Source organism: Mycolicibacterium iranicum, from assembly GCF_014190915.1.
Taxonomy (GTDB): domain Bacteria; phylum Actinomycetota; class Actinomycetes; order Mycobacteriales; family Mycobacteriaceae; genus Mycobacterium; species Mycobacterium iranicum_B.
Map to the genome: position 1 here is coordinate 1 of NZ_JACHVU010000019.1, position 57333 is coordinate 57333.

Below are 57333 nucleotides of genomic sequence, written 5' to 3' on the forward strand. Positions count from 1 at the left end.
ATCACGGTCGCTGCAGCGCAGCGCGGTGGTCAACACCCGTTTCCACGACGACTCGCCGAGGCGATGCGGTTCGGTCTCGGCACGCAGCCGCGCCAAGATCTGATGTTCCAGCGCCGGCACGCTGCGCAGCACCGTCGTCACCTCGGCCAGCAGCCCGACCAGCTCCCGATGCGACAACTCCTCACACGCCTTGCCCAACACCGCCAGCTGCTCGCCGATCACAGCGACCGCCTCCGACACCACCTCCATACATCGAACACTAGTTCGAACCACCGACAAATCCGGCGCGCAAGCTAGCGCTCACCCCTTGACCGAGCCGCAGAGATAAAAGTAAAGTCACTTTTACTTTCACTACGAGGAGATGGCCATGGAATCATTCGTCCACCTTCGAAAAGGCAAGACGCCGAAGCGGATCCACGCAGACCTCGACGGTCTCAAGGACGACGAGCTCGGCCGAGGCGGCTTCGTCGGCCGCACCGCCAACATGTACCGACGCAACGATCCGACCGCATACCGGGCCGTCGGGCCACTCCGCCCCACTGACGTGCTGAGCTCCGAGCTCAAGCCGAGCGACTCGACCGACGCCCACGGCGGCCCTCTGCTGATGTTCTCCAACGCCGACTGCCTGGTGCTGCTGTCCCGGCGCACCGAGGAGATGCCGTTCTTCGTCCGCTACGTCGACGGCGACCTGCTCTCGTTCGTGCACCGCGGATCCGGTTCGCTGGAAACCGAACTCGGGCCGCTGGACTACCGGCAGGGCGACTGGATCTACATCCCGAAAGCCTGCACGTGGCGCCAGATCCCCGCCGAGGAGACGACGCTCCTGATGGTCCAGGCCACCGAGGAGTTCCGCGTGCCGCCGCCGGGCGCGCTGGGCCGGCACTTCCCGTTCGACCCGGCCCAGGCCGTGATCCCGGAACCGCAACCCATCGACGACGGCGTGGGCCCGCACCACGACGGGGAGTACGAGGTCCGCCTGATCCACGAAGGCGGCCCGACAAGCCTCTTCTATCAACACCATCCGCTCGACGTCGAAGGCTGGCGGGGCGACAACTTCCCCTTCACCTTCAACATCGAGGACTACACGGTGATCGCGTCGGACAGTGTCCACCTGCCTGCCAGTGTCCACCTGTTCATGGAGGCGACCGGGGTCTACATCATGAACTTCCTGCCCAAGCCGGCCGAGTCCGCGCCCGGCACCGAGCGCACTCCGTGGTACCACCGCAACGTCGACTTCGACGAGATCGCGTTCTTCCACGACGGGTCCCTCTACGGCATCCCGATGCCCCCGGGTCTGGTCTCCCACGCCCCGCAGGGCGTGCATCACGGTGCGCCGGAGAAGGCGCGCGAGAGAGCACGACGCAAGTTCGACGAGTACGACCGGGTCGACTGGTCGGTGATCGCGGTGGACACCCGCCGTCGACTGGTGCCGTCGCCGGAGATCCTCGCGAACGACCTGGGGCAGCACTAGTGGGTGGCGAGGCGACCAGGCACGAATACGACCGCATCCCCTATCTGGTTGCCTATCAGAACAATTCCGGCGTCCGCGATGTCTACGGCGGCGTCGCGGAGCTGGTGGTGCTGGAGAGCTACCTCCTGAAACCGAAGGCGGTGGAGTCCGACACCGTCCTGGTGTTCATGCATCCGATCGGCGGCGGCGCGTATCTGCCGATGATCAACGCCCTGGCCCGAGCCGGCCACCACGTCATCTATTGCAACAGCCGGTTCCGCGGCACCGACTCGGCGCTGCTCATGGAGAAGGTCGTCGAGGACCTCGGCGAATGCATCAAGGATGCCAAGAACCGGCTCGGCTACTCCAAGGTGGTGCTGGCGGGCTGGAGCGGCGGCGGCTCCCTGTCGGTGTTCTATCAGCAGCAGGCGCAACATCCGACGGTCACCGCGAGCCCGTCCGGCGACGGCCCGGACCTGACGACGCTGGGGCTCATCCCCGCCGACGGCATCATGCTGCTGGCCGCCCACATCAGCAGGCACGGCACGATGACCGAATGGATGGACGCCTCCATCCTCGACGAGTCGGACCCGACGAAACGCGATCCCGAGCTGGATCTGTACAACCCTGACAATCCGAATCAACCGCCGTACACACCGGAGTTCCTGGCGCGCTACCACCAGGCCCAGATCGACCGGAACCGGCGAATCACGAAGTGGGTGAAGGCAAAGCTCGCCGAACTGAAGGCTGCCGGCCGGCCCGACGACGAGTTCGCCTTCGTGGTGCACGGCACCATGGCCGATCCGCGCTGGCTCGACCCCACTGTGGATCCGAACGAACGCATCCCCGGAACCTGCTACCTGGGCGATCCTCAGGTGGTGAACATGAGCCCCGTCGGACTGGCACGGTTCTGCACGTTGCGCAGCTGGCTCTCGCAGTGGAGCTACGACGATGCCCACGGCGACGCCGTCAAGGCCGGCCCCGACATCGCCGTCCCCGCCCTGGTGATCGGCAACCTGGCCGACGACGCGTGCACGCCCAGCCACACCCGTCGGATCTTCGACGCGATCGGGCACCAGGATAAGGAGATGCACGAGATCGCCGGGGCGAACCACTACTACGCAGGACCCGACCAGCGCGACAAACTCGGCGAAGCCGTCGGCATCGTCACCGACTGGCTCACGCGGCACGGTTTCGCGAGCGCACGGTGACGACCGGACCGCTCGACGGCATCCGGGTGCTCGAGGTCGGAACGCTGATCTCGGGGCCGTTCGCCGGTCGGCTGCTCGGCGACATGGGCGCCGAGGTCCTCAAGATCGAACCGCCCGGCGCCCCGGATCCGTTGCGCACCTGGGGTCAGGCCGAATTGGACGGGCACCACTTCTTCTGGACGGTCCACGCGCGCAACAAGAAGGCGGTGACGCTGAACCTGCGCGTCCCGCAGGGCCGGGACCTGTTCCTCGATCTGGTCGAGCGCAGCGATGTGATCGTCGAGAACTTCCGGCCCGGCACGCTGGAGAAGTGGGGGCTGGGCTACGACGTCCTCCGCGAACGCCACCGCGGCATCATCCTGGTGCGGGTGTCGGGGTACGGCCAGACCGGACCCGAAGCCCACAAGGCCGGCTACGCCTCGGTCGCCGAGGCCGCCAGCGGGCTGAGGCACATGAACGGATTCCCCGGCGGACCGCCGCCGCGCCTCGCCCTTTCCCTGGGTGACAGCCTCGCCGGGATGTTCGCCGCACAGGGCGCGCTCGCCGCGCTCTACCGGCGCTCGGTCACCGGCGAGGGCCAGATCGTCGATGCGGCCCTGACCGAATCGTGCCTGGCGGTACAGGAATCGACGATCCCCGACTATGACGTCGGCGGCGTCGTCCGCGGCCCGTCCGGCACCCGCCTCGAGGGCATCGCGCCGTCCAACATCTACCCCACCGCCGACGGCAGCTGGGTCGTCATCGCCGCCAACCAGGACACCGTGTTCCGCAGGCTGTGTGCGGCGATGGACCTCCCCGACCTGGCCACCGACGAGCGGTTCGCCGACCACGTCGCCCGCGGCCGCAATCAGGACGAGCTCGACTCGATCATCGGGGCGTGGGCCATCGAACGCGAGCCGGCCGACATCATCTCCACGCTGTCGCAGGCCGGCGTCATCAGCGGGCCCATCAACACGGTCGCCGAGGTCGTCGAGGACCCGCAGCTGCAGGCGCGCGGCATGATCGCCGACCATTGGGACGAGCGCATCGGCCGAAACGTCAAGGGCCCCGGCGTCGTACCGGTGCTCTCGGAGACTCCGGGGACCATCCGCAGCGCCGGTTCGTCCCGGCCGGGGCAGCACAACGTCGAGGTGTACTGCGGGCTGCTCGGTCGATCCGAGACGGAACTCGACGCCCTACGACGGGAAGGCGTGCTGTGACCGGACTGCCCACCCACGTCGACATTCGCGATGTGTCGATGCGCGACGGACTGCAGATCGAGGCGCCGATCCCGTTGTCGGCCAAGCTGGAACTGCTCGCCGCGATCGCCGCCACCGGTGTGCGGGAGATGGAGGCGACGGCCTTCGTGTCGCCGTCGAAGGTGCCGGCGCTCGCGGACGCCGCCGACCTCGCCGCCGAACTCCACAACTTTCCCGGCATCGAGTTCTCCGCGCTGGTGGCCAGCCCGAACGGAGCGAAACGCGCCATCGCCGCGGGGCTGCGGTCCATCGAGTACGTGGTGTCCGCGGCCGACGGCCACAGTCGCGCCAATGTCGGACGGTCCTCGGCGGAGGCCACCGCGCAGATCCCGGAGATCGTCGCGATCGCCCACGACAGCGGCGTCACCGTCGAGGTCATCGTCGCGACCGCCTGGGACTGCCCGTTCGACGGACCGACTGCGCCACAACGGGTTCTCGACATCGTCACGGCGGCCGTCGACGCCGGCGTCGACCGTCTGGCCATCGCCGACACCATCGGCACCGCTACCCCGAGGCGGGTCGGCGAACTGGTGGCGGCGATCCGTCCCCGGGTCGGCGCGACGCCGCTGGGTGCGCATTTCCACAACACCCGCGGTGCGGGGTTGGCGAGTGCTTACGCGGCCGTGGGTGCCGGTGTCACCCGGTTGGACGCTTCGGTGGGCGGCCTCGGTGGGTGCCCTTTCGCACCGGGAGCCAGCGGCAACATCGCGGTCGAGGATCTGGTGTACTTGTTGCGGGACAGCGGTATCGGCGTCGACGTCGACCTCACCGCAGCCATCGAGGCGGCCCGCGTGGCACAGAACGCGGTCGGCCACGACCTCCCGAGCTCGCTGCTGCGGGCCGGCGACCGGATCCTCGGCTGACCGACCGTGCCGCCCGGACCGTCGGAGACGTTGAGCGCCAAAGGCCGTCAGACCCGTGACGCGATCGAGCAGGCGGCCCGCAAGCTGTTCGCGGAGCGTGGCTTTCACGGCACCACCCTCGGCGACATCACCTCGGCGGCGGGTAAGTCGCCGGCAGTGTTCTACCGCTACTTCGCCGACAAGGAAGACCTGCTGGCGGCACTGGCGGAGTCGTTCCTGCACGAGGTCGTCACACCCTCGGGGCTGCGCGTACCGCTGCCCGAATCCGCCGACGACGACGAATTCTTCACCATGGTGGTGACGGGCTACTGGACGATGTTCAAACAGAACATCGGGATCATGATCGCCGTTGCGCAGCTGGCTGCGACGCAGCCACGGTTCGCGTCGGTGCAGAACGAGTTCCGGCGTTTCGGGATGGACATCGTGGCCGCATCGGTGCGGCGCGCCCAGGAGCAGGGGTACGCCGCCGAGCTCAACCCCGAACACACCGCGGCAGCGATCGCGCTGCTGTTCGAGAACTTCACCACCGTGTTCGTGGGGTCGTCGGGCCTCGGTTTCGACATGGACGACCGGGACGCCATCGCGACGCTGTCCCAGATCTGGAAGAAAACGCTGTACGGGTACTGACCGAAGTCGTTCAAAGGAGAACCAGTGGATTTCAGCCTTCCCGACCACCTGCCGGGCCTTCTCGCCGAGATGGACGCGTTCATCGACGCCGAGATCACACCGCTGGAACGGGAACACATCCAGTACTTCGACAAACGCCGCGAGCACGCCCGCACCGACTGGGACAACGGCGGCGTCCCCCGGCGGGAATGGGAAGACCTGCTCGGTGAGATGCGCCGGCGCGCGGACGCCGCCGGGTGGCTGAGATACGGCCTCCCGTCGCAGTTCGGCGGGCGCGACGGCAGCAACATCGACATGGCCGTCATCCGCGAGCATCTGGCCCACAAAGGTCTGGGCCTGCACAACGACCTGCAGGATGAATCGTCGATCGTCGGCAATTTCCCGCAGGTGATCATGATGGACAAGTTCGGCACCGAGGACCAGAAGCGGGAGTGGACCGACGCGCTGATCACCGGTGAACGGTCCATGGCCTTCGGGCTGACCGAGCCCAATCACGGGTCGGACGCCACCTGGCTGGAGACCACCGCCGTCGCCGACGGAAGCGATTGGGTCATCAACGGCGCGAAGCGATTCAACACCGGTGTGCATCGCGCCACCCATGACCTGGTGTTCGCCCGAACCTCCGGCGATCCGGGACAGGCCCGCGGCATCACCGCGTTCCTGGTGCCCACCGACGCGCCGGGATTCACGGTGCCCTACTACTGGTGGACGTTCAACATGCCCACCGACCATGCCGAGGTGGAGTTGCAGAACGTCCGCGTCCCGTCCGATGCGATCCTCGGGGAGGTGGACCGGGGCCTGGAAGTCGGACAGACCTTTTTGCACGAGAACAGGATCCGTCAGGCGGCGTCCAGCCTGGGCGCGGCGCAGTACTGCATCGACAGGGCCGTCGCCTACGCCAACGACCGGAAGGTGTTCGGCAAGCCGCTTTCAACGAACCAGGCCGTGCAGTGGCCACTGGTCGAGCTGCAGACCGAAGCCCAGATGGTGCGTCTGCTGGTGCGTTTCGCCGCATCCGAGCTCGACCGCAACCACCACATGGAAGTGTCCGACAAGGTATCGATGGCCAATTACCGGGCCAACCGGCTGGTGTGCGAGGCCGCCGACCGCGCGATGCAGGTCTTCGGAGGGGTGGGCTACAGCCGGCACGAGCCGTTCGAGCACATCTACCGGCACCACCGCCGCTACCGCATCACCGAGGGCGCCGAGGAGATCCAGATCCGGCGGGTGGCGCAACGTCTCTTCGGGTTCGGGCGGCGGTCGTGAGCGCTGCACCGGCGAGGGGAAGGTGACTGGGTGACCACCGAACTGACGCAGGCTCTCGAACACGTCCTGCAGCCCGTGCTCGGGGATGTCGCCGTCGTCGACCTGAAACGTCTGACCGGTGGGGCGAGCAGAACCACCTGGGCGTTCACCTGCACGGGCGCCGAGGGGTCCCGCCGGCTGATCCTGCGGACCGGTGCCCGCGACGACATCCATGCCAGCATGGAACTCGAAGCCAAGGTGCAGCAGCGCGCGGCCGAAGCGGGTGCACCCGTCCCCCACATCCTGACCGCCGACAATTCAGTTGAGGCGGTGGGCAATCCGTTCCTGATCTGCGATGCCATCGACGGGGAGACGATCGTCCGCCGAATCTTCCGGATGCTCGACGAGGCAGGGCGGGCCCGTCTGCTCGGGCAGTGCGCCACGGCCCTGGCGGACGTCCACCGGGCGGACCCCGACGGCATCGGCCTGACCGCACCCGACGAGCTGGCGGGCTGGCGCACCCGGCTCGACGAGATCGGCGACACCACCGCGACATTCGAGTGGACCTTCCGGCGGTTGGCCGAGGAGCGGCCCGCCCCCTCACCGATGGGTGTCGTGCACGGTGACTTCCGGATGGGGAATCTGATCGTCGACGACTCCGGCCTGGCCGCGGTCCTGGACTGGGAACTGACCCATATCGGGGAGAGCTACGAGGATCTCGCATGGTTCTGCATCCGGGCGTGGCGGTTCGGCGCTCCCGAGTCACAGGGCGCCGGCGGGCTGGGCAGCGTCGAGACGTTCCTGCAGGCCTACGAGCAGGCGTCGGGAACGGCACTGGATCGTCGCGTGTTTCGCTGGTGGCTCACGGTGGCCACGCTGCGATGGGGGGTCATCTGCCGGCACCAGGCGGAACGGCATCTGTCCGGAGAGACACCGTCTGTCGAGCTGGCCGCGATCGGTCGTCGCGTCAGCGAGACGGAGTGGGACCTGCTCGATCTGCTCACCGGAAAAGGACCGCGATGAGCGAACTCACGGGACGACCGACCTCCGCGGAACTCGTTGCCGCCGTGGCGGATTTCCTCGACAACGACGTCCGCGCCGCCGGGGGGCAGATCGGCTTTCATGCCCGGGTCGCCGCGAACGTCCTGCGGATCGTCGAACGCGAACTGCTCGACCGGACCGCCGAGACGGTGCGCGAATCGTTCGACGGTCTCGGCGTCGACGACGAGGCGTCGCTCGCCCAGGCGATCCGAGAGGGTCGGCTCGACGATCGTCCCGAGGACGTGCTGCGGGTGCTTCGCACGCTGGTCCGGCACCGGCTGTCGATCGACCACCCGGGTTATGCCGACGAGCGATGAGCGCTCCGGCGGCCATCTGCGTCGGCCGCCCCGGCGGGTAGCGCAGCTCCGTGCGCCCCGGCCGGGGATTCACGGTCAGACCCGGCGCACCCGCGCCAGCCAGGCCGGTTCGTCGACCACCGTGCCCACCGGCAGGCCCAGGGTCTCGGTGTGCACCGGCGTGACCACGCCGCGGTAGGTCGTGGTGTCGAGCGCCTCGATGTCCCAGCCGTCGGCGAACGCGTCGCGCAGAGTGCTTTCGCTGACCTCGGGGCCGAGCCCGCGCCCTGTGTCGGACAGCGCCAGCACGTGCACCACCGACCCTGGCCGGGTCGCGGCGTACAGGCTCTGTACGTAGCGCGCACGGTCGCTGTCGTCGAAGATGTGGAACAGGGCGCTGTCGATGATGGTGTCGTAGGTCGCGGCGCCGAGGGTCAGCGCGTCAGCCACCTCGAACCGGGCGTCCACCCCGCGGTCGCGCGCGTTGCGACGGGCCTGCTCGACCGCCGTGGGCGCCCCGTCGACACCGACGACGTCATACCCCGCCGCGGCGAGCAGGAGGGTGTGTTCGCCGGTTCCGCAACCGACGTCGAGAACCCGCCCGGTGATCTGGCCGGCACGGTGCAGCCCGACGATGGCCGGTTGCGGTTCGCCGATGACCCACGGCGGAGTCTGACTCCGGTCCTTGTAGAAGTCGTCGAAACGGGAAAGGGTGGGTGTCAGATCCATACCGCGAGTCTTCAACCTGAACCGAAGTTGAGGTCAATACCCGATGGACACTCGGACAAACGTTGCCGATCGACTGTTCGGCGCGATCGAACGCAGCGACACTGCTGCCGTAGCGGACCTGTTCAGTCCGTCGATCGCCGTGTGGAAGAGCGGCGACACCCGGGACAACGACCACGTAAGGTCGGTCAAGATCATCGCCTGGTTCATCTCGGCCACCGCCGCCCGGCACTACGAGATCCTCGACCGCCGCCTCTTCGACGGCGGCTTCGTCCAGCAGCACGTCCTGCACGCCACCGCCCACACCGGGGCGTCGATCGCCCTGCGTGTCTGCATCGTCATCCTGGTCGGAGCGGACGGCCTCATCACCCGCATCGACGAATACTTCGACCCGGCCCAGATCCAGCCCCTACTGGCCGGGGCCGCATCCTGAGCCGGCGGCCCGGCATGTCCCGCCGAGTTCGGCACCCGGACAATCAGTTTGGTCACTCCAGAGACGACGATTCCCCCCGCGGCTAACATCGCGCGCATGGCTGTGCCGTCTCCCGACTCCTCCCGGTCGCCGGGACCGCTACGGATTCTGGTGTACAGCGACAACCCCAGAACCAGGGAGCAGGTCCGGCTTGCGCTGGGCAAACGCATCCATCCGGAACTGCCGGAGCTGAGCTATGTCGAGGTCGCCACCGGGCCGATGGTCGTCCGGCACATGGACGAGGGCGGCTTCGACCTGGCGATCCTGGACGGCGAGGCAGCTCCGGTCGGCGGCATGGGGATCGCCAAGCAGCTCAAGGACGAAGTCGAGGACTGCCCGCCGGTGCTCGTCCTCACGGGCCGACCGGATGACGCCTGGCTGGCCCGGTGGTCGCGCGCCGAAGCCGCGGTCCCCCACCCGATCGACCCGATCCGGCTCGGCGACGCCGTCGTGTCGCTCCTGCGCGCCGCCGTCTAGCCCGGAACGCTGGTCAAGATCACCTAAAAATGTTGCCGCGCTTAGTCATTCGAGGCCATGCGGCATCGCCGGACGGCGCCAATAGCGATACTAACCAAAATGCGTGGCTTGCATCTCAAACAGGGCTAGGCTGTGGGCTAGCTCACATCGACAGCCCCCGAGGAGCTGCTACGCAGTATGAATCTGTACACGCCGATCCTGGTGCTCGGAGCGATAGCTGCTGTGTTCGCCGTCGGATCGGTGGGGATCGCCCTGCTGATCGGGCCCCGGCGTTACAACCACGCCAAGCTCGAAGCCTACGAGTGCGGCATCGAGCCGATGGACCCGTCCGACCCTGCCGCCGCGGCCACCGGCCAACGGTTTCCGATCAAGTACTACCTGACGGCGATGTTGTTCATCGTCTTCGACATCGAGATCGTCTTTCTCTATCCGTGGGCGGTCGCATTCGACAATCTGGGCCTGTTCGCGCTGGTCGAGATGTTGTTGTTCATGGTCATCGTCTTCGTGGCCTACACCTACGTGTGGCGCCGAGGAGGTCTGCAATGGGATTAGAGGAGAAGCTCCCCGGCGGCATCCTGCTGTCCACGGTGGAGAAGGTCGCCGGTTACGTCCGGAAAGGCTCGCTGTGGCCGGCGACCTTCGGCCTGGCCTGCTGCGCGATCGAGATGATGGCCACCGCCGGGCCGCGTTTCGACATCTCGCGGTTCGGCATGGAACGGTTCTCGGCGACGCCTCGCCAGGCGGATCTGATGATCGTCGCAGGACGGGTGAGCCAGAAGATGGCGCCGGTGCTGCGTCAGATCTACGACCAGATGGCCGAGCCGAAGTGGGTGCTGGCCATGGGTGTCTGCGCGTCGTCGGGCGGCATGTTCAACAACTATGCGGTGGTGCAGGGTGTCGACCACGTGGTGCCCGTCGACATCTATCTGCCCGGTTGCCCGCCCCGGCCCGAGATGCTGCTGCACGCCATCCTGAAACTGCACGACAAGATCCAGGAGATGCCACTCGGGGTGAACCGCGAGGAAGCGATCCGCGAGGCCGAGCACGCGGCGATGGCTGTGACGCCGACGATCGAGCTGAAGGGCCTGTTGAGGTGATGGGCGGCGAAGAACAGACGGCACCGATGAGCGCGGACGGCACCGGCGACCCGGCCCCGGAGGTCATCGGGGTGCGTCGCGGCATGTTCGGCGTCAAGGGCAGCGGCGACACCTCCGGCTACGGGAGGTTGGTCCGCCCGGTGGCGCTGCCCGGCAGCAGCCCGCGGCCCTACGGGGGCTACTTCGACGAGGTCGTCGACGCGCTGGCCGCTGCTCTCGGCGAGGACGTCTTCGCCGAATCCGTCGAGCGGGTCGTGGTTTACCGCGACGAGCTGACCCTCGAGGTGACGCGCGCGCGTCTCGTCGAGGTGGCGCAGACGCTGCGCAACGACCCGGCTCTGCGGTTCGAACTGTGCCTGGGGGTCAGCGGTGTGCACTACCCCGGCGATACCGCGCGCGAACTGCATGCCGTCTATCCGCTGATGTCGATCACCCACAATCGCCGCGTGCGCGTGGAAGTGGCTGCTCCCGACGAAGATCCGCACATCCCCTCGCTGTTCGGGGTCTACCCGACCACCGATTGGCACGAGCGCGAGACCTACGACTTCTTCGGCATCATCTTCGACGGGCACCCGTCGCTGACCAGGATCGAGATGCCCGACGACTGGGTGGGACATCCCCAGCGCAAGGACTATCCGCTGGGCGGGATCCCGGTCGAATACCACGGCGCCGAGATCCCGCCGCCCGACCAACGGAGGGCCTACCACTGATGACCACTTCCCAGCGCCCACCCGAGCGTGTCGTCGTCGTCGGCGGCCAGGACTGGGACCAGGTCGTCATCGCTGCACGGCAGAACGCCGCCGAGCACGCCGGCGAGCGCATCGTGGTGAACATGGGCCCGCAGCATCCGTCCACCCACGGGGTGCTGCGGCTGATCCTGGAGATCGAGGGCGAGACGATCGTCGAAGCGCGCTGCGGCATCGGCTACCTGCACACCGGCATCGAGAAGAACCTCGAATACCGCACCTGGACCCAGGGCGTGACCTTCGTGACCCGAATGGACTATCTGTCACCGTTTTTCAACGAGACGGTGTACTGCCTGGGTGTGGAGAAGCTCCTCGGCGTCACCGAGGCGATCCCGGAACGGGCCTCCGTCATCCGGGTCATGATGATGGAGCTCAACCGCATCTCCAGCCACCTGGTCGCCCTGGCGACCGGCGGCATGGAGCTCGGCGCAATGACCGCGATGTTCCTGGGTTTCCGCGAGCGCGAGCTGATCCTCTCGGTGTTCGAAACCATTACCGGGCTGCGGATGAACAACGCCTACATCCGGCCGGGTGGGGTCGCTGCCGACCTTCCGGACGAGGGTCTCCCGCAGATCCGCGACCTGCTCACGCTGTTGCCGACGCGGCTGCGCGACATGGAGAACCTGCTCAACGAGAACTACATCTGGAAGGCCCGCACCCAGGGCATCGGCTACCTGGACCTCACCGGGTGCATGGCGCTCGGGATCACCGGGCCCGTACTCCGCTCCACCGGGCTGCCGCACGACCTGCGCAAGTCGCAGCCCTACTGCGGTTACGAGACATACGATTTCGACGTCGTCACCGACGACGGGTGCGACTCCTACGGCCGTTACCTCATCCGGGTCAAGGAGATGCGCGAGTCGATCAAGATCGTCGAACAGTGCGTGGAGAGACTCGAACGCCTCGCCGGCAAGCCCGTCATGATCACCGACAAGAAGCTCGCCTGGCCCGCCGATCTGAAGGTCGGGCCCGACGGGCTGGGCAATTCTCCCGAACACATCGCCAAGATCATGGGCCACTCGATGGAAGGCCTCATCCACCACTTCAAGCTGGTCACCGAAGGCATCCGTGTCCCGGCGGGCCAGGTGTACACCGCGGTCGAATCTCCGCGCGGCGAACTGGGCGTCCACATGGTCTCCGACGGCGGCACCCGTCCCTACCGGGTGCATTACCGGGACCCCTCGTTCACGAATCTTCAAGCGGTGGCAGCGATGTGCGAGGGCGGGATGGTCGCCGACGCGATCACCGCCGTCGCGTCGATCGATCCTGTGATGGGCGGGGTGGACAGATGACCGTATTCCTCGAGCTGGGTCAACGGCCGGACGAGCCCGGACCGCCGATCCACGGCACGGCAACCTATCCCGGCGACGTGCTGGACCGCCTGTCGGTGGACGCCGCGACGATCATCGGCCGTTACCCGCAGTCCCGCTCCGCACTGCTGCCGCTGCTACACCTGGTGCAGGCCGAGGACGGATGCCTGACCCCCGCCGGAATCAGCTTCTGCGCCCGGCAATTGGACCTCACCGACGCCGAGGTGACCGCCGTCGCGACGTTCTACTCGATGTACCGCCGGACACCCACGGGTGAGTACCTGGTCGGGGTCTGCACGAACACGCTGTGCGCCGTCATGGGCGGCGACGCGATCCTCGACAGTCTCGAGGCCCACCTCGACCTGCGTCCCGGCCAGACGACCGCCGACGGCATGGTCACCCTCGAACATGTCGAGTGCAACGCCGCCTGCGACTACGCCCCGGTGGTGATGGTCAACTGGGACTTCTTCGACAACCAGACACCGTCTTCGGCACGCGACCTCGTCGATGCGCTGCGCGCCGGCGAAAGGCCGACGCCCTCCCGCAGCGGAACACTGTGCACGTTCCGGGAGACCGCCAGAACCCTTGCCGGCCTTCCCGATTCGGCGGGGGCGCCCGGTGCCGGCCCCGTGGGTGATGCCACCCTGGTGGGGCTGCGCTTCGCCCACGAGCACGAGATGGCGGCGCCGTCCGCCGGCGCCCCCACCGACTCCGTGTCGGGACAGTCCAGCGACGAGGCCGACGCCGCCGAGGCGGTGAAGAACGAGCCCGCCCCCGGCCCCGAGGCCAGCGTCCCCGCCCGGTCGGCGACCGAGGAAACCGACCCTAAAGCCGCGGCAACCGACACGGACACCGACGCGGGCCCCGAGACCGACGGAGCGGATTCCCGATGACGTCGCTGACGCCTGTGCTGAGCCGGTTCTGGGACGAACCCGAGCCCTGGTCGTTGCAGACGTACCGCCGCCATGGTGGGTACGAGGCACTGGCGCGCGCCCTGGCGGTGAGCCCCGACGAGGTGATCACCACGGTCAAGGACTCCGGCCTGCGCGGGCGCGGCGGAGCGGGTTTCCCGACCGGGACGAAATGGTCCTTCATCCCCCAGGGCGATGAGGGTGCGGCGGCCAAACCGCACTATCTGGTGGTCAACGCCGACGAATCCGAACCGGGGACGTGCAAAGACATCCCGCTGATGATGACGACGCCGCACTTCCTGGTGGAGGGCGCCATCATCGCCGCCTACGCCATCCGGGCCCACCACGCCTTCATCTATCTGCGCGGCGAAGTCGTCCCGGTGCTGCGGCGGTTGCAGGCCGCGGTCGCCGAGGCGTACGCCGCGGGCCATCTGGGCTCCGACATCCACGGCTCGGGTTTCGATCTGGAGCTGGTCGTGCACGCCGGAGCGGGCGCCTACATCTGCGGCGAGGAGACGGCGCTGCTGGACTCCCTGGAGGGCAGGCGCGGTCAGCCGCGACTGCGGCCTCCCTTCCCCGCCGTCGCCGGCCTCTACGCATGCCCGACGGTGGTCAACAACGTCGAATCCATCGCGAGCGTCCCCCCGATCCTGCTCAACGGTGTCGACTGGTTCCGTTCCATGGGATCGGAGAAATCACCCGGGTTCACGCTGTACTCGCTGTCGGGTCACGTCACCAGGCCGGGGCAGTACGAGGCCCCGCTGGGCATCACGCTGCGTGAGCTGCTGGACTACGCGGGCGGCGTGCGCGCCGGCCACGAACTGAAGTTCTGGACACCCGGCGGCTCGTCCACCCCGCTGCTGACCGCCGAACACCTCGACGTGCCACTGGATTACGAGGGTATGGCCGGCGTCGGCTCCATGCTCGGCACCAAAGCGCTGCAGATCTTCGACGAGACCACCTGCGTCGTGCGGGCCGTGCGGCGCTGGACGCAGTTCTACGCGCACGAATCCTGCGGCAAGTGCACACCGTGCCGGGAGGGCACCTACTGGCTGGCCCAGATCTACGAGCGGTTGGAGACGGGCGCGGGCACCGAGGCAGACCTGGACAAGCTCCTCGACATCGCCGACAACATCTTCGGCAAGTCGTTCTGCGCCCTGGGCGACGGTGCCGCGAGTCCGATCGTGTCGTCGCTGAAGTACTTCCGCGGTGAGTACGAGGCGCACCTCGATCCCGCGGCCGCGGGATGCCCGTTCGATCCTTATGCCTCGATGCTCGTCGCGCCGGAAGGGGTGGGTGCATGACCCTCGCTGAGAGTGACCAGGCGGCGCCGCCGGTCGAGATGATCACCCTCACGATCGATGATCACGAGATCAGCGTTCCCAAGGGCACTTTGGTGATCCGGGCCGCCGAGTTGATGGGTGTGCAGATCCCCAGATTCTGCGACCACCCGCTGCTCGATCCCGTCGGTGCGTGCAGGCAGTGCCTGGTCGAGGTCGAGGGTCAGCGCAAACCACTGGCGTCGTGCACGACGACCGTCTCACCGGACATGGTGGTGCGAACCCAGTTCACGTCCGAGGCCGCCGACAAGGCCCAGCACGGCGTGATGGAGCTGCTGCTCATCAACCATCCGCTGGACTGCCCCGTCTGCGACAAGGGTGGCGAGTGCCCCCTGCAGAACCAGGCCATGTCCAACGGACGCACCGAGACCCGCTTCGAGGACGTGAAGCGCACCTTTCCCAAACCGATCAACATCTCGTCGCAGGTGCTGCTCGACCGGGAACGGTGCGTGCTGTGTGCCCGGTGCACGCGGTTCTCCGACCAGATCGCCGGCGATCGCTTCATCGATCTGCTGGAACGCGGTGCGCGCCAACAGGTGGGCATCGCGCCCGGAGAACCGTTCCAGTCGTACTACTCCGGCAACACCGTGCAGATCTGCCCGGTGGGGGCCCTGACCGGAACGGCGTATCGGTTCCGCGCCCGACCGTTCGATCTGGTCTCCAGCCCCAGTGTCTGCGAGCACTGTGCCTCCGGTTGCGCGCAACGCACCGACCACCGGCGCGGCAAGGTGCTGCGGCGGCTGGCCGGTGACGACCCCGAGGTCAACGAGGAATGGAACTGCGACAAGGGCCGGTGGGCGTTCACCTATGCCACGGCCGGAGACCGCCTCACCACGCCGTTGGTCCGCGAAGACGGCGCGTTGCGCCCCGCCTCCTGGTCTGAGGCGCTCGGGGTGGCAGCGGCGGGCCTGGCCGCGGCAGCCGGGAGGGCCGGCGTACTGGTCGGGGGGCGCTCGACGTCCGAGGAGTCCTACGCCTACGCGAAGTTCGCCCGGATGGTGCTGGGCACCAACGACATCGACTTCCGCTCGCGGCCGCACAGCGCCGAGGAAGCAGACTTTTTGGCCGCGCAGATCGCGGGCCGTCCGATGACCGTCACCTATTCCGACCTCGAGAGCGCCCCCGCCGTACTGCTGGCCGGGCTCGAGCCCGAAGAGGAGTCCCCCATCGTCTTCCTCCGGCTGCGCAAGGCCGTCCGCAAGCGGGGACTGCAGGTGATGTCGGTGGCGCCGTGGGCAAGCCGCAGTCTGGGCAAGCTCTCGGGACGGCTGATCAGGACAGCTCCGGGCGGTGAGGCGGCGGCGCTGAACGCGTTGTCCGACGACGGCCTGCTCGTTCTGCCGGGGTCGCTGATACTTCTCGGCGAACGTCTCGCGACATCACCGGGCGCGTTGTCGGCGGCCGCGCGGCTCGCGGAGTCGACCGGAGCCCGCCTGGCCTGGATCCCCCGCCGCGCCGGCGACCGCGGCGCAGTGGAGGCGGGAGCGCTACCCAACCTGCTGCCCGGCGGGCGGCCCGTCGACGACGTCACCGCCCGCGAACAGACCGCTGCGGCATGGCATGTCGACGGTCTGCCCACCTCCCCCGGCCGGGACACCCTGGGAATCCTGGCCGCCGCCCGCGACGGCGCACTCGACGCACTGCTGATCGGCGCCGTCGACGTTGAGGATCTCCCGGACCCACAGGCCGCGCTCGGCGCGCTCGACCACACCCCGTTCGTCGTGAGCCTGGAACTGCGGCACAGCGCCGTCACCGCACGCGCCGACGTCGTGTTCCCGGTGGCGCCCGTGGTAGAGAAGGGCGGGTCGTTCCTCGACTGGGAGGGTCGTTCACGTCCCTTCGAGCCGGCACTGCAGACCAATGCGGTCAGCGATCTGCGGGTCCTGACGATGATCGCCGACGAGATCGGAGTGGACCTCGGCCTTCCGAGCGCCTCGGCGGCCGCCGAGGAGCGGGGTCGCCTCGGGCTGTGGTCGGGTGCGCGTCCGGCGGCCCCCGCCGTCCCGGCCTCGCCCGCAGCACCCGACGCCGGTCAGGCGGTCCTGGCCGGTTGGCGGATGCTGCTCGATGCGGGTCGGCTGCAGGACGGCGAACCGTACCTCGCCGGGACGGCCAGGACGCCGGTACTGCGGCTGTCCGCGGCGACAGCGATCGAAATCGGCGTCGTGACGGGCGATCTGGTGACGGTGAGCACGCCGCACGGGGCCCTCACGCTGCCGTCGGAGATCACCGACATGGACGACCGTGTGGTGTGGGTGCCATTGAACTCGCCGGGCAGTCATGTCCACCGGACGCTGGGCGTGACGGCCGGGGCCGTGGTCTCGATCGGACGGGGGCGGCCGTGACCTATCCCGATCCGACGCTGTTCGGCCACGATCCGTGGTGGCTGATCCTGGCCAAAGCGCTGGGTATCTTCGGCTTCCTGGTACTGACAGTCCTCACCGCGATCCTGCTCGAACGCAAGATCCTGGGCCGCATGCAGTTGCGGTTCGGCCCGAACCGGGTCGGCCCGCGGGGGCTGCTCCAGTCACTGGCCGACGGGGTCAAACTCGCGCTCAAGGAGGGACTCATCCCGGCCGGGGTGGACAAGTGGATCTACCTCGCCGCGCCCGTCATCTCGGTGATCCCGGCGTTCATGGCGTTCGCCGTCATCCCGTTGGGCGGCGAGGTCTCGATTCTCGGCCACCGCACCGCGCTGCAGCTCACGGATCTGCCCGTCGCAGTGCTCTACATCCTGGCCGTCACCTCCATCGGCGTGTACGGCATCGTGCTCGCGGGCTGGGCGTCGGGCTCGGTGTACCCGCTGCTGGGCGGGCTGCGGTCCTCGGCACAGGTGGTCTCCTACGAGATCGCGATGGCGCTGTCGTTCGCCGCGGTGTTCCTGTACTCGGGCACCATGTCGACGTCGGGGATCGTCGCCGCCCAGAACGACGTCTGGTATGTGTTCCTGCTGCTGCCGTCGTTCCTGGTGTACCTGACGTCCATGGTCGGCGAGACCAACCGTGCGCCTTTCGATCTGCCCGAAGCCGAAGGCGAGCTCGTCGGCGGTTTCCACACCGAGTACTCGTCGCTGAAATTCGCGATGTTCATGCTGGCCGAATACGTGAACATGACGACCGTGTCGGCGTTGGCGACCACGCTGTTCCTGGGCGGGTGGCACGCACCGTGGCCGATCAGCATCTGGGACGGCGCCAACACCGGGTGGTGGCCGCTGCTGTGGTTCACCGCCAAGGTGTGGCTGTTCCTGTTCTTCTTCATGTGGTTGCGCGCAACACTTCCCAGGATGCGCTACGACCAGTTCATGGCGCTGGGCTGGAAGCTGCTCATCCCGGTGTCGCTCGGTTGGATTGCGATCGTCGCCACCACCCACGCCCTGCAGGACCGCGGTTATCCGACCTGGGTGACTGCGGCGATCGGGTTGGCGGTCGTCGCGCTGTTCGCCGCCGTGCTGACGGCATGGCGCAGGATGCGGGCCCGCAGGATTCGGAAGGAACCGGCGCTGCCCGCAGCGCCGGCGGACGAGGGCGCCTTCCCGGTGCCACCGATACCGGTGAAGGAGCATGCCGATGCCTAGATTCCTCGACGCCGTCGCCGGGTTCGGTGTCACGTTCGGCTCGATGTTCAAGAAGCCGGTCACCGAGGAGTACCCCGAGAAGCCGGGACCCGTCGCAAAGCGCTATCACGGCCGTCACCAATTGAACCGCTACGCAGACGGTCTGGAGAAGTGCATCGGGTGCGAGCTGTGCGCATGGGCGTGCCCCGCGGATGCGATCTTCGTGGAGGGGGCCGACAACACCGACGCCGAACGTTTCTCCCCCGGTGAGCGTTACGGCCGCGTCTACCAGATCAACTACCTGAGGTGCATTGGATGCGGGTTGTGCATCGAAGCGTGCCCGACGCGCGCGCTGACGATGACCAACGACTACGAGATGGCCGACGACAACCGCGCCGACCTGATCTACGGCAAGGACAAGCTGCTCGCCCCGCTCGCGCCGGGGATGGAGGCTCCGCCGCATGCGATGCAACCCGGGTGCACCGACGACGACTACTACCGGGGCAATGTCCTGGGCACCATCGCGCCTTCGGCTTCCGAGGCCGCGCAGTGACCGAGACGATCCTGTTCTGGGTGATGGCGGCGGTGGCCGTAGCGGGTGCGCTCGGCGTCGTCGCGGCGCCGAAGGCCGTCTACTCGGCCATCTCGCTGGCGATGACGATGATCGCGCTCGCCGTTCTGTACATCGCCCAGGATGCGCCGTTCCTCGGGGTCGTGCAGATCGTCGTCTACACCGGCGCGGTCATGATGCTGTTCCTGTTCGTCGTGATGCTCATCGGCGTCGACTCGTCGGAATCGCTGGTGGAAACGCTACGGGGACAACGCGTTGCCGCCATCGCGGTCGGCGTGGGCTTCGGCGTCCTGCTGGTCGCCGGGATCGGCAACGTCTCGGTCGCCGGGTTCGTGGGGCTCGACCAGGCCAACGCCGGAGGCAATGTGGAGGGACTGGCCTCGCTGATCTTCACGCGGTATTTGTGGGCCTTCGAGCTGACCGGTGCGCTGCTGATCACCGCCGCGCTGGGTGCCATGGTCCTCGCGCACCGGGAACGCTTCGAGCGCCGCAAGACCCAACGCGAACTGGCGGTGGAACGATTCGCTCCCGGCGGTCACCCGACCACGCTGCCGAACCCCGGCGTCTACGCCCGGCACAACGCCGTCGACGTTCCCGCCCGGCTGCCCGACGGCTCCGGATCCGAGTTGTCGGTCAGCGCGATCCTGCAGGTGCGCGAGGTGCCGACCCAGGACGATGTCACCGGCCGGGACGGCGGCCGCTGATGAATCCCGACAACTACCTCTACCTGTCCGCGCTGCTGTTCACCATCGGCGCTGCCGGAGTGCTGCTGCGCCGCAACGCGATCGTCATGTTCATGTGCGTCGAATTGATGCTCAACGCGGCCAATCTCGCGTTCGTCGCGTTCTCGCGGATGCACGGTCACCTCGACGGCCAGGTGGTCGCGTTCTTCACGATGGTGGTCGCGGCGTGCGAGGTCGTCATCGGGCTGGCGATCATCATGACGATTTTCCGGACCCGGCGCTCCGCAAGCGTCGACGCGGCCAGCCTGCTGAGGCACTGAGACCCCATGACGCTACCCGTGTGGCTTCTCATCGCGCTCCCGCTTGCCGGTGCGGCCGTCCTTCTGCTGTCCGGCCGGCGATCGGACAGGTGGGGCCACCTGCTCGGCACGGTCGCGTCGCTGGCCTCCTTCGCCTGTGCGGCAGCGCTGTTCGCCGCCATGCTGGGCCGCCACGGCGAAGACCGCGCCGTCCACGAGACGTTGTTCAGCTGGGTGCCCGTCGGCGGGCTGAGCGTCGACTTCGGCCTGCAGCTCGACCAGCTGTCGATGTGCTTCGTGCTGTTGATCACCGGCGTCGGTTCGCTGATCCACATCTATTCGATCGGGTACATGAAGGAGGACGCCGGCCGCCGGCGATTCTTCGCCTACCTGAACCTGTTTCTGGCTGCGATGCTGCTGCTGGTCCTCGCCGACAACTACCTCGGCCTCTACATGGGCTGGGAGGGCGTGGGTCTCGCGTCGTATCTGCTGATCGGCTTCTGGTCGCACAAGCCGTCGGCGGCCACCGCAGCCAAGAAGGCGTTCGTCGTCAACCGCGTCGGTGACATCGGGTTGGCCGTCGCCCTGATGATCATGTTCACCGCGGTCGGCGCCGTGTCGTTCTCCGAGGTGTTCGAGGCCGCGCCGCAACTCGGCGAGGGGACGCTCACCGCCCTCGGGTTGATGTTGTTGCTGGCGGCATGCGGGAAATCCGCCCAGGTGCCGCTGCAATCCTGGCTCGGGGATGCGATGGAGGGACCGACCCCGGTGTCGGCCCTGATCCACGCGGCGACGATGGTGACCGCGGGCGTCTACCTCATCGTGCGTTCGGGGCCCGTGTTCGACCTGGCCCCGCACGCACAGACCGCGGTCGTGGTGGTCGGTGCGGTGACGCTGCTCTTCGGTGCGGTGATCGGCTGCGCGAAGGACGACATCAAGAAGGCGCTCGCCGCGTCCACCATGAGCCAGATCGGTTACATGGTCCTGGCGGCCGGTCTCGGCCCCGCGGGATACGCGTTCGCGATCATGCACCTTCTGACGCACGGCTTCTTCAAGGCGGGCCTGTTCCTCGGCGCCGGCTCGGTGATGCACGCCATGGACGACGAGGTGGACATGCGCCGCTACGGCGGGCTGCGGACCGCCCTGCCGATCACTTTCGTCACGTTCGGTCTCGGTTACCTCGCGATCATCGGCATTCCGCCGCTGGCGGGCTTCTTCTCCAAGGACGGCATCATCGAGGTGGCGCTCGGCGCGGGCGGTGTCAAAGGCGTGATCCTCGGCGGGGCAACGATTCTCGGCGCGGGCATCACCGCCTTCTACATGACCCGGGTGATGTTGATGACCTTCTTCGGCGAGAAGCGCTGGGCCTCCGCGGCGAGCGGCGACGGGCACGGCGCACCCCATCCTCATGAGGCGCCCGCGGTGATGACGGTGCCGATGATCATCCTTGCGATCGGTTCGGTCACCGCCGGTGGCGCGCTGGCCGTCGGGGGCACCCTGGAGCACTGGCTCGAACCGGTCGTCGGTGCCCACGAGATCCACCATGTGCTGCCCGTCTGGGTCGTGACGGTGATCGTGCTGTCGGTGGTTGCGGTCGGCATCGCCGTCGCCTACCGCATGTACGGCACCCGCGCCGTCCCGTCCGACGTCCCGGCCGGATCGGCCCTGACCGTCGCCGCACGCCGGGATCTCTACGGCGATGCGTTCAACGAAAGGGTGCTCATGCGTCCCGGGCTGTCCTTCACCCGCGGGCTCGTCGAACTGGACGACGAGGCGGTCGACGGCGCGGCTTCGGGCCTGGCCGCGGGCGTCTCGCGGTTCTCGGATCGGTTGCGCGGGCTGCAGACCGGGTTCGCGCGCTCGTACGCGCTGTCGATGCTGGCCGGCGCGACCGTGGTCGTCGCGATGATCCTGGCGGTGAACCTGTGGTGACGTCGCTGCCGCTGCTGACCGTGCTGTGGGCCCTGCCGATGGTGGGCGCGGCCGTGGTCCTGGTGCTGCCCGCCGCGGCCCGAGGCGTAGCCAAGTGGGCCGCGCTGGCGGTGTCGCTGGCGGTGCTGGCCGTCGCGGTCGTCGTCGCCGTCGAGTTCGATCCCGCCGGCGAGCAGTACCAATTCGTCGAGAACTACCGGTGGATTCCATCTTTCGGCACCGGTTACATCCTCGGCATCGACGGTATCGCCTTGGCACTGGTGGTGCTGACCGCGGTGCTGCTGCCGCTGCTCATCATCGCCGGCTGGAACGACGCCCGCGATCAGCTGAGCTGGGGCGGTCGGTCGGTGCACATCTACCTGGCGCTGACCCTGGCCGTCGAGGGCATGGTGCTCATCTCGCTGGTATCCCTGGACATCCTGCTGTTCTACGTGTTCTTCGAGGCCATGCTGATCCCGATGTACTTCCTCATCGGCGGTTTCGGTGGTCAGGACCGCAGCCGGGCCGCGGTGAAGTTCCTGCTGTACAACCTCGTCGGCGGACTCATCATGCTCGCCGCGGTCGTGGGGCTCTACGTCGCGACGGCCACCAGCGACGCGTTCGATGCGGGCACTTTCGACTTCCGCGCCATCGTCGCCGCGGTCGCCGGCGGCGAGTTCGTCCTCAACCCCGCGGTGATGCACCTGCTGTTCGGTGGGTTCATGTTCGCCTTCGCGGTCAAGGCCCCGCTGTGGCCGCTGCACCGCTGGCTACCCGATTCGGCGGTCGAGGCCACCCCCGCCAGCGCAGTGCTGATGATGGCGATCATGGACAAGGTCGGTACGTTCGGCATGATCCGCTACTGCCTGCCGCTGTTCCCCGATTCAGCGCAATGGTTCGGCCCCGCGATCATCACCCTGGCCGTCATCGGCATCATCTACGGCGCCGTCGTCGCCATCGGCCAGACCGACGTCATGCGCTTGATCGCCTATACCTCGATCTCCCACTTCGGCTTCATCATCCTGGGCATCTTCGTGATGACCACGCAGGGCCAGTCCGGATCGACCCTCTACATGGTCAACCACGGCATCTCCACGGCCGCACTGTTCCTCATCGCAGGGTTCCTGGTGTCGCGGCGCGGTTCCCGGCTCATCAGCGCGTACGGCGGGGTGCAGAAGGTGGCACCCGTCCTCGCCGGCACATTCCTTGTCGCCGGCCTGGCCACCCTGTCGCTGCCCGGACTGGCGCCGTTCATCAGTGAATTCCTGGTTCTCATCGGCACTTTCACCCGCTACCCGGTGCTCGCCGTACTGGCGGCCGGCGCGCTGGTCCTGTCCGCGGTCTACATCCTGTGGATGTGCCAGCGGATGATGACAGGCCCGGTCGCCGCCGGGTTGGCAGACGGTGACCGCAGATTCGGCGATCTGGTGCCGCGCGAACTCGTCGTGGTCGTGCCCCTGATCGCCCTGCTGCTGGTTCTGGGTATCTATCCCAAACCCGCCCTCGACGTGATCAACCCTGCCGTCACCCACACCCTGACGACCATCGATCGGACTGACCCGGCACCCCGGACGGCGGAAGGCCCGAGATGAACATCCCCACGCCGACGGTCGAATACGGCCTGATCTCACCGATGCTCATCGTGCTCGGCGCCGCCGTGCTCGGTGTGCTCGTCGAAGCGTTCCTGCCGCGACGCCGGCGCTACGGCGCGCAGGTGGCGCTGTCCCTGGTGGCTCTCGTCGCCGCGTTTGTGGCTGTCGTGCTGGTCGCGCGGGAGGTCGACGCGGGGGCGAGCGTGACCGCGGTCATGGGTGCGGTGGCCATCGACATGCCGGCGCTGTTCCTGCAGGGCACCATCCTGCTGGTCGCGGTGCTGGGCGTCCTGCTCATCGGTGAGCGCCAGCACGCCGCGGCGGACGGACCCGAGGGCGAACGCGGCCTGGACGCGTTCACTCCCCAGGCCTCGGCCATCGCGGGAAGCGTCGCCGAGAAGGCAGCCACCCGAGCGGGAATCATTCAGACCGAGGTGTTCCCACTGACGATGTTCGCCGTCGGCGGCATGCTGCTGTTCCCCGCAGCCGACGACCTGCTGACGATGTTCATCGCACTGGAAGTCCTGTCGCTGCCGCTGTACCTGTTGTGCGGCCTGGCGAGACGGCGACGGTTGCTGTCTCAGGAGTCGTCACTGAAATACTTTCTGCTGGGCGCCTTCTCGTCGGCGTTCTTCCTCTACGGCGCCGCGATGCTGTACGGCTACGCCGGCACGCTGACCCTGCAGGGCATCGCCGACGCCGTGGCCTCCGGGGAGGGCAGGCCGGCGCTCGCCCTGCTCGGCATCGCGCTGCTGTCGGTCGGGATCCTGTTCAAGGTCGGTGCGGTGCCGTTCCATTCATGGATCCCGGACGTGTATCAGGGCGCCCCGACCCCGATCACGGCCTTCATGGCGGCCGCGACCAAGATCGCCGCGTTCGGGGCGATGCTGCGCATCTTCTACGTCGCGCTGCCGGAGTTGCGCGACGACTGGCGGCCCGTGTTGTGGGCCGTGGCGATCCTGACGATGGTCGTCGGGACCGTCACGGCCGTCACCCAGAACGACGTCAAACGCATGCTGGGCTACTCCGCGGTCGCCCACAGCGGGTTCATCCTGACCGGCGTGATCGCCGGCAACGAGGCCGGCCTGTCCTCGACGCTGTTCTACCTTTTCGCGTACGGCTTTTCGACGGTCGGGGCGTTCGCGATCGTCGGCCTGGTGCGCGACGCCGACGGCGAGGAGGACACCGCGATGGCCCGCTGGGCGGGACTGGGCCGACGGTATCCATTGGTGGGTGTCGTGTTCTCGCTCTTCCTTCTCGCCTTCGCAGGCATCCCGCTGACGAGCGGGTTCGTCAGCAAGTTCGCGGTGTTCAAGGCGGCCGGTGAGGGCGGCGCGATCCCGCTGGTGGTCGTCGGTGTCGTCGCCAGCGCGATCGCCGCCTACTTCTACGTCCGGGTGATCGTGCTGATGTTCTTCACCGACCGGCCGGCGGATGCCCCGACGGTCGTGGTCCCCGGCGGCCTGACGACGGCCGTCGTCACGGTGACCGCGGCCGTGACGTTCGCCCTCGGGGCCCTGCCGCAACCTCTGCTCGACCTCGCCGACTCGGCGGATCGCTTCTTCTGATAGCAAGGCAGCCATGCTCGTACTGACCTCCGATCACGACGGCGTGCGGATGATCACGCTGAACAGGCCCGCCGCCAGGAATGCACTCAGCCGCGATCTGATCCGCGCGGCCTATGCGGCGTTGACCGACGCCGACGCCGACGAGTCGGTCCGCGCGGTCGTTCTCACCGGTGCCGATCCGGCGTTCTGTGCCGGCGTCGACCTCAAAGAAGCTGCCCGGGACGGGCTTTCGTACTTCGAGGAGTTCCGGTCGCAGAGTTGCATTGCGGCGGTGGCGGCGATGCGCACCCCGGTGGTGGGGGCCATCAACGGGGCGACGTTCACCGGAGGGCTGGAGATGGCGCTGGGGTGCGACTTCCTGATCGCCTCGGAGCGCGCGGTTTTCGCCGACACACACGCGCGGGTCGGCATTCTGCCCGGCGGCGGGATGACGGCGCGGCTGCCACAGCTGGTGGGAGCGGCGATGGCCCGGCGGTTGTCGATGACCGGCGAGGTGGTCGACGCTGTCCGCGCCGAGCGGATCGGGCTGGTCACCGAAGTGGTGCCCCACGGCCGTCTGCTGGAGCGTGCCGTCGAGCTCGCTCGCCAGATCGCCGACGTCCCGCGGCCGACCATGCGCGGCCTCAAGGAGATCTACACGACCGGCGCCGCGGCGGTGATCGATCCCGCGCTGTCGGCCGAAGAGACCATCGCGTTCGCCCAGCACCGGGACTTCGACGGGCTCGGCGACCGGTTCAGCGCGGTCGCGCAGCGCAACAGGGAGCAGATCGACCCCAGCTGACCCGGACCGAGGGCCACTTGCACCGCGAGCGCGCGTGTCTGCACGCCGCCACGCCGCGCAACCCGGCATCCTGCGCGCGCTCACACGCCGCGAACGCGCGCAAAAGGCCACAGCTGAACGTTGTGTCGCGAGCAGACACGCGCGCTCGCGGTGCGGAGGATCAGGGCGTCGGCGCGTGACTACGGGCGGCGCTGGATGAATTGCACCGTCGGGCGGCCGCCGAAGGACGGGTGCGGCTGCGTGGTCTGCGCGACCTGCGTGCGCGCCTGGTCGATCACCGGGGTGTCCGGGTCGAGCACCCGCAGATACACCTCGTGCGCTGCGAGGGACGCCACCGCCGCCTCGATATGGCCGTCGACGGGCTGGCCGTGCGTGGCGCCCGAACCGTTCTCGAACAGCCAGCGCGGCGGATCGGCCAGTGTGTCATAGGCTTTCGCCACGGCCTTCGCGAACTCGATGTGATCGGTCTGGTTCGGCTCCCCCGGCGCCCATTCGTCGCCGCTGTAGATCGTGACGACGACATCCGGCGCCGCTTCCGCGATCGCCGTGGCGATCCTGTCGTGCAACGCGGGCGTGTCCCGGACCGAACCGTCGGGGAAATCCCAGAACTCGACGTCGTCGACACCGACGATCGCCGCCGATCTGCGCTGCTCGCCCTCCCGGAGCGGGCCCGCCTCCTCGGGCGCCATTCCCTCGATCCCCCGTTCACCACGCGTCGCCAGCGCGTAGCGCACCGTCCGCCCCGCCGCAGTCCACGCCGCCACGGCCGCCCCGATGCCGTACTCGGGGTCGTCCGGATGCGGAACCAGCACCAGCGCGGTGCGCCAGTCGGTCGGGAAGGGCTCCAAGGTCGGCGTCACGCCCCTCCTCAGGTCACCACGCCGTGCAGCAGGATGTCGGTGGTGCTGTCCACCCACGACGCGCCCGCCAGCACATCGGGGGCCTGCAGCAGCGCCAGCAGGGTCGCACCGCCGACGAGGCTCACCAGCCGGTCCGGATCCACGCCGGCGCGCACCTCGCCACGGTCCACCGCATCCTGCAGACGGGTCCGCACCGCGATGAACAGATCGGCGAACCGGGCCCCCACCCGCCCGGTCAGATCGGCGTCGGCCGACATGTCGGCGATCAGCCCCGGCAGCGCGGCCCGCACCACAGGGCTCAGGAACACGTCGCGCGCCGCCTCGATCATCGCCCGCAGATCCGCGGCGATGTCGCCGGGCGGGGTCTGGATCGCCGTCGGCGTCACCGGGAACGCCGCCTCGTGCACCAGTTCGGCCTTGCTGGACCACCGCCGGTACAACGCCGTCTTCGTGGTGCCGGCGCGCTCCGCGACCGCGGCCATCGTCACATTCGAATAGCCGATTTCGACAAGTAGATCCGCCGTCGCCCGCAGTATGGCAGCGTCAATGCGCGGATCGCGGGGACGTCCTGCACCCGGGGTCTTGCCACCCGGTGACGGGTCTGTTTTCATATCGCTACCCACGGTATCGTATTGGGGCCGTGCCAGGACCGCGTCGCGGCGGGAAGGACCATTTCTGTGACCAGTAGTGAACCCGCGGTCGGCAACGTCGATCGGCTCCAGCGTTCCAGTCGCGACCTGTCGAATGTTCCTGCCGCGCTGTCCCGGTGGCTGGGCAGCCGGCTGCCGGACATCGCACCGGGCACACCTGTGGACGTCACGGTCGAGAACGGCATCGACGCCAACGGCATGTCCTCCGAAACGATCGTGTTGCGCGGACGGTGGCAGCAGGACGGAAACCTGGTCGAGCACAACTGGGTTGCGCGGGTGGCGCCTGCCGAAGCGGACATCCCCGTGTTCAAACACTACCGCCTCGACCACCAGCACGAGGTGATGCGACTGGTGGGCGAGTTGACCGATGTGGCGGTGCCGCCGGTGCGCTGGCTGGAACAGACCGGCGAGGTGCTGGGCCGGCCGTTCTTCCTGATGGACCGCGTCGACGGCGCGGTCCCGCCGGATGTGATGCCGTATACCTTCGGCGGCAATTGGCTTTTCGATGCCTCGCCCGACCAGCAGCGGCAACTTCAGGACCGCACGGTCGAGGTCCTGGCCACGCTGCACTCGATCCCCGACGCTCCCGAGGTGTTCGGTTTCCTGCAGGACGTCGACCCGCCGGGACAGACCGCGCTACACCGTCATTTCGGCTGGCTCGAGGAATGGTATGAGTTCAGCGTCCCCGACATCGGCCCCTCACCGTTGGTCGAGCGGGCTCTGACGTGGCTGCAGGACCGGTTCCCCGACGACGTCGCAGCCGCCGAACCCGTTCTGGTGTGGGGTGATTCACGCATCGGCAATGTCATCTACCGTGACTTCTCCCCTGTCGCCGTCCTCGACTGGGAGATGGCCACCGTCGGACCTCGCGAGTTCGATGTCGCGTGGATCAGCTTCGCGCACATGGTCTTTCAGGAACTGACGAAGCTTGCCGGGCTGCCGGGTATGCCGCACTTCCTGCGCGAGGACGATGTGCGCGCCACCTACCGCGACCTCACCGGCGTCGAGATCGGCGACCTCACCTGGTTCTACGTGTATTCCGCCGTCATCTGGTGCTGTGTGTTCATGCGCACCGGCGCGCGACGGGTGCACTTCGGCGAGATCGAGAAGCCCGACGACGTCGAGACCCTGTTCTACCACGCCTCGTTGCTCAAAAGACTGATCGGAGAAGCGCACTGATGCTCGGACCGATGGACGAGTACCCGGTACACCAGCTGCCGCAACCCATCGCCTGGCCCGGGTCCTCGGACCGCAACTTCTACGACAGGTCCTATTTCAACGCCCACGACCGCACCGGCGACATCTTCCTCATTACGGGCATCGGCTACTACCCGAACCTCGGGGTGAAGGACGCGTTCCTGCTCGTCTCCCGCCGCGGGAGCGGCAGATTCGGCGGCGGCGGCGGTGACACACAGACCGCCGTGCATGTGTCCGACGCGATCGACCAGGACAGGCTCAATCAACACGTCGGGAATTACCGTGTGGAGGTCGTAGAGCCGCTGCGGAAACTGCGCATCGTCCTCGACGACACCGAGGGGATCGCCGCTGATCTCACGTGGGAGGGCCTGTTCGACGTCGTCCAGGAACAACCGCACGTCATGCGGCGCGGCAACCGGGTGACTCTCGATGCCCAGCGTTTCGCCCAGGCCGGTACCTGGAGCGGCCTTGTGTCCATCGACGGCACCGACATCCACGTCGATCCTGACCGCTGGATCGGCACCCGCGACCGCTCCTGGGGCATCAGGCCCGTCGGCGAAGCCGAGCCGCCCGGGCGCCCGGACGACCCACCCTTCGAAGGCATGTGGTGGCTCTACGTGCCGATGGCGTTCGACGACTTCGGCATCGTGCTCATCATCCAGGAGGACCCGCAGGGATTCCGGACACTCAACGACTGCACGCGGATCTGGAAGGACGGCCGGGTCGAGCAACTCGGCTGGCCGCGGATCAGGATCCACTACCGCTCCGGCACCCGGATCCCCACCGGGGCGACCATCGACGCCACCGCCGCCGACGGCAGCCCCCTGCGGTTCGACGTCGAGTCCAAGCTGCCGGCGCCGATCCACGTGGGCGGCGGATACGGCGGCGACTCCGACTGGTTGCACGGAATGTGGAAGGGCGCGAACTTCACCGAGCGCCTGACCTACGACATGACCGATCCCGCGATCATCGCCCGGGCGGGATTCGGGGTCATCGACCACGTCGGACGAGCGGTGTGCCGCGACGCCGACGGAGCCGAGCGTGAGGGGTGGGGCCTGTTCGAGCACGGCGCGCTGGGCCGCCACGATCCGTCGGGCTTCGCCGACTGGCTCACCGTCGCACCCTAGCGCTCAGGCGCCCAAGTTGCGCTCCAGCTCCTTCTCGGCCGATTGACCCTCTGCAACAGCAACTCTCGGCGAGACCCGGCCGAACACCATCGACTCCTCGATCCTGTCGAAACGGTGGTCGATGACATCGAGCACGTAGTTGTGCCGCACGTTCCACGGCCGGCGGGTGCCGGACTTCGGGAGCGCGTGCGGCGCCCGCTTGATATACCCCGATTCCAGATCGAAGGTGGGTTTCTCGGCGATCGGCACATCGCCGAGATGCGGGAAAGCGTGGGTGTAGCCGTGAGAATCCATATAGGCCAGGAGCTTCGCGACCGCCTTGGCGGTCATGTCGGCCCGCAGCGTCCACGACGCATTGGTGTAGCCGATGCACCAGGCCATGTTCGGCACGTCTTCGAGCAGGTACTCCTTGTAGACGAAGCGATCGGTGGGGTTGATCTCCTCGCCGTCGACCACGATGCGGATCCCGCCGAGCGCCTGCAGCTGCAATCCGGTCGCGGTCACGATCACATCGGCGTCGAGGCGACCACCCGAGGTCAGCACGATGCCCTTCTCGTCGATGTGATCGATGTGGTCGGTGACCACCTCGGCGCGTCCGTCGCTGATGTGGCTGTACAGATCGTCGTCGAGGATCAGGCACATGCGCTGATCCCACGGGTTGTATCTCGGCTTGAAGTGCACGTCGACGGCGTAGCCCGCCGGCAGAGCGGCTTTGGCGCGGCTGCGGATGAGCTTACGACCGAACTTCGGGGCCTTGCGGAACATGAAGTAGGTGAGGATGTGGAACATCGCGTTGCGGAACCGCACCACCGAGTGGGACAACCTGCGCGGCAGGATCTTCCGGATGAAGTCCACCATCGGGTCGATGCGCGCCATCGACATCATGTAGGTCGGTGAGCGCTGCAGCATGGTGACGTGCGCCGCCTTCTGGGCGAGCGCCGGGATGAGGCTGATCGCCGTCGCGCCACTGCCGATGACCACCACACGTTTATCCGAGTAGTCGAGCTGCTCGGGCCAGAACTGCGGATGCACGACATCTCCGCCGAACGACTCGATGCCGCGGATGTCGGGCCGGTAGGGCTCGTCGTAGTTGTAGTAACCCGTCCCGAAGAACACGAAGCGGGCACGGTAGGTCTTCGGCACACCCTCCCGTTCGGCGTGGACCGTCCACGTGTCGGTGGCCGAGTCCCATTCGGCCGAGCTCACCTGCGTCTCGAAGTGCATGTGCTCGTCGAAGCCGTGCTTGCGCGCGGTCTTGGCCAGGTACTCACGGATGTACTGGCCGTCGGCGACGTTCTCCTGACGGTCCCACGGCTCCCAGGGGAACGACAGCGTGAAGATGTCGCTGTCCGAGCGGATACCCGGGTAGCGGAACAGATCCCACGTGCCCCCGATCCGTGATCGCCGCTCCAGGATCGTGTAGGTCAGCTGAGGGTTCCGCTCCTGGATCCGGTAGGCGGCCCCGATACCCGAGATGCCTGCGCCGATGATCAGGACGTCGGAGAATTCCCCGTCGATGTGGTGGTTCTGCACCCGCAACCTCCTTTGGTCCGGTCCCGTACCACCCTAGGACTCAGGCGGCCGGTACGTCGACGATCCGGGCCATCGGATTCCCGCGAGCCGGGCGCGCCCGAGCGACGGCCATGTCGTTTTGCGCGCCGGATCGAGCCGTTGCGGACAAGATGGGCCCTATGGCCGACGTCGTGGTGGTGGGTGCGGGATTCGCGGGACTGACGGCGGCGCGCGAACTGACCCGCCGTGGCCACGACGTGCTGGTCGTGGAGGGCCGGGACCGCGTCGGGGGCCGCTCCTTCACCGGCTTCGTCGGCGGCGTCGCGGTCGACTTCGGAGCGACGTTCGTGGGGCCCACCCAGGACGCGGTCCTCGCACTGGCCGCCGAGCTGGGTCTGGAGACGGTGCCGACGTACGGACGGGGCAAGAACCTGATCCGGTGGCGTGGCCGTGTGCGGTCCTATCGCAGCACCATCCCGCGGCTGTCCGTCCTCGAGTTGGTCGACGTGTCCCGGATCCAGTGGCGGTTCGACCGCGTCTGCCGGAAGGTTCCGGTCGACAAGCCCTGGACCTCGCCGATCGCCGATCAGCTCGACGCCGTCTCCCTGGACGACTGGCTGCGTTCGGTGCATGCGGGGGCTTCGACCCGCGACCTCATGGCCATCATGGCGAGAGTGACCTGGGGCGCCGAGCCCGACGCGGTGTCCATGCTGCACGCGGTGCGCTACGTGAAGTCCGCCGGCGGTCTCAGCCACATGCTCGACGTCGAGGGCGGCGCGCAGCAGGACCGCTTCCTGGCCGGTACGCAGCAGATCGCGACGGCAATGGCCACCGAGCTGGGTGAGCGCGTGATCCTGGGCGCCCCGGTACGGCGCATCAGCCGCCGTCCCGATCGCACGCTGACCGTCACCGCGGGGCAGTCCGAGCACCATGCGGACGCCGTCGTCGTGGCCGTCGCGCCGCAGCATCGCGCCGACATCGAATTCGACCCGGCCCTGCCCACCGGTTACGGCGAGCTGAGCCGGCACTGGCCCCAGGGGCACCTCAGCAAGGCTTACGCCGCCTATCCGACGCCGTTCTGGCGGACGCAGGGGTACTCGGGTGAGGCACTGTCCGACGAGGGTCCGGTGTTCATCACTTTCGACGTCAGCCCCGCCCACGGTGACGATGACGCTGACGGTCCCGGCGTCCTGCTCGGGTTCACCGACGCCCGCACGTTCGACCCGTTGCCTGCCGATCAGCGACGCGAGGTCGCACTGGCCGGGTTCTCGGCGCTGTTCGGCGACGACGCCGCGTCACCTCTGGACTACGTCGACCATTGTTGGGGTGCAGAGACTTTCGCACCGGGAGGCCCCACCGCTGCCGTGCCTCCAGGTTCCTGGACCGCGCACGGCCGATGGCTGCGGGCACCCGTCGACGGGATCTTCTGGGCGGGCACCGAGACCTCGGACCGGTGGACGGGATTCCTCGACGGGGCCGTGCGCTCGGGCATCGGGGTCGCCGACGAGGTGGATCAGGAGCTGACGCGGGGCTCCTGACGGTCGGTGACCGACCCGACCAGCCACCGCAGCTGCTCGTTGACCTCGTCGGGCCGCTCCAGGATGGCGCAGTGTCCGCCGGCCAGTTCGACGAAACGCGCCAGGTTCGGCGCGGTCGCGGCGATGCGGCGTGACGACACGATGGGCAGGAGCCGGTCCCTGGTGCTGCCGATCACCAACGTCGGCACGGTGAGGTTCTTCAACGCGATGTGCCGGGGACCGAGATGGTCGACCAGCACCCGCGCCCAGCCGCCCCGGCCGGCCGCCGGGGTGCCGTTGAACAGTTCGAAGACGAAGTCCGCGACCGCGGGGTCGGCGTCGCGGCCGACGGCGATGGTCGAGACGAACCGGCGGCTCGGCCGGTCGGCGGCCCGGATCAGCGGGGCGGCCCCGAAGGTGCGCAGCACTCCGCCCGCCGCCCGCACCCTGGCGTCGGCGAAGCGTGCCGGTACCGGCAGCAGATTGACGTTGCGCAGCAGGTCGCCGGTCGTCGTGTTGATCAAGGCGACGGCATCGGCACGCTGGGCCACCCGGTGGGGCATCCGCTCCGACCACGAGGAGATCGCGATGCCACCCATGGAATGCCCGGCGATCACCGCCCGCTCCCCCGGCGCCAGGGTCGCCTCGAGAACCGCGTCGAGGTCGGCCGCCAGATGGTCGAGGCTGTACCCACCCCGCCGGGGCGGAACCCCGCTGCGGCCGTGCCCGCGGTGATCGAACGCGATGACCCGGTAATCCTGTGCGAGATCGGCGATCTGGTAGGCCCATACGCGAATCGCACAGGTGATTCCGTGCGCGAGCACGATCGGATAGCCGTGCTCGGGACCGAACACCTCGGTGTGCAGCCGCACACCGTCCTCGGACCGCACGTCGACGACTCGCCCCTGGGGCAGCGCCTGCGCTGCGGCGAATCCCCCGCGCCGGGGTCGGGTACTGCTCCGTGCCATGCGCGCTCCTCGTGTTCGGCGTCGTTGCCGGGTACGTGACTGTACCCGCGGGGCACCGCCGGTGCCCCGCCGATGCGCGGGTGAGTTAAATGGACCGACGACCACTGCGACGACGAAGCGAGGGCCCCCATGCGCGCGATCCAGATAGCCGAGCTCGAAGGACCCCAGGCTGCGAAGCTCGTCGAGATCGACGAGCCCGCCGCGGACGCCGGCCTGGTGGTCGTCGACGTCCACGCCGCGGGGGTCGCGTTTCCCGACGCCCTGCAGTCCCGCGGGCTCTACCAGTACAAACCCGAGATGCCGTACACGCCAGGAGCCGAGGTCGCGGGGGTGGTGCGCAGCGCACCCTCGGATGCGCACGTGCAGCCGGGCGACCGCGTCGTCGGACTGACGATGCTGTGCGGCGCCATGGCCGAAGTGGTTGCGCTGCAGCCGGAACGGGTCTTCACCCTGCCGGACGCGCTGTCGTTCGAAGCGGGCGCCGGGGTGCTGTTCAACGATCTGACCGTCCAGTTCGCGTTACGTACCCGCGGTCGGCTCGCCGACGGCGAGACCGTGCTGGTGCACGGTGCCGCCGGCGGCATCGGCACCTCCACGCTGCGGATCGCGCCGGCGCTGGGCGCCGCACGAACGATCGCGGTCGTCAGCACCGAGGAGAAGGGCGAGGTGGCGCGCGCGGCCGGCGCCACGGACGTGGTGCTCGCCGAGGGCTTCAAGGATGCGGTGAAGGAACTGACCGGTGGACGCGGCGTGGACATCGTGCTCGACCCCGTCGGCGGCGACCGGTTCACCGACTCGCTGCGCTCCCTGGCGCCGGGCGGTCGGCTGCTGGTCGTCGGCTTCACCGGCGGCGAGATCCCCACGGTGAAGGTGAACCGGTTGCTGCTCAACAACGTCGACACCGTCGGGGTCGGCTGGGGCGCATGGACGATGACGCACCCGGGCTATCTCCAGGAGCAGTGGGCCGAGCTGGAGCCTCTGCTGGCCTCGGGCGCCGTCCCCGCGCCAGACCCTGTCGTGTATCCGCTGGAACGCGCCGGTGAGGCGATCGCGTCGCTGGAAGACCGCTCGGCGCGGGGCAAAGTCGTCGTCGCGATCCGCTGACCGGAAACCCGGTCGGCGATTCGGGTGCACAACCCTTTGCCCGCTGCGATGATGAACGCCATGTCCAGCGCTAGCCAGGGAGCAGCCGACGGTCCACAGGTTGCTGGATTCCTGGCTGCCGCGGCGTCGAAACCGACCGCCCTGATCATCGAGGGGGAAGCCGGGATCGGCAAGACCACGCTGTGGCTGACACAGCTGCGGCAGGCCGCCGACCACGGCTTCCGGGTGCTGACCGCCCGTGTCGGCCAGGCCGAATCGGTCATGGCGTTCGCGGCGCTGGCCGACCTGCTCGCCGAGGTCGGCGAGGAGCATTTCGCCACCTTGCCTGCGCTGCAACGTCTTGCGCTGGACCGGGTGTTGCTGCGGGCAGGCGCCGACGGTCCCCCGACCGATCAGCGGGTGGTCGCCGCCGGCTTCGTCGCGGTGCTGCACGCGCTGGCCGCGGATTCACCGGTGCTGATCGCAATCGACGACGCGCAATGGCTGGACAGCTCGAGCCGCGCGGCGATCGAATTCGCGGTGCGTCGCCTGCGTGGGCCGTTCGGGATCCTGGTGACCGAGCGGTGCGCCCCGGGCGAGGGCGTGACGGCGGGCTGGCTCAAGCTGGAGCGTCCCGACGGCCTGGACAGGATCAGCGTCCCGCCGATGAGCTCCGCGCAGCTGCACACCTTGATCACCGAACGTCTGGGTCGCAAGCTCACCCGTCCGTCGGTGTTGCGCATCGCCGAGATCTCCGGCGGCAACCCGTTTTTCGCCCTGGAGCTGGCGCAGGCCGTCGGGGACGGTCCGGCCGGGGGCGAGGTCCCGCTCCCGGCCACACTCACCGATGTGGTGCGGCGCCGGATCGGACTGCTCGACGACCAGACCCGCGAACTGCTGCTCGGCGTGGCCTGCGTGTCGGACCCGACCGTGGAACTGCTCGCCCGCGCCTACGAAGCAACCGCCGCAGAGGTCACCGAACGGCTGGAGGGCGCCGAGGCGGCCGGCATCGTCGCGCTGGAGGGACACCGCGTCCGGTTCACCCATCCACTGCTGGCCAGCGGCGTCTACACCGACGCCGGCCCGACAGCCCGACGTGCGATGCACCGCCGGATGAGCGGCCTCGAATCGCAGCCCGAACTGCGGGCCCGGCACCTGGCCCTGGCGTCGGCCAGCGGAGACGACGAGATCTTCGCTGCCCTCGACCAGGCCGCCGACTCGGCGCGCTCCCGCGGCGCCCCGGCCGCGGCGGCCGAGCTGATGGATCTCGCGATCGGCCTGGGCGGGGACAATCCGATGCGGCGCATGAAGGCCGCGGAGAACCACTTCCTGGCGGGCAACACCTCGAAGGCAGGCACGGTTCTCGGGAGGATCGACTCGATCGAGCCCCCGATGCTGCGCGCGCTGGCCGCGAGCCTGCTCGCCACGGTGCGAATGTACGAGAACGAGCACAGTGAAGCGGTCGAACTGTTGCGTACCGCTCTCGACGACGCCGCCGGCAACGTGGCGGTGCACGTCCAGGTGCTGCTGCGACTGTCGTTCGCGCTGAACAACGCCGGCGAGCTCGACGACGCGCGCCGGCATGCGCGTGATGCCGTCAAGCTCGCCGAGGAGCTCGGGGTGCCCGCGGTGACCAGCGCCGCGCTGGCGTGGTCGGTGCACGTCGGTTTCCAGTGCGGTCACGGCCTGGACGACGAGGCGCTCACGCGGGCACTGAAGCTCTATGACAGCGGATTCGACGTACCGATCATCTTCCGTGCCCCGTTCGTCCACGCCCTGGCGATGTCGTGGACGGGCCGCCTCGAGCAGGCACACCGTGAGCTGACCGCGTTGCGCACGGTCTGCCTCGAGCGGGGCGCCGAAAGCGACATGATGGCGATCGCGGGATTTCTCGCCATCAACCACATGTGGCGCGGCGAGCTCGCCGAGGCGCAGGCCGAGGCCGCCGAGGCCGTGGAACGCGCGGAACAACTCGGCGGCGACGACGTCCTGATCATCCCGATGACGGTGCGCGGGGCGATGGCCGCCTACGCCGGCCGGGTGGACGATGCCCGCGCCGACGCCCGCTGGGTCCTCGCCGCCATCGAGAACCGTCAGACCTCGCACATCGCCGACTGGCCGGGCATGACGCTGTGCTTCCTCGAGGAATCACTGGGTAACCACCGCGAAGCCCTTGACGCGCTGGATGATTCGTTCCTCACGAGTGGGCGCGCCCCGTCGACCGAGCTGATGTACGGGTGGCATCTGCCCGATGCGATCGAGGCGATGGTCGGCGTCGGCGAGCTCGCGGATGCCGAGCACCTCACGGGGCTGCTGGAACACAACGGTCTCGAGCACGACCGCCGGTGGATGAAAGCGGTCGGCGCGCGCTGCCGGGCCATGCTGCTCGCCGCGCGCGGCGATGTCGCGACCGCCGAGCAGACAGCGCACCGCGCGATGGCCGAGCACGAACTGCTGCCGATGCCGTTCGAACGCGCCCGCACGCAGCTGCTGCTGGGCCAGTTGCAGCGTCGGCTCCGCCAGAAGACCACCGCGGCAACGAATCTGACCGAGGCCATGCAGACGTTCGAACGGCTCGGCACCCCGCTGTGGGCGGCTCGCGCCAAGAACGAGCTGGCGCGCGCCGTCGTCGCCCCGTCCGACGGCGTCAGTCAGCTGACACCGTCGGAGCAGAGGGTCGCCGAGATGGCGGCCTCCGGCGCGACGAACAAGGACATCGCGTCGGCGATGTTCATCAGCAGCAAGACCGTCGAGCACAACCTGACGAAGATCTACCGCAAGCTCGGCATCAGCTCACGGGCCGAACTCGGCCGGCGGATGGACCAGGCCGGGGCCGATCGCCTCTAGGTGATCCAGTCGGGCTGCTGGCCGACGTCGACGGCCGAGAAGTCCTTGTGTGCCAGGCCGGCGAGGGTTCCTCCGTCGACGACGAACTCCGCGCCCGTCGAGTAGCTCGACTCGTCGCCCGCCAGGTAGACCACGAGATTGCTGACTTCGTGGGGTTGGGCGATGCGGCCCAGCGCCGACTGGAAGATGTCCTCGGGGACCCAGTCGGCCATCGGGGTCTTCACCAGGCCGGGGTGCACGGAGTTCACCCGAATGCCGAACGGCCCCAACTCAAGGGCGGCCGACTTGGTCAACCCGCGGACAGCGAACTTGGTGGCGGTGTAGCCGTGACAGGCCACGGTGCCCGCCATCCCCTCGATCGAGGAGATGTTGATGATCGACCCACGGCCCGCGGCTTTCATCGTCGGGGCGACCGCACGGATTCCGAGGAAGACACCGGTGAGGTTGATGTCGAGGATGCGCTGCCACTCGGCGAGGTCGTAGTCCTCGATGGTTCCGATGTTCAGGATGCCGGCGTTGTTGACCAGGATGTCCACCCCGCCGAAGTCGGTTCGCGCCGTGGCCACGGCGGCGTCCCAGTCCTCCGGTTTCGTGACGTCGAGGCGGACGTAGCGGGCGGCGTCTCCGAGGTCCTTGGCCACCACCTCCCCCTCGGCGTCGAGGATGTCGCCACACACCACCGAGGCGCCGTGGGAGACCATCGCCTGCGCATGCGCCGCCCCCATACCCCTGGCGGCCCCGCTGATGAGCGCCACCTTGCCTGCCAACCGTCCTGTCATGAAACCTCCTGTGTGAGAACGCTTGTGAAGTCGCTGTCGCCGCGATCGGGACGGGGCGTCCACTCCCGCTCGGAGGTGGCCCGGAGCACACCATACAGACGCCGCCCGATGGATGGTCACGATTCCCCACATCGGCACCGCGAGCGCGCGTGTCTGCACGCTGCGGCGCGGCGTGTCGCGAGCCTCTGCGCGCGCTCGCGGCCGGCGAGAGCGACTTTTCGATCAAGGGGCCATCGCGGCACACCGTGGGCAATACTGTGCCGATGCTCAAAGGGCTTGCAGGCAGGGGCGTTCTGGTCACCGGCGCGGCGTCAGGCATCGGACTGGCCACGACGCGCAGACTTCTCGACGAAGGCGCTGCGGTCGTCGGTGTCGACCTGGCCGACGACGGCCCGGCCGGCCTCGGAGACGCCTTCCGGTACGTCACCGGCGATGTGCTCGACGCCGCCGCGATCGACCGGGCCATCGCCGCGGTGGTCGATCGTGTGGGCCGACTCGACGGCGTCGTCCACTCGGCCGGGGTGGGCGGTGGCGGCCCCATCCACCTGCTGCCCGACGACGAATGGGATCGCGTCGTCGACATCAACCTGAAGGGCACCTTCGTCGTGATGCGGGCGGCACTGTCGCAGATGACGACCCAGGATCGTGTCGACGGCGAACGCGGCGCGATCGTCACGCTGTCGAGCGTCGAGGGTATCGAGGGCACCGCGGGCGGCAGCGCCTACAACGCGTCCAAGGGCGGTGTGGTGTTACTGACCAAGAATGCGGCGATCGACTACGGCCCCAGCGGCATTCGCGCCAACGCTATCTGCCCGGGTTTCATCGAGACGCCGTTGTTCGACTCGGTGATGGGACTTGAGGGGATGGCGGGTCCCCGCGACGAACTCCGTCACGAACACAAGCTCCGGCGGTTCGGCCGCCCCGAGGAGGTGGCGGCCGTGGCGGCGTTCCTCGTGTCGGCGGACGCGAGCTTCGTCAGCGGGCAGGCGATCGCCGTGGACGGCGGCTACACCGCGGGGCGCGACCACCACGTCACCGAATTGATGGGCCTCGGAGAGCAATAGGGCCGGTCACCACACCACAGCGACGCCGGCGGCGCCGAACGCCAGCGCCCCGGCGGCGAAGAACATCGGACGCGGCACGGGCTCCCCCGTGCGGCGCTGGCGCGCGTTTCCCATTCCCAGAATTCCGCCGAGGATGACGAGGATCACGAGTTTGACGCCGATCTTCGGATAGTTCACCACTATTCCCGCAGGCCACGGCGCGGCGAGCGTGAGACCGGTGACCAGCGACAGCAACAGGCCGTAGTCCATCAGTCGTGTCGTCCGGAAGCGCCCGGCGACGGCTTCGGCCACCCACGCCCCGAAGGTGATCGCGAAACCGGTGATGTGCAGCAGAACAACTACTGAACGTAGTACATCCATGGCGTGAGGCTACAACAGCTCCACCTGACGGCACCCCGCCAAAATGGCCACATCCAGCTCGGATCCGGCCACCCGGCGTCCTCAGGGCAGACAGTCCGTGGAGGCCGACAGCTCCGCTTTCATGTTGCGCTCCATCATCTCCAACGCCGCCTTCCCGAGCCCAGCATCGATGTGCGCCACCGCATCCGGCGGAACCACGACCTCGTAGTGGCGGACGTAGCCGTCCAGGGCGGTGTAGAGGATGCACTGCTCGGTGACCTGGCCGGTCAGGACAATGCGCTTCGAGCCCAGGCGGGTGAGCAGGTAGTCCAGCGAGGTCGCATAGAACGCGCTGTGCCGCACCTTGGTGAGAAAGCGGGTGTCGGGCCCCGGCGCGACCGGCCGGACGAGTTCAGGACGGGCGCCGTCGAGCGCGGCCTGCACGATGTCCGAGGGTTGTGCGGCGAAGTCTCCGTAGTTGTCGTTGACGTAGATGACCGCGACGTCCTCGCGCTCGGCGCTGCGGGCGATCAGGTCCGCCACGGGATCGACGATGTCGACGACACTGTCGGCCAGCTTTTCTGCGTCGGGGTGGTCGTAGGTGTTGAACATGTCGACCACGAGCAAGGCGGTGTCACTCATGACCGCCTCAGTACCCCGTGGCGAACGGTCTAGTCATGGCGGTGTGAGTGCCGCGACGAGCATCCGGGCCGTCAGAGCGACCATCGCGTCGCGATCCGAGTCGGGCGGGCGCAGCAACGCGATGCGCAGGCAGGCACTGGACGTGACCCCCATGGTCACGAACACGAGATCGCGCAATTCCTCCGCGGAGAGGTCCGGCCGCGCCCTTCCGGGGATGGCGCTTCCCAGTGGGAGCAGGCTGCGCTCGATCTCGTCCATGGCGGTGTGGTTGAGGTACGGGGGCACGTCGAAAGATGAGGATGTCAACGCGGCCTGCAGGATCGCGGCATGTTTCTCGTAGGCGGCGGTGAGCGTCTCGACGACGATCAGAGCCGCCGTGGAGACGTCGAGATCCAGCGCCTCGCCGACTCCGCGGACCAGTTCGAACGAGATGTCCCGCGCGGCTTCGTCGACGAGTTCGGCAAGGAGTGCCGCCCGGTCCGGAAAGTACCGATACACAGTGCCGATACTGACGTGTGCGGTGTCGGCGACGGCCTGCGTCGTCACTGCTGCCGCTCCCTTGCGAGCAACGAGTCGCAGCGCGCTGTCGAGCAGCCGGCGTCTCATCTCCCGGGCGCGCTGCTGCTGCGGCCGGGTCCGCGCCCGTGACGACATCGGCATCCTCGCAAACGTGAATAGTAAGTGAGTCTTTCTCATGTTTGCATGGAGTCATGACCCATGCGAAGACTTCGGTCCCGAAGGCAGACGTGGCGGTCCGCCGGTACGGCGCGTTCGGGCGCGACTGGGTGGCGGGCGTCGACGTCGCCGACCCCCTCGCCGACGCGGTGGCCGCCGACTTCGGCGCCCTACCGCCGGGCGCCGGGATGGCCATGTTCCGCACCGCGATCGCCGACGGCATCGATGCCGTTCCCGACGCACCGGCCTCGCTGCGCGACTTCTTCGCCGAGGTCGACACCGAACCCGCATGGCTGGACCATGCCCGACTGGACCGCGCGGCCGGTCATCTCGTGCGGCACATGGCGTCCTACGGCATCGTGCTCGGGGCGGCGTCGTTGACGGCGGGGGCGATGAACTCCACGGCGGGCATGCCGCTGGTGATGACCGGGCGTTACACCAGTCAGGCAGCGGTGCGCTCGCTGGAGGTGGGCTCGTGGATGGAGACCATCCTCACCCCGGGCGGGTTGCGGCGCGGCGGTGCCGGCTTCGCCACGACGCTGCGGGTGCGCATGATCCACGCCTTCGTGCGCCGTCACCTCTGGGACAGCGGCGACTGGGACAGCGCGTTGTGGGGTGCGCCGATCCCGCAGAGTTTCATGGCATTCACGATTGCGGAGTTCGGGCACGTGGCGCTCGCAGCCATGCACAAACTCGGGGTGCGCTACACCACGGACGAACTCGCCGACATCTACCATTTCTGGCGCTACGTCGGCCTGCTCAACGGCGTCGGCCCCGCCCTCAACCCGGGCAGCGAAGCCGATCACATCCGCATCGAGGAGCTGTACGCGCTCACCGCGACCGACCCCGACGACGGCGACCGCGACTTCGTCCGCGCCCTCACCCACGATTACCTGGCCGTCGAGATCGCCGAGTTGCTCCCCGTCGGCGGTGCCCGCCGCCACGCGCTGGCCGTCACCCTGGTCAACGGTCTGACCAGGGCCTTCCTCGGTGACACCGCGGCGACCAAGCTGGGGGTGCCCGACACGGCGCTCAAGCATGTGCCGGCCGTGATGAGCCCCGTCGTCGGCACGGTCAACCGGCTCCTCGCAGCGGTCCCCGGCCTCACCGAACGCCGCACCCGGCGAGCACTGGCCGGCCATGCCATCGTGATGGCGCAGCAGCGGGCGCGGTACGGGATGTCGCACGACCTGGTGGACGCGGCACCGGACAACGCGCGGCATCCCGCCGGCTGAGGTACCCGCGGACCGATAGCTGGGTGAAATCTCGCGTTGTCGCCTGCCTGGCGATTGACTCCGGTGTACATTTGCTGGGTCGGATCGTCGAGCAGCGGCGGTCGGTGTCCCACGGAGGTCTGGATGAGCGCTCCCCCCGTGCCGTTGTCCCCTCCGGTTCCCGACACCGCCGATTCCGATTACGTGCGAGGGATGGCGCGCCTGCTCAGAGCCGTGCAGGAGCTCTCCCTGGCCCGCAGCCTTCCCGAGATCCAGCGCATCGTCCGCACGGCAGCGCGCGAGCTCACCGGTTGTGACGGCGCGACGTTCGTCCTGCGCGACAACGGGAAGTGCTACTACGCCGACGAGGACGCGATCGCACCGCTGTGGAAGGGCAGCCGGTTTCCGTTGGAGATCTGCATCAGTGGTTGGGCGATGCTGAACCGCACCGCGGCGGTTATCCCCGACATCTACGTCGACAACCGGATCCCGCACGAGGCCTACCGCCCCACCTTCGTCAAGAGTCTGGTGATGGTCCCGATCCGCACGCTCGACCCCGTCGGCGCGATCGGCAACTACTGGGCGCACGAACGCCAGCCGACCCCCCGGGAGATCTCGCTGCTGCAGGCGCTGGCCGATTCGACGTCGATCGCCATGGAGAACGTGCAGATCTACGGCGAGCTGGAGCAGCGCGTCAGCGACCGCACCGCCGCGCTCGAACAGGCCAACGAGGAGATCCGGCGGCTGTCGCTGACCGACGACCTGACCGGGCTCAACAACCGCCGCGGTTTTCATCTGCTCGCCAACGCCGCGCTGCTGGCTGCCCGCACGCACGGCCATCACTGCACCGTGCTGTTCCTCGACGTCGACGGGCTGAAGCGGGTCAACGACGAGGACGGCCATGACGTCGGCGACCGCCTGATCACCGATGTCGCCGAGGTCCTGCGCCGTTGCATGAGCGTGTCCGACATCGTCGGGCGCTGGGGCGGCGACGAATTCTGTGCGCTCGTCTCCGAATTCGACGATGGCGCGGCAGCCTTGGAACTCCGGTTGCGTGAAGCATTCCGGCGTTTCAACGACAGGGCCGCCCGGCCGTATCGGCTGGCCGCGAGCATCGGTGTGGTGCACGTGCCGCACACCGACACGAGCTCGCTCGACGAACTGCTGGCGCGCGCCGACGAGGCGATGTACGCCGAGAAGCGGGCCAAGCTGATCGCGGACAGCGCAGTCTGACTCTTCGCGGGCGGCGGGCGGTCGGGCCACAGGCTTCTTCGGTGGGCATGAAGCATTCGACGGCGAAGGGCATTGCGCTCCCGCCACCCTCAGCGATACGTTACGGCCGGTAGCGTATTTGACGAGAGGACATCCATGACGCGCACGTTCCATGCCGGGCAGCGCTTCTCGACCCCCACCTCCGAGATCGCCGCCGCGCTGGAGCAGGTGAGCGTGCCGACGCTGCTGCTGTCGATGGTCCACCTCACCGGCGATCCGTCGTACATCCGGGATTTCGCGCAGGCGGGGCTGTTCCTCAACGAGGTCCAGGGATTCATGAGCGAGGAGGACAAGGCCCGCGCCCGCGCCGCCGCCCTGCCCGCCATCGCCGATTACCGGGACCGCGGCTGCCCGCCGCTGGCGCCGTTGCCGCCGGAGCTGGTCAAGGAGATGCTCGACTGGGCCGCGGCCGAACCCGTCGACGACGACAACATGGCGCTGGTGCTGGAGGAACTCGACCTCGAGGGCATCGATCCACGGCGGCCCGCGCCGCTGGACCCGGCCCACGCTCAGTCGTTCCGGGTCGTCGTGATCGGCTGCGGCGAATCCGGCATCCTCGCCGGGATCCGCCTCAAGCAGGCCGGCGTCTCGTTCGAGATCATCGAGAAGAATGCAGGTCCGGGCGGAACGTGGTGGGAGAACACCTATCCCGGCGCACGCGTCGACGTCGCGAACCACCTGTACTGCTACAGCTTCGAGCCGAGCAATCACTGGGAGCACTTCTTCGCCGAGCAGCGGGAGCTCGCGCGCTATTTCGGTGACGTGATGGGCCGCCACGGTCTCGACGCCCACACCCGGTGGAATACCGAGGTGCTGTCCGCACACTGGGATGAAGCGACGGCGATGTGGACTGTCACCGTACGCACCGCCGAGGGGACCGAGACGTTGACCGCACACGCGGTCATCACCGCCGTCGGGCAGCTCAACCGGCCCAACCTTCCCGACATCCCGGGCCGAGAAACGTTCCGCGGTCCGTCTTTCCACTCCGCGGCCTGGGACCATTCGGTCGACATCGGCGGGAAACGCGTCGCGATGATCGGTGCCGGCGCCAGCGGTTTTCAGATCGCCCCCGCCATCGCCGACGAGGTCGCCCGGCTCGACGTCTTCCAGCGCACCGCGCAGTGGATGTTCCCCAACCCCATGTATCACGACGCCGTCCCCGACGGTGTGCGCTGGGCGATGGAGAACCTGCCGTATTACGCACGCTGGTACCGCTTCCTGCTGATGTGGCCCGGCGCCGACAAGGGCCTCGACGCCGCTCGGGTGGACCCGGCCTACGCCGATCAGGACAACGCGGTCAGCGAGATCAATGCGATGGCCCGGCTCATGTTCACGGACTGGATCAGCACGCAGGTCGGCGACAACGAGGAGCTGCTGGCCAAGGTACTTCCGGACTACCCGGCAACCGGTAAGCGGACGTTGCAGGACAACGGGAGCTGGCTGGCGACCCTCAAGCGGGAGAATGTGAACCTGATCCGTACCCCGGTGCGCGAGGTGACCCCGACCGGGCTCGTCACCGAGGACGGGTCGGCCCACGACTGCGACGTCATCGTCTACGCCACCGGGTTCCGGGCCACCGAGCTGCTCGTCCCCATGACGGTCACCGGCCGTGCGGGCGCCGACCTGCACACCGAATGGGGCAGAAAGCCTTTCGCCTATCTAGGCATCACCGTCCCCGGTTTTCCGAACTTCTTCATGATCTACGGGCCGGGAACGCACCTGGCGCACGGGGGCAGTTTGATCATGCACTCCGAATTGGAGATGCGGTACATCAACGCCTGCATCGAACGGCTGGTGTCCACACGGGCACGGTCGATGGAGCCACTGCCCGGCCCCACCGAGGCGTGGCACGCGCGCACCCAGGAGAAGATCACGCAGACCGTGTGGGCCCATCCGGCGGTGAAACACTCCTACTTCAAGAACCCCGACGGTGAGATACACACCGTGAGCCCCTGGCGTCTCTGCGAATACCGGGACGCTCTTGAGGATCCCGACTGGTCGCACTTCGTCCTCGACGAGGAGGGCTGACGTGCGCGCCGTGGTGATCGACTCCGAACGCGCCGTGCAGGTGGTCGATCGGCCCGACCCGGCCCTGCCGGGCCCGGACGGCGCTGTCGTGCAGGTGAGCTCGGCAGCGATCTGCGGTTCGGATCTGCACTTCCTCGAAGGCCACTACCCGATCGATCAGCCCGTCTCGGTCGGGCACGAGGCGGTCGGCACCGTGGTCGAAACAGGTTCGGAGGTCGGGCGATTCACCGTCGGCGACACGGTGCTCGTGTCCTCGGTGTCAGGGTGCGGACACTGCGCGGGGTGCCGGACGCAGGACCCGGTGCGATGCGTACGCGGTCCGCAGATCTTCGGTTCCGGGTTGCTCGGCGGGGCGCAGGCCGAATACCTCGCGGTGCCCGCCGCCGACTTCCAGCTCCTGGCGATTCCCGACGGTATCGACACGGAGCAGGCGCTGCTGCTGACGGACAACCTCGCGACGGGGTGGGCAGCAGCCCGTCGCGCCGACATCCCCCTCGGTGGCACGGTGGCCGTGATCGGAGGAGGCGCCGTCGGCCAGTGCGCGCTGCGCAGCGCACTGTGTCTGGGGGCGGCGCGCGTGTTCGTCGTCGACCCGGTTCCCGCGCGCCGCGGGCGTGCTGTCGACGCGGGAGCACACGCCCTCGACGCCCCGGGCGCACAGGCCGTTCTGGACGTGACGTCGGGACTGGGAGCCGATTCGGTCATCGACGCCGTCGGTTCGGACTCGTCGCTCGACGATGCGCTGGCCAGTGTCCGCACCGGTGGCACGGTGTCGGTCGTCGGCGTCCACGACCTGGCGCCCTACCCTCTCCCGGCGCTGGTGTGTCTGCTGCGCAGCCTGACCATCCGGTGGACGACGGCACCCGTCCAGCAGACGTGGCCGGAGCTCATCCCGCTGCTGCAGGCCGGCCGCCTCGACGTCGCCGGCATCTTCACCGGTGCGTTCACTCTCGACGATGCCGCTCAGGCGTATTCGGCGGCGTTCTCGCGGGATGCGAAGCACCTGAAGATACAACTCACCCCGTAGGGTCCGCGTACGCGAGCATCAGCGCCGCCGAGGCACCGACTTCGACGACGAGATAGAACCAGTTGGGGTAGAACGCCGTTCGCGCGTCGAGAAGAGACGCCACACGACCGAGCGCCATTCCGGCCAGTGCGGCGGCGACCGTGAGCAGCACCCCGGCGCGCAAGTCCGGTTCGGCGAGGGCCGTCACGAGGACTGCCGCCATCGCCAGACCGAAGCCGCCGTATACCGCGCGAACCTCCGAGCGCGCGGTGGCCGACCCCAGCGTGATGTCGAACGGTGCGAGCAGTCGGCCGGGCGCGGCGAGCGCGAAGAACCCCATCCCGGCGAAGAACACCGCGACGGCGGCGACGATGACGGCTCCGAGCACGCTAACCTCCTGGCTGTAGGAGGTCACGATGACACCCGCAGGACTCCCGGTGCTTCCACAAACCTGCTATCCCGCCGTGTGGCTGTGGCCGGGCCACGCCTTGTACGCCGGGCCGGGCCTGAACCTGACACCCCATTCCGGAACGGTCTGGTGTCTTGCGGTGGGTGCGGACTGCGAACTCACCGTCACTGCCGGCGACGCCCGCGTCGTCGCGCGCAGTGTGCTCATCCCGCCACGCCTCGTCCACCACCTCGACACGCACGGCGGCCGACTGGTGTCGGCGTACTTCGACGAGTCGTCGGGCCGGGTGGCCACGTGCCGAGCCCGATGCCGGCAGACCACAACGCATTTCGCCATCGACCACACCGAAACGCAGAGCCTGGTCATTCCACCGCGCGACGACGACGGTGCGCAACGGTGGCTGGAGGTGGCGGCTCCCGAAACAGCTCGGCGGCGGGACCCCCGGATCGCCGACGCGCTGACGTTCATCGCGGCGGACCCCACCGCTGCGGCACCCGCACGTCAGCTCGCGGCGCAGGCGGGACTGTCGGAATCGCGCTTCCTGCATCTGTTCCGTATCGAGGTGGGGACGAGCCTGCGGCGGTATCGGCTGTGGATGCGGCTCATCGCCGCCGGCGCCGGCCTGCGCGCCGGCAGGAGTCTGACCGAGGCAGCCGCCGATGCGGGGTTCGTTAGCCCCTCCCATCTGTCCGACCGATTCCGGTCGACCTTCGGCCTGACAGCCTCCGAGTTGCTGAGAACTGGTGCTGTCCTTCGTCTTCCGGGACTCACGCCGTCCCCGAACACCACGATGCCCCGGCCATGAGGCCGGGGCATCGGGTCAGCGGAGCCCGGGGAGGTTACTCCGAAGACTCTGAGGACGCAGAGGCGCCGTCGTTCGCCGCTCCTGCTGCGTCGGCGTCCGCACCGTCCTGATCGTCGCCGGTGGACTTCGCGTCCGAACCGCCGGCGCCGGCCGCATTGCTGTTGCTGTCGGCAGTCTTCGTGTCGGCGACCGCCGCGTCGGAGGCGGCCTCGTCCTCGCCGGCCGCAGTGTCGTCGGCCGGCTTGCTGTCAGGCTTGGTGGCCTCGACGGTCTTTGCAGGCTCCTCCGCCTTGGCGGTCTTGTCGGTCTCGTCGACCTTGGCGGCACGCAGCGATGCCGATGCCGAGCTCGGCACCTCCGCGGCTGCGGCGGCCACCGGTTGGGCGGAAGCGACCCGGGCGCTCACCGTGGCGGTCGGTGCGACCGGGGCCACGGGCTTCACGACCGTCGCCGTCACCGGCGCCGGTGCCGCCAGAGCGACCGGAACCGCGGAAACCAGTGACTTCGACGCGACCTTGGCGGTGACGACGTCGTTGCGGCTGTAACCCTTGTCGATCTTGGCCTTCAGCTCGGCTTCCCGCGACGCCAGCGACGGGAACATCCGGACCAGCGGGAGTTTCTCCGTGGGAACCAGGTAATGGGTGGTGGTGCCACCTTGCGAGTTCACGTCGACATCGATGTTTTTCGCCGGCACCTTCGACAGGTCGGCGTACATCACCGGCACGTGGACGAACAGCGACCCCGCGACGGCGTTCATGATGGCCAGCGTGTTCCACCAGCGGTCGGGGAAGTCGGCCATACCGTCGTACTCGCCGGTGACGACGATGACGTCGTACTTGGTTTCCGGGGCGGGTCGGTACGTGTAGTCGAACTTACTGTTGTAACGGGCGTCGTCGATCAGCTTCTGACGGCTCGAATCAGCCACCATGACGAAGGTGATCTGGTCCTTGCCGGGAGCATTGGAGCTGGCGGCAAGATCGCGCAGGACCTCGTCGACCACGAGAGAGCCGGCCGACAGTCCGACGACGGTCACCTTCTCGCCCGGCAGATAGTTGCCCTTGGCATCCTTGGCCAACCGGCCGAGCGCCGAGTTGATCTGGGTGTTCAGGTTGGTTTCACCCTGCGCGATCGACGCCCCCAGGGTCAGGTCACCCTTCCCCGTCATCGGTCCGGCCTGGGCAGGCCAGTTCACGCTGACGCGCTGCTGGTCCTTGAACGCCCCGCCCAACAGCGGCGCCATGATGACGTCGCTCATCGACGGCGTCGAGATGCCGCCGATGATGAGCGCCGAACTGGCCGCCCCACCCGTCGTGGCAGTTGTCAGAGCCAGAGCCGCTGTAGCAAAGGCTGTGCCGCACATTAGACCCGATTTGCGCAAGCTGATTCCCATGAGATCTCCCCGGTTTGTGATGCTGAATTGTGTCACCGGTTGACCGGCGCCAGTGAAGCATATGGGCCAGCTAAACCTTCGCACCAGCAAAAACTTTGGTTTTCTAATGTGTGCAACTACAGCGAACCAATTTGCTTTCGCTAAGGCGTCAATTCATCTGAGCGCTGTCGGCACTCACACCCTGTATCCGTGCGCACGGTGCGTCCCCAGCACATGCCCCGAATGCGCTTTCACCTGTGTTGATGGGAGTAGTTGCCATGACAAGCACCACATGCGCCTCATGCGCACCGGGGCGGCGCGTGAGCCTTACCGCGGTACTGGACATTGCCAGCCAGCGAATGGCTAAGAAAAGTTCAACGCCCGAACGACCTTCAACAGCACAGTTGATCGCCATACGATGGGTTCGATGGAGCAACCTCTTTCGACAGCCTTACCGATCGACTTGAGGACCCCTATCCGACCGTGAAACAGATGTCGAGGGCCAAAGGTCACTTGATTCTCCAGCAAACGGCCCTGGGGACGCGAGGAGCGCAACTGTGAAAGGAAGCAGCAAAGCGACGGCGTCAGGGCCGCTGCAGCGTGACGACGGTGACATCGTCGTCGGTGAAACCCGCCGCCATCGCCGCCCAGATCGAGTACGCCCCGTGGTCGCCGGCACGGCTCAGCTGCCCGGCCAGGCGGTCAAAGCCTTCGTCGATCACTTCGCCGCGGCGTTCGACGAGACCATCGGTGTACAGAACCAGCCCGTGGCCGTGGTCGATGGTGAACGTGCTCTGGCTGTAGGACACTCTGCTGAGTCCGATCGGCGGTGACAGCTGGATCGGCGCCGGTTCGGCCAGCGAACCGGCGTTGGTGAGATAGGGCATCAGGTGTCCGGCAGACGTGGCCTCGACGCGGCCGGAGTCCAGATCCACTCGAGCCACCAGCACCGTCGCGAAGGCTCCGGGCAGCATGTGCACCGAGAACTCGTTGAGTTGCCGTACCGCTTCGTTCGGCGCTGCGCCGGCGAACAGGTGCGCGCGTAACGCATTCCGCAACTGCGCCATGGTCCCCGCGACGGTGACGCCGTGTCCTGCGACGTCGCCCACCGCCACGATCACCCTGCCGTCCCGCAGCCGGAACGCGTCGTACCAGTCGCCGCCGACCCGGTCGCCGGACGCGGGCTCGTAGTGCGCGGCGAGCCGCCAGTCGCCCAGGTCGGGGATCGATGCCGGAATAAGGCTGCGCTGCACCAACTCTGCCACGCGCAGTGCGCCGCGGGTGCGGTGATACAGCGACTCCACGAGATGGCGTCGCAAGGCATCGGCCGACTCGATCTCCGTCGGTGTCCACGGCTGGGCGCGCTCGCGCACCGTTTCGCGCCACCGCTCGAACGACTTGCGGGGGCTGAGGCGGACTTCCTCGCCCTCACTGATCGCGATGGCCTTGTTGTGCGGGTCGCCACCCCAGTCGACAGACCTCAGTGCTTCGCGCCGGAACCACGCGGCATATTGCCCGTCGGGCAGATTCAGGACGAGCGCGCCGGCTGCGAGAGCCGGATCGAACTCGATGTCCGGCAGCGAGCGGGCGAGGCTGTCGGTCCGGGCGACGTCGTCCCCGGCGGTGCGCGCCCACTCCGCCACCGCGGAGACGACGGCGAAGTTCGGGACCACCCCGTGCATCCGGAGATGACCCTCGATGTTGACGACGACCCCGTCGGCGGCCACGAGGTCGAGGAGGTCGGGCGCGGCGAGCAACGCGGTGACGAGCGGCCTGCCGACATCCAAGGTCGCTGCGGTGAGCTTCGTGAGGACCGCCTGGGCGTCGAGTCGCTTGTGCAGCTGATCCTCGTCGAACTGGTCGACCAGGCGCAGCGACAGGGTGGAACCGAGAAACTCAGCCGCCGCGCGGTTCCCGAACGGCGGCAGATGAGGACCCGCGTAGTGGTGACACGCGATCAGTCCCCACAGCCGGCCATGCCTGAGCAGCGAGATGGACATCGACGCCCGCACACCCATGTTCTGCAGGTACTCGATGTGGATGGGTGAGACGCTGCGCAGCGTGGCGTGCGTGAGATCCAGCGGTGCGCCGGCGTCGGGGTCGATGGCCGGGATCAGCGGGGCGGGGGCGTATCCGACGTCGGAGATCAGCCGCAGCCAGTTCTTCTCGTAGAGGGCGCGCGCCTGCGCGGGGATGTCGGACGCCGGGTAGTGGAGGCCGAGGAAGGAGTTGAGATCGTCACGTTTGGCCTCGGCCACGACCTCGCCGTTGTACTCCTCGTCGTAGCGATAGACCATCACGCGGTCGAAGCCGGTCAGATCTTGCACAGCGTTGGCGGCGGTGTCGTAGAGCCCGCGCAGCGTGTCCGCCCGGTTCAGCTCCTCGACCCAGCTGCGAACCGCCTGATAGGTGTTGGGGAACGAATAGGGACGGGCGCCGTAGGCGACCTCGAGTTCGACGAGGAGGACGCCCCCGGGCTCGCGGTGCAGGATCGCGTCGAACTCACGAGGTTGTCCGCGGACGTCGATGCGGCATTCGATCGGGTTGCGCCGGTGCAGGTCGCCGACGATCGAGGCGGCCTTCTCGATTCGCGCGGCCTCCGCGGCACCCACGAGCGCCGACAGATGCCGGCCGAGAACGGAGTCGACCGTCAGGCCGAGAAGTTCAGGAACGTTCGCGCTGATCTGGCGGATGCGGAAGTCGGGTTCCCGCACCACGGCGAGTACCCCGCGGGGCTGGATACTGCCCGGGATGTGGATGGGCTCACGGGCGCAGTTGTCCAGATCGATCGGTGTGCCGACAGGCACCAGATTCGAGGCACTCCCCCACGTCGTGGGGGTGTCGTCGCTGGTCACGCGATCAGGTTCCTAGGGTCGGTCGTTGGTGACAGCCTGGCCTCCAGTCGCGTGTATGCGGCGTCGCTCCGGGAAATGCACTGTGCATACCCCATTCCGCGGCTTTCTTGCGTCCGAATGGACCTGGCCAACCCCACCGACACGTCCTCCGCTAGTTCGCTCGTCCTTTCATCCAACCAAAGACCTGCCCGACCGGAATCCATCACCGGGCTGCACGTGCCGCGCCCGCAGCGCAAGATCGGCCCCCGGCGCGAACGCCGAGGGCCAACCTCTCAAGACCGATCAGGTCAGTTCATGTTCCACGGGGCGCCGTAGGTGGTGACGCTGTCGCCGGTCGAGGAGATCAACCGGGCGAACGGGCGCAGCAGCACACCACCGGCAGCACCGGTCACCGTTCCGTGGGCGTTGGACACGGCCACCGAACCACCGGAACCCTTGACGTCCACCGAGAAGGTGGCCACTTCTTGAATACCCGGGCCGTTGCCCAGATCAGCGGTGATGGACGCACCCGGCAACAGCGGCGGCGTGACGATGGAATCGGCCAGGTTGCCGTCGAGGAAGTCCTGACCGTCGAACGCGATGTTCGGGGTGGTGTAGCTGAAATTGATGCCCACACCCAGCGACCACGGGAAGCCGACCTGATAACCCAGCTCCAGCGTGCCCTCGAAGTCGTCGGCGCCCTCGCCGGCCACGATGTAGGTCGCCTTGCCGGAGTGGAACCACTCACGGGTCAGGCGGTTACGGTCCAGCGGAAAGACACCGTTGAGGAACGTGTCCCACTGCTGAATCGTCAAAGTACGACCCTGGCCGTCGACCAGGCTCAGCTCGTTGTCCAAACCGGCGTGCGAGGTGCCAGTGCTCGCGAACAACGCCGCGATGGACGCGATCATCGCGATCAGCACCCGGCTAGTTGCCTTCATGATCTCCCCGTCGGGTGTGTGGTCCTGCCGCGTGACACCGTGTCAGCGGGATCAACGTAGGACAGAGAGCCCGCTCCCGATCCGGGCGCGCGACCCGGATACGGGGTCTGAGCGACGTCCGTCGCACCAACCGTCCAGGTGAAGTGGGTCAGCACATTCGCAGCACACTGGCAGTCGAGACCGGCACTACGGCGCGGCCACCCGGGGGATCAGGGCTCCCACGGGGCGTCGGCCGTCACCTGGAGCAGCCGAGAACGCTCTGTCGGCGTGCCGTTTCGTGCGTGTCCACCGCGCACCGGGCGAAGAGATTGACGTTGATCAGGCCGAAGAAGGCGTTGACCACCCGATCGAACGGTGATGAGGCAGTCGGCGGCACGGGCAGCACGTGACCGCGGGCGAGACCCTTCACGGTGGGGATGTCCACGACGACGGTGCCCGGCTCGCCCGGGTCGCCGTAGATGCCTGTGCGCGTGGCGGGGTTGTAGACCCGCCCCGCGTACATGTCGGTCAACCATCCGCGCGAGATCACCTGCACCGCTTCGACATTCTGCGGAGTCGACGCACCGAAGAAGAGCGTGACGATGAATTGGGGGATGCCCAGCAGCGTCGAGCTCCGGAACGCGTCCGAATGTGCGCCGCCGATCAATTGGATCCCGTTGAACTGCCCCGGCCGTTCCTCCTCGAAGACGACGTTTCCGCTGCCCTGGGAGTTCAGCATGTTGGGTTCGGCGGCGATGTGGAGCACCGGCACCGCGGCGGGCAACTTCCGAAGGGCGTTGGTGAGGGCGTTGCCCGTGCCGGCGCCCCCGATGGCCGAGACCTCGTACAGCAGAACGCCTGCCAGGTTGGAACGCTGGTCCGCAGGCGCGAGCTGGTAGTAGTAGCCCGCAGCGGCGACGGCCAGCGACGCTCCTGCCGACTGCCCGGTGATCACGAACTTCTCGGGCAGCACGCCGTCGAATCCGGCCGCCCTCGCGCTGGCCACCAGGGCCGCGCGGTCGCCCTCGAACAGCCGCGCGACGGCGGCCTGCATCGGTTCGCCGCTCATCGCGCACGCATCGCAGGCGAAGATGTTGCTCGTGATGGACGGTGCCACGACGATCGCGTTGTTGCGTTCCGCAAGCTCCTGCAACGTGACGTTGTAGAAGCCTGCGCGCGCCGGGAATCCGTGCTGGAAGTAGAGGAACTTCTCCGGTTCTCCGTCCGTCGGGAAGTACCAGTCCGCGTCCGCGGTGTATCCGTCACCGCAGTCGATCTCCACAGTGGACCGTCCCGCTGTCACCGTGCTGCCCGGCGGGATGGTCGGTGACAGGTCGACGAGTTTGGAGAACAGGTCGAACACGCCCCAGAAGAAGGACCCGACCACGTTGAGCAGCGATGGCCTCGCCGCGGCGACCTCCTGGACGGAGCTCATCGTCACGGCGGCCGAGTTCACCGACGGCACCGCATCCTCGGTCGCCGCCGCGCCGGTCGGCGCCTCCGGGTGACGGCCTCGGTTCGCGGTGACTCCCGGCGATCCGGACGGCACCTCGCCTGCCATCTCTTCGGACGCGACCTCGTCGCGGACGGGCGCATCGTGCGCAGCGTCGGCGACTGTGGGATCCACGCCCTCGGAGTCCGTGGACGGGCCGTCGGTGGGGTCACCGCGGTCGGTCGGGCCTGGGTCACCGCCGGCGGCGTCGGACCCGTGCGAAGAGGCCGTGCCGTCGGTGACTTCGGCGGTCTCGTCCTCGGTGTCACTGATGTCGCCGTCCTCAGCAGCGGCGTCCTCGACGACGGCCCGTTCCTCCGCCGGAGCATCCGCCTGCGCGTCGGTACCCTCCGGGTCCGTCGGGTCGTCGGGCACGCTCCCCGCGGTGGGGCCGGCGGGGGACTCCGCAGGGCTGTCGGCCGCCGCGTGCGACGACGTCTCCGAGGCGCCGGTGTCGTCATCCGCGCTCGCGTACCCGGCACCGGAAATCGCCGCCGCAGCCACCCCGGTGGCCAGTACACCGGCGCTCACCCACGCCATGAATCGATCGGCCACGTCGCTCCCCCGTCCCCGTCTGGCTGACGCTAACTCCGGCGACAACCGTTCGACGTCAGTTCGGCAAATTCACCGCAACGCTGACGTGGGCGTCTATTCCACCCGCTCAGATGAGGCCCGCTTCTTGGCCCGATACACCGCGGAGTCCGCGACCGGGACGAGTTCGTCGATCGCCGACGCGGCATCCGCCACCGCCACGTAGGGCGCCACCGCAGCACCGACGCTCGCCGTAATCGTGTGCGGCAGCGCCGAAATGGCCAACCCGATGCCTCCCTGCGCGTTGGTCCACCCTAACGCGTCCCGCGACGGCCGCGGGCACCAAATCGCTACCCCGCGGGGCTTTCTGGCAAAGTCGTGGACTGCCGGTTCCGAGGTGGCCGGCGCGCCGGGATTACCGCCCCCGCCGGCCGGGTAGTGCCCAGCCATGAGCCACAGCGCCCCCGGCCCCCGAACCACGTTCGACGTCCTCGTCGTCGGCGGCGGTAATGCCGGCATCAGCACCGCCGCTCGCTTGCTCCGCCAGGGTGTTTCGGACGTGGCGGTCCTCGAGCCGCAACTCGTACACACCTACCGACCCTTGCTGTCCTACGTCGGAGGCGGCCAGGCTTCGCTGCGGGCGGCCGAGCGCACGCAGCGGGCGGTCACCCCCGCGGGCTGCACGTGGCTGCAGGACAGCGCCGTTGCCGTCGACCCGCAGGACCGGGTCGTGACCTGCGCCTCGGGCGCGACGTACGGCTATCGGGACCTTGTGGTCGTGCCCGGCCTCGTCGTCGACGACGAGGCACTACCCGGGGTCTCGTCGGCCATCACCGCCGCGGGCGTCGCAAGCAACTACCTCGACCACGCGGAGAAGACGTGGCGACTCATCCGGGATCTGCCCCACCGCGGGCGCGCGGTCTTCACCGTGCCCCGCCCGCCCGTGAGTTGTTCCGGCACGACCATCAAGCCGCTGTTCTTCGCCGCCGCCCATTGGGCACGTACCGGACGCGAGACCAGGATGACGCTGCTGGTGGACCGCCCCGGCCTGCTCGGCGTGCCCGGTCTCGACGAACGACTGCGCGACCGCCTCGACGAACTCGGTGTCGAGACGGCGTTCGCGACGACAGTGACCGGACTGGATCCGGACGGACGTCAGATCACCGTCACCGACGGCAGCGGCGGCACCCGTCGGATCGACTACGACATGCTCCATCTCGTGCCCCCATTCCGGGCGCCGCGCTGGCTGGCCGAGTCGGGCCTGACGCGCGACACCCCCGGCGAAGTGGTGGACATCGACCCCGAGACGTTGCGCCACCGCGCGTTCGCCACGGTGTGGGCGGCCGGCGACGCCGCGGGCGTGGACACCGACCCCTCCGGGGGCGGGCTGCGACGGCAGGTGGCGGTGCTGGTCGACAACCTCCTCGCGGCACGCCGCGGCCAGACCGCCCTGTCCCGCTACGACGGCTACACCGTGGCGCCGATCCCCACGGACGCGCACCGGTTGATCGCCGCCGAATTCGACCGGACGGGACGACGGTCCTCGTCGCTGCCGTCGTTCCTCGACCCGTACAAGCCGCGGCGCAGCGCATGGGCGTTCGATCGCTACGGCCTTCCGCAGATGTACTGGAACCTCATCCTGAAGGGCAGGGTGTGACCGAGGGCCCGGGGATCTTCACAGAGCGGGATCCGGAAGGCTTGCCGCAGTGGCCATCTCCGCGTACTGACGCATGAGGCGCAGTGCGGTTTCGCGGCTCAAGTCGGGATCACGGGCGACGATGCGGTACCCGAAGTAGTCCTCCATCGACATCAGGGTCATCGCGATGTCACGTGGCGGGGACTGCAGGGTGAATGCTCCGGACTGCGCCCCGGCGGTCAGCAGGTCACTGTATAGACCGACCTGCCGGTGATAGATGCCCTGGACATCGCGCCGGCGGTCGAGTTCGAAACCCGCCGCCAGGACGGCACGCCAGATCGCCCGCCACTCCGCGTCCTCCGGTCCGGTCGGCAGCCCGGCCGCGATCGTCATGGCCAGCCGCGCCTGCGGCTCACCGGCGGCCGCGCCGAGCCGAAGCCGTTCGTCGTAGAAGCGGACATCGGACCGCAACGCCAGTTCGGACAGCAGCTGCGACATGTCCTTGTAGTAGTAGCGCACCGCGTTCGTCGTCAGCCCCAGCTCTGCGGC

At 68.2% G+C, this 57333-nt stretch carries 53 protein-coding genes and 1 pseudogene (1 of these 54 only partly in view); 37 read left to right on the forward strand and 17 right to left on the reverse strand.

The annotated features are described in order from the left end of the window. Nucleotides 1–249: pseudogene (locus tag FHR72_RS24955) on the reverse strand (HNH endonuclease signature motif containing protein); the annotation flags it as partial. A 118-nt stretch (nucleotides 250–367) separates the two neighbouring features. Here FHR72_RS24955 and FHR72_RS24960 point away from each other — a divergent pair. The 8 genes from FHR72_RS24960 to FHR72_RS24995 are packed head-to-tail and all read left to right on the forward strand — an operon-like array spanning nucleotide 368 to nucleotide 7992. After that, a complete protein-coding gene (locus FHR72_RS24960) occupies nucleotides 368–1471 on the forward strand; it encodes a homogentisate 1,2-dioxygenase (protein WP_183473814.1) in 1104 nt (367 codons plus the stop codon). After that, nucleotides 1471–2661: an alpha/beta hydrolase gene (locus tag FHR72_RS24965; RefSeq protein ID WP_183473817.1), complete on the forward strand. Its 1191-nt coding sequence runs from the start codon at nucleotides 1471–1473 to the stop codon at nucleotides 2659–2661. The genes FHR72_RS24960 and FHR72_RS24965 overlap by 1 nt, the downstream gene beginning before the upstream one ends. After that, nucleotides 2658–3860: a CaiB/BaiF CoA transferase family protein gene (locus FHR72_RS24970; protein WP_183473821.1), complete on the forward strand. Its 1203-nt coding sequence runs from the start codon at nucleotides 2658–2660 to the stop codon at nucleotides 3858–3860. Before FHR72_RS24965 ends, FHR72_RS24970 begins: the two co-directional genes overlap by 4 nt. Further along, nucleotides 3857–4762: a hydroxymethylglutaryl-CoA lyase gene (locus FHR72_RS24975; protein ID WP_183473824.1), complete on the forward strand. Its 906-nt coding sequence runs from the start codon at nucleotides 3857–3859 to the stop codon at nucleotides 4760–4762. The genes FHR72_RS24970 and FHR72_RS24975 overlap by 4 nt, the downstream gene beginning before the upstream one ends. Nucleotides 4763–4768: 6 nt before the next feature. After that, nucleotides 4769–5389: a TetR/AcrR family transcriptional regulator gene (locus FHR72_RS24980; protein ID WP_183473827.1), complete on the forward strand. Its 621-nt coding sequence runs from the start codon at nucleotides 4769–4771 to the stop codon at nucleotides 5387–5389. Nucleotides 5390–5413: 24 nt separating this feature from the next. Then, nucleotides 5414–6655 carry an acyl-CoA dehydrogenase family protein gene (locus FHR72_RS24985; protein ID WP_183473830.1) on the forward strand — a complete coding sequence of 414 codons (1242 nt, stop codon included), beginning with the start codon at nucleotides 5414–5416 and terminating at the stop codon, nucleotides 6653–6655. Between the two features lie 30 nt (nucleotides 6656–6685). Next, nucleotides 6686–7657: a phosphotransferase family protein gene (locus tag FHR72_RS24990; RefSeq protein ID WP_396888518.1), complete on the forward strand. Its 972-nt coding sequence runs from the start codon at nucleotides 6686–6688 to the stop codon at nucleotides 7655–7657. Then, nucleotides 7654–7992 (forward strand): DUF6285 domain-containing protein, encoded by a 339-nt coding sequence (locus FHR72_RS24995; RefSeq protein ID WP_183473833.1) that lies wholly within the window; start codon nucleotides 7654–7656, stop codon nucleotides 7990–7992. Before FHR72_RS24990 ends, FHR72_RS24995 begins: the two co-directional genes overlap by 4 nt. A 75-nt stretch (nucleotides 7993–8067) precedes the next feature. On the opposite strand, the gene FHR72_RS25000 is transcribed toward FHR72_RS24995, so the two are convergent. Next, nucleotides 8068–8700 (reverse strand): class I SAM-dependent methyltransferase, encoded by a 633-nt coding sequence (locus FHR72_RS25000; protein ID WP_183473836.1) that lies wholly within the window; start codon nucleotides 8698–8700, stop codon nucleotides 8068–8070. A 43-nt stretch (nucleotides 8701–8743) separates the two neighbouring features. Between FHR72_RS25000 and FHR72_RS25005 the strand changes: the two genes are divergently transcribed. From FHR72_RS25005 to FHR72_RS25085, 17 genes are all read left to right on the forward strand, one after another. Beyond that, nucleotides 8744–9130, forward strand: a complete 387-nt coding sequence (locus FHR72_RS25005) for a nuclear transport factor 2 family protein (protein ID WP_183473839.1) — start codon at nucleotides 8744–8746, stop codon at nucleotides 9128–9130. A 96-nt stretch (nucleotides 9131–9226) separates the two neighbouring features. Then, nucleotides 9227–9646, forward strand: coding sequence for an Rv3143 family two-component system response regulator (locus FHR72_RS25010; protein ID WP_183473842.1), 420 nt, complete (start codon nucleotides 9227–9229; stop codon nucleotides 9644–9646). 177 nt (nucleotides 9647–9823) lie between these two features. Further along, nucleotides 9824–10198 (forward strand): NADH-quinone oxidoreductase subunit A, encoded by a 375-nt coding sequence (locus FHR72_RS25015; RefSeq protein WP_183473845.1) that lies wholly within the window; start codon nucleotides 9824–9826, stop codon nucleotides 10196–10198. Then, nucleotides 10189–10743, forward strand: a complete 555-nt coding sequence (locus tag FHR72_RS25020) for a NuoB/complex I 20 kDa subunit family protein (protein ID WP_183473848.1) — start codon at nucleotides 10189–10191, stop codon at nucleotides 10741–10743. Before FHR72_RS25015 ends, FHR72_RS25020 begins: the two co-directional genes overlap by 10 nt. A 26-nt stretch (nucleotides 10744–10769) precedes the next feature. Continuing rightward, complete coding sequence (locus tag FHR72_RS25025; RefSeq protein ID WP_183473851.1) at nucleotides 10770–11453, forward strand: NADH-quinone oxidoreductase subunit C; 684 nt, start codon at nucleotides 10770–10772, stop codon at nucleotides 11451–11453. Then, complete coding sequence (gene nuoD / locus FHR72_RS25030; RefSeq protein WP_183473854.1) at nucleotides 11453–12781, forward strand: NADH dehydrogenase (quinone) subunit D; 1329 nt, start codon at nucleotides 11453–11455, stop codon at nucleotides 12779–12781. Before FHR72_RS25025 ends, nuoD begins: the two co-directional genes overlap by 1 nt. Beyond that, entirely contained in the window at nucleotides 12778–13692 is a 915-nt protein-coding gene (gene nuoE / locus FHR72_RS25035; RefSeq protein WP_183473857.1) for an NADH-quinone oxidoreductase subunit NuoE, read from the forward strand. The genes nuoD and nuoE overlap by 4 nt, the downstream gene beginning before the upstream one ends. Continuing rightward, nucleotides 13689–15014 (forward strand): NADH-quinone oxidoreductase subunit NuoF, encoded by a 1326-nt coding sequence (nuoF, locus tag FHR72_RS25040; RefSeq protein WP_183473860.1) that lies wholly within the window; start codon nucleotides 13689–13691, stop codon nucleotides 15012–15014. Before nuoE ends, nuoF begins: the two co-directional genes overlap by 4 nt. Further along, nucleotides 15011–17395: an NADH-quinone oxidoreductase subunit G gene (locus FHR72_RS25045; protein WP_183473864.1), complete on the forward strand. Its 2385-nt coding sequence runs from the start codon at nucleotides 15011–15013 to the stop codon at nucleotides 17393–17395. The genes nuoF and FHR72_RS25045 overlap by 4 nt, the downstream gene beginning before the upstream one ends. Beyond that, nucleotides 17392–18624 (forward strand): NADH-quinone oxidoreductase subunit NuoH, encoded by a 1233-nt coding sequence (gene nuoH, locus FHR72_RS25050; RefSeq protein ID WP_183473866.1) that lies wholly within the window; start codon nucleotides 17392–17394, stop codon nucleotides 18622–18624. The genes FHR72_RS25045 and nuoH overlap by 4 nt, the downstream gene beginning before the upstream one ends. After that, nucleotides 18617–19156, forward strand: coding sequence for an NADH-quinone oxidoreductase subunit NuoI (gene nuoI, locus FHR72_RS25055; RefSeq protein WP_183473868.1), 540 nt, complete (start codon nucleotides 18617–18619; stop codon nucleotides 19154–19156). The genes nuoH and nuoI overlap by 8 nt, the downstream gene beginning before the upstream one ends. A 23-nt stretch (nucleotides 19157–19179) precedes the next feature. Next, entirely contained in the window at nucleotides 19180–19878 is a 699-nt protein-coding gene (locus FHR72_RS25060) for an NADH-quinone oxidoreductase subunit J (RefSeq protein ID WP_260156241.1), read from the forward strand. Continuing rightward, nucleotides 19878–20177, forward strand: coding sequence for an NADH-quinone oxidoreductase subunit NuoK (gene nuoK, locus FHR72_RS25065; RefSeq protein WP_183473872.1), 300 nt, complete (start codon nucleotides 19878–19880; stop codon nucleotides 20175–20177). The genes FHR72_RS25060 and nuoK overlap by 1 nt, the downstream gene beginning before the upstream one ends. Before the next feature lie 6 nt (nucleotides 20178–20183). Continuing rightward, entirely contained in the window at nucleotides 20184–22088 is a 1905-nt protein-coding gene (nuoL, locus tag FHR72_RS25070; protein ID WP_183473874.1) for an NADH-quinone oxidoreductase subunit L, read from the forward strand. Then, nucleotides 22082–23659: an NADH-quinone oxidoreductase subunit M gene (locus FHR72_RS25075; RefSeq protein ID WP_183473877.1), complete on the forward strand. Its 1578-nt coding sequence runs from the start codon at nucleotides 22082–22084 to the stop codon at nucleotides 23657–23659. The genes nuoL and FHR72_RS25075 overlap by 7 nt, the downstream gene beginning before the upstream one ends. After that, complete coding sequence (gene nuoN / locus FHR72_RS25080) at nucleotides 23656–25227, forward strand: NADH-quinone oxidoreductase subunit NuoN (protein ID WP_183473880.1); 1572 nt, start codon at nucleotides 23656–23658, stop codon at nucleotides 25225–25227. Before FHR72_RS25075 ends, nuoN begins: the two co-directional genes overlap by 4 nt. A 13-nt stretch (nucleotides 25228–25240) precedes the next feature. Then, a complete protein-coding gene (locus FHR72_RS25085; protein ID WP_183473883.1) occupies nucleotides 25241–26008 on the forward strand; it encodes an enoyl-CoA hydratase in 768 nt (255 codons plus the stop codon). Between the two features lie 179 nt (nucleotides 26009–26187). Here FHR72_RS25085 and FHR72_RS25090 read toward each other — a convergent pair whose 3' ends face one another. Together FHR72_RS25090 and FHR72_RS25095 are read right to left on the reverse strand one after the other, a co-directional pair. Next, nucleotides 26188–26868, reverse strand: a complete 681-nt coding sequence (locus FHR72_RS25090; RefSeq protein WP_183473886.1) for a PIG-L deacetylase family protein — start codon at nucleotides 26866–26868, stop codon at nucleotides 26188–26190. 8 nt (nucleotides 26869–26876) lie between these two features. Further along, a complete protein-coding gene (locus FHR72_RS25095; protein ID WP_183473889.1) occupies nucleotides 26877–27479 on the reverse strand; it encodes a TetR/AcrR family transcriptional regulator C-terminal ligand-binding domain-containing protein in 603 nt (200 codons plus the stop codon). A 66-nt stretch (nucleotides 27480–27545) separates the two neighbouring features. Between FHR72_RS25095 and FHR72_RS25100 the strand changes: the two genes are divergently transcribed. Together FHR72_RS25100 and FHR72_RS25105 are read left to right on the forward strand one after the other, a co-directional pair. Continuing rightward, a complete protein-coding gene (locus FHR72_RS25100) occupies nucleotides 27546–28697 on the forward strand; it encodes a phosphotransferase family protein (RefSeq protein ID WP_183473892.1) in 1152 nt (383 codons plus the stop codon). Beyond that, nucleotides 28697–29842: an Rv3169 family protein gene (locus FHR72_RS25105; RefSeq protein ID WP_183473895.1), complete on the forward strand. Its 1146-nt coding sequence runs from the start codon at nucleotides 28697–28699 to the stop codon at nucleotides 29840–29842. The genes FHR72_RS25100 and FHR72_RS25105 overlap by 1 nt, the downstream gene beginning before the upstream one ends. A gap of 3 nt (nucleotides 29843–29845) precedes the next feature. Here FHR72_RS25105 and FHR72_RS25110 read toward each other — a convergent pair whose 3' ends face one another. Continuing rightward, complete coding sequence (locus FHR72_RS25110; RefSeq protein ID WP_183473898.1) at nucleotides 29846–31375, reverse strand: flavin-containing monooxygenase; 1530 nt, start codon at nucleotides 31373–31375, stop codon at nucleotides 29846–29848. 158 nt (nucleotides 31376–31533) lie between these two features. Here FHR72_RS25110 and FHR72_RS25115 point away from each other — a divergent pair, with 158 nt between their 5' ends. Next, nucleotides 31534–32892, forward strand: a complete 1359-nt coding sequence (locus FHR72_RS25115; protein ID WP_183473901.1) for a flavin monoamine oxidase family protein — start codon at nucleotides 31534–31536, stop codon at nucleotides 32890–32892. Here FHR72_RS25115 and FHR72_RS25120 read toward each other — a convergent pair. Beyond that, nucleotides 32868–33839 carry an alpha/beta fold hydrolase gene (locus FHR72_RS25120; protein WP_183473904.1) on the reverse strand — a complete coding sequence of 324 codons (972 nt, stop codon included), beginning with the start codon at nucleotides 33837–33839 and terminating at the stop codon, nucleotides 32868–32870. The two genes, FHR72_RS25115 and FHR72_RS25120, sit on opposite strands and share 25 nt — an antisense overlap. 129 nt (nucleotides 33840–33968) lie before the next feature. On the opposite strand from FHR72_RS25120, the gene FHR72_RS25125 reads away from it, so the two are divergent. Further along, on the forward strand, nucleotides 33969–34943 hold the full coding sequence (locus FHR72_RS25125; RefSeq protein ID WP_183473907.1) for an NADPH:quinone oxidoreductase family protein: 975 nt from the start codon (nucleotides 33969–33971) through the stop codon (nucleotides 34941–34943). Between the two features lie 60 nt (nucleotides 34944–35003). Beyond that, nucleotides 35004–37769: a helix-turn-helix transcriptional regulator gene (locus FHR72_RS25130; RefSeq protein WP_183473910.1), complete on the forward strand. Its 2766-nt coding sequence runs from the start codon at nucleotides 35004–35006 to the stop codon at nucleotides 37767–37769. On the opposite strand, the gene FHR72_RS25135 is transcribed toward FHR72_RS25130, so the two are convergent. Beyond that, entirely contained in the window at nucleotides 37766–38548 is a 783-nt protein-coding gene (locus tag FHR72_RS25135; RefSeq protein WP_183473913.1) for a glucose 1-dehydrogenase, read from the reverse strand. The genes FHR72_RS25130 and FHR72_RS25135 overlap by 4 nt on opposite strands. A 263-nt stretch (nucleotides 38549–38811) precedes the next feature. Between FHR72_RS25135 and FHR72_RS25140 the strand changes: the two genes are divergently transcribed. Then, the gene (locus FHR72_RS25140) at nucleotides 38812–39612 is read left to right on the forward strand and encodes an SDR family NAD(P)-dependent oxidoreductase (RefSeq protein ID WP_183473915.1); all 801 of its coding nucleotides are present in this window, start codon (nucleotides 38812–38814) and stop codon (nucleotides 39610–39612) included. Between the two features lie 6 nt (nucleotides 39613–39618). Here the strand turns inward: FHR72_RS25140 and FHR72_RS25145 are convergent, their stop codons facing one another. From FHR72_RS25145 to FHR72_RS25155, 3 genes are all read right to left on the reverse strand, one after another. Then, on the reverse strand, nucleotides 39619–39972 hold the full coding sequence (locus tag FHR72_RS25145) for a Fe-S protein (protein ID WP_183473917.1): 354 nt from the start codon (nucleotides 39970–39972) through the stop codon (nucleotides 39619–39621). Between the two features lie 81 nt (nucleotides 39973–40053). Further along, a complete protein-coding gene (locus FHR72_RS25150) occupies nucleotides 40054–40593 on the reverse strand; it encodes a cysteine hydrolase family protein (RefSeq protein ID WP_183473920.1) in 540 nt (179 codons plus the stop codon). 33 nt (nucleotides 40594–40626) lie between these two features. Continuing rightward, nucleotides 40627–41247: a TetR/AcrR family transcriptional regulator gene (locus tag FHR72_RS25155; protein ID WP_260156239.1), complete on the reverse strand. Its 621-nt coding sequence runs from the start codon at nucleotides 41245–41247 to the stop codon at nucleotides 40627–40629. A gap of 56 nt (nucleotides 41248–41303) precedes the next feature. Between FHR72_RS25155 and FHR72_RS25160 the strand changes: the two genes are divergently transcribed. The 4 genes from FHR72_RS25160 (at nucleotide 41304) to FHR72_RS25175 (ending at nucleotide 46809) form a co-directional block, all read left to right on the forward strand. Continuing rightward, nucleotides 41304–42503, forward strand: coding sequence for an oxygenase MpaB family protein (locus FHR72_RS25160; RefSeq protein ID WP_183473922.1), 1200 nt, complete (start codon nucleotides 41304–41306; stop codon nucleotides 42501–42503). 123 nt (nucleotides 42504–42626) lie between these two features. After that, nucleotides 42627–43715 (forward strand): sensor domain-containing diguanylate cyclase, encoded by a 1089-nt coding sequence (locus FHR72_RS25165; protein ID WP_183473923.1) that lies wholly within the window; start codon nucleotides 42627–42629, stop codon nucleotides 43713–43715. A 135-nt stretch (nucleotides 43716–43850) separates the two neighbouring features. Continuing rightward, nucleotides 43851–45782: a flavin-containing monooxygenase gene (locus tag FHR72_RS25170; RefSeq protein ID WP_183473925.1), complete on the forward strand. Its 1932-nt coding sequence runs from the start codon at nucleotides 43851–43853 to the stop codon at nucleotides 45780–45782. A gap of 1 nt (nucleotide 45783) precedes the next feature. Next, a complete protein-coding gene (locus tag FHR72_RS25175; protein ID WP_183473928.1) occupies nucleotides 45784–46809 on the forward strand; it encodes an alcohol dehydrogenase catalytic domain-containing protein in 1026 nt (341 codons plus the stop codon). Here FHR72_RS25175 and FHR72_RS25180 read toward each other — a convergent pair. Continuing rightward, entirely contained in the window at nucleotides 46799–47203 is a 405-nt protein-coding gene (locus tag FHR72_RS25180) for a DUF4345 domain-containing protein (RefSeq protein ID WP_311736252.1), read from the reverse strand. The two genes, FHR72_RS25175 and FHR72_RS25180, sit on opposite strands and share 11 nt — an antisense overlap. 1 nt (nucleotide 47204) lies before the next feature. Here FHR72_RS25180 and FHR72_RS25185 point away from each other — a divergent pair, with 1 nt between their 5' ends. Beyond that, complete coding sequence (locus tag FHR72_RS25185) at nucleotides 47205–48002, forward strand: helix-turn-helix domain-containing protein (protein WP_183473931.1); 798 nt, start codon at nucleotides 47205–47207, stop codon at nucleotides 48000–48002. A 34-nt stretch (nucleotides 48003–48036) separates the two neighbouring features. Here FHR72_RS25185 and FHR72_RS25190 read toward each other — a convergent pair whose 3' ends face one another. The 5 genes from FHR72_RS25190 to FHR72_RS25210 all read right to left on the reverse strand — a co-directional run bounded on the left by FHR72_RS25190 (nucleotide 48037) and on the right by FHR72_RS25210 (nucleotide 55433). After that, nucleotides 48037–49392 carry a PE-PPE domain-containing protein gene (locus FHR72_RS25190; protein ID WP_183473933.1) on the reverse strand — a complete coding sequence of 452 codons (1356 nt, stop codon included), beginning with the start codon at nucleotides 49390–49392 and terminating at the stop codon, nucleotides 48037–48039. Nucleotides 49393–49955: 563 nt separating this feature from the next. Next, nucleotides 49956–52226, reverse strand: a complete 2271-nt coding sequence (locus FHR72_RS25195; RefSeq protein ID WP_183473936.1) for a SpoIIE family protein phosphatase — start codon at nucleotides 52224–52226, stop codon at nucleotides 49956–49958. 287 nt (nucleotides 52227–52513) lie between these two features. Further along, nucleotides 52514–53146: a porin MspA gene (locus tag FHR72_RS25200; protein WP_183473939.1), complete on the reverse strand. Its 633-nt coding sequence runs from the start codon at nucleotides 53144–53146 to the stop codon at nucleotides 52514–52516. A 235-nt stretch (nucleotides 53147–53381) separates the two neighbouring features. Continuing rightward, nucleotides 53382–55172: an ICP22 family protein gene (locus FHR72_RS25205; RefSeq protein ID WP_183473941.1), complete on the reverse strand. Its 1791-nt coding sequence runs from the start codon at nucleotides 55170–55172 to the stop codon at nucleotides 53382–53384. 93 nt (nucleotides 55173–55265) lie between these two features. Continuing rightward, nucleotides 55266–55433 carry a hypothetical protein gene (locus FHR72_RS25210; RefSeq protein WP_183473944.1) on the reverse strand — a complete coding sequence of 56 codons (168 nt, stop codon included), beginning with the start codon at nucleotides 55431–55433 and terminating at the stop codon, nucleotides 55266–55268. A gap of 163 nt (nucleotides 55434–55596) precedes the next feature. Here FHR72_RS25210 and FHR72_RS25215 point away from each other — a divergent pair, with 163 nt between their 5' ends. Beyond that, nucleotides 55597–56805 carry an NAD(P)/FAD-dependent oxidoreductase gene (locus FHR72_RS25215; RefSeq protein ID WP_183473947.1) on the forward strand — a complete coding sequence of 403 codons (1209 nt, stop codon included), beginning with the start codon at nucleotides 55597–55599 and terminating at the stop codon, nucleotides 56803–56805. Nucleotides 56806–56823: 18 nt separating this feature from the next. On the opposite strand, the gene FHR72_RS25220 is transcribed toward FHR72_RS25215, so the two are convergent. Next, nucleotides 56824–57333 carry the 3' portion of a TetR family transcriptional regulator gene (locus FHR72_RS25220; protein ID WP_183473950.1) on the reverse strand. It continues 105 nt past the right edge of the window, so the window shows 510 of its 615 coding nt (coding positions 106–615); its start codon lies beyond the right edge, outside the window; its stop codon occupies nucleotides 56824–56826.

Excerpts from the sequence above, each read along its gene's own strand:
- FHR72_RS25125 (WP_183473907.1), top strand. The coding sequence starts at position 33,969 with ATGCGCGCGATCCAGATAGCCGAGCTCGAAGGACCCCAGGCTGCGAAG.
- FHR72_RS25135 (WP_183473913.1), bottom strand. The coding sequence starts at position 38,548 with ATGACAGGACGGTTGGCAGGCAAGGTGGCGCTCATCAGCGGGGCCGCC.
- nuoL (WP_183473874.1), top strand. The coding sequence starts at position 20,184 with ATGACGCTACCCGTGTGGCTTCTCATCGCGCTCCCGCTTGCCGGTGCG.
- FHR72_RS25170 (WP_183473925.1), top strand. The coding sequence starts at position 43,851 with ATGACGCGCACGTTCCATGCCGGGCAGCGCTTCTCGACCCCCACCTCC.
- FHR72_RS25130 (WP_183473910.1), top strand. The coding sequence starts at position 35,004 with ATGTCCAGCGCTAGCCAGGGAGCAGCCGACGGTCCACAGGTTGCTGGA.
- FHR72_RS25145 (WP_183473917.1), bottom strand. The coding sequence starts at position 39,972 with ATGGATGTACTACGTTCAGTAGTTGTTCTGCTGCACATCACCGGTTTC.
- FHR72_RS25185 (WP_183473931.1), top strand. The coding sequence starts at position 47,205 with ATGACACCCGCAGGACTCCCGGTGCTTCCACAAACCTGCTATCCCGCC.
- FHR72_RS25005 (WP_183473839.1), top strand. The coding sequence starts at position 8,744 with ATGGACACTCGGACAAACGTTGCCGATCGACTGTTCGGCGCGATCGAA.
- FHR72_RS25165 (WP_183473923.1), top strand. The coding sequence starts at position 42,627 with ATGAGCGCTCCCCCCGTGCCGTTGTCCCCTCCGGTTCCCGACACCGCC.
- FHR72_RS25200 (WP_183473939.1), bottom strand. The coding sequence starts at position 53,146 with ATGAAGGCAACTAGCCGGGTGCTGATCGCGATGATCGCGTCCATCGCG.
- FHR72_RS25215 (WP_183473947.1), top strand. The coding sequence starts at position 55,597 with ATGAGCCACAGCGCCCCCGGCCCCCGAACCACGTTCGACGTCCTCGTC.
- FHR72_RS25000 (WP_183473836.1), bottom strand. The coding sequence starts at position 8,700 with ATGGATCTGACACCCACCCTTTCCCGTTTCGACGACTTCTACAAGGAC.
- FHR72_RS25025 (WP_183473851.1), top strand. The coding sequence starts at position 10,770 with ATGAGCGCGGACGGCACCGGCGACCCGGCCCCGGAGGTCATCGGGGTG.
- nuoI (WP_183473868.1), top strand. The coding sequence starts at position 18,617 with ATGCCTAGATTCCTCGACGCCGTCGCCGGGTTCGGTGTCACGTTCGGC.
- FHR72_RS25010 (WP_183473842.1), top strand. The coding sequence starts at position 9,227 with ATGGCTGTGCCGTCTCCCGACTCCTCCCGGTCGCCGGGACCGCTACGG.
- nuoD (WP_183473854.1), top strand. The coding sequence starts at position 11,453 with ATGACCACTTCCCAGCGCCCACCCGAGCGTGTCGTCGTCGTCGGCGGC.
- FHR72_RS25020 (WP_183473848.1), top strand. The coding sequence starts at position 10,189 with ATGGGATTAGAGGAGAAGCTCCCCGGCGGCATCCTGCTGTCCACGGTG.
- FHR72_RS24960 (WP_183473814.1), top strand. The coding sequence starts at position 368 with ATGGAATCATTCGTCCACCTTCGAAAAGGCAAGACGCCGAAGCGGATC.
- FHR72_RS25120 (WP_183473904.1), bottom strand. The coding sequence starts at position 33,839 with ATGGCACGGAGCAGTACCCGACCCCGGCGCGGGGGATTCGCCGCAGCG.
- FHR72_RS25060 (WP_260156241.1), top strand. The coding sequence starts at position 19,180 with ATGGCGGCGGTGGCCGTAGCGGGTGCGCTCGGCGTCGTCGCGGCGCCG.
- FHR72_RS25155 (WP_260156239.1), bottom strand. The coding sequence starts at position 41,247 with ATGTCGTCACGGGCGCGGACCCGGCCGCAGCAGCAGCGCGCCCGGGAG.
- nuoE (WP_183473857.1), top strand. The coding sequence starts at position 12,778 with ATGACCGTATTCCTCGAGCTGGGTCAACGGCCGGACGAGCCCGGACCG.
- nuoN (WP_183473880.1), top strand. The coding sequence starts at position 23,656 with ATGAACATCCCCACGCCGACGGTCGAATACGGCCTGATCTCACCGATG.
- FHR72_RS25140 (WP_183473915.1), top strand. The coding sequence starts at position 38,812 with ATGCTCAAAGGGCTTGCAGGCAGGGGCGTTCTGGTCACCGGCGCGGCG.
- FHR72_RS25150 (WP_183473920.1), bottom strand. The coding sequence starts at position 40,593 with ATGAGTGACACCGCCTTGCTCGTGGTCGACATGTTCAACACCTACGAC.
- FHR72_RS25085 (WP_183473883.1), top strand. The coding sequence starts at position 25,241 with ATGCTCGTACTGACCTCCGATCACGACGGCGTGCGGATGATCACGCTG.
- FHR72_RS24995 (WP_183473833.1), top strand. The coding sequence starts at position 7,654 with ATGAGCGAACTCACGGGACGACCGACCTCCGCGGAACTCGTTGCCGCC.
- FHR72_RS25045 (WP_183473864.1), top strand. The coding sequence starts at position 15,011 with ATGACCCTCGCTGAGAGTGACCAGGCGGCGCCGCCGGTCGAGATGATC.
- nuoK (WP_183473872.1), top strand. The coding sequence starts at position 19,878 with ATGAATCCCGACAACTACCTCTACCTGTCCGCGCTGCTGTTCACCATC.
- FHR72_RS25095 (WP_183473889.1), bottom strand. The coding sequence starts at position 27,479 with ATGAAAACAGACCCGTCACCGGGTGGCAAGACCCCGGGTGCAGGACGT.
- FHR72_RS25190 (WP_183473933.1), bottom strand. The coding sequence starts at position 49,392 with ATGGGAATCAGCTTGCGCAAATCGGGTCTAATGTGCGGCACAGCCTTT.
- FHR72_RS25105 (WP_183473895.1), top strand. The coding sequence starts at position 28,697 with ATGCTCGGACCGATGGACGAGTACCCGGTACACCAGCTGCCGCAACCC.
- FHR72_RS25160 (WP_183473922.1), top strand. The coding sequence starts at position 41,304 with ATGACCCATGCGAAGACTTCGGTCCCGAAGGCAGACGTGGCGGTCCGC.
- FHR72_RS25115 (WP_183473901.1), top strand. The coding sequence starts at position 31,534 with ATGGCCGACGTCGTGGTGGTGGGTGCGGGATTCGCGGGACTGACGGCG.
- nuoF (WP_183473860.1), top strand. The coding sequence starts at position 13,689 with ATGACGTCGCTGACGCCTGTGCTGAGCCGGTTCTGGGACGAACCCGAG.
- FHR72_RS25015 (WP_183473845.1), top strand. The coding sequence starts at position 9,824 with ATGAATCTGTACACGCCGATCCTGGTGCTCGGAGCGATAGCTGCTGTG.